43 protein-coding genes, 1 pseudogene and 1 CRISPR repeat array (2 of these 45 cut by a window edge) are annotated in these 57,671 nt (G+C 55.2%); of the genes and pseudogenes, 34 read left to right on the top strand and 10 right to left on the bottom strand.

The features are described from left to right. From rlmB to brnQ, 9 genes and pseudogenes are all read left to right on the top strand, one after another. Positions 1-724, top strand: the 3' portion of a protein-coding gene (gene rlmB / locus I2G69_RS05580) for a 23S rRNA (guanosine(2251)-2'-O)-methyltransferase RlmB (RefSeq protein ID WP_191405847.1). It extends 47 nt beyond the left edge of the window; the window shows 724 of its 771 coding nt (coding positions 48-771); the start codon falls outside the window, past its left edge; its stop codon occupies positions 722-724. A gap of 16 nt (positions 725-740) precedes the next feature. Further along, entirely contained in the window at positions 741-4,349 is a 3,609-nt protein-coding gene (locus tag I2G69_RS05575) for a hypothetical protein (protein WP_195560386.1), read from the top strand. Positions 4,350-4,363: 14 nt separating this feature from the next. After that, entirely contained in the window at positions 4,364-4,975 is a 612-nt protein-coding gene (locus I2G69_RS05570) for a pentapeptide repeat-containing protein (protein WP_195560385.1), read from the top strand. 449 nt (positions 4,976-5,424) lie between these two features. After that, positions 5,425-7,725 carry an anaerobic ribonucleoside triphosphate reductase gene (locus tag I2G69_RS05565; RefSeq protein WP_442858884.1) on the top strand — a complete coding sequence of 767 codons (2,301 nt, stop codon included), beginning with the start codon at positions 5,425-5,427 and terminating at the stop codon, positions 7,723-7,725. A gap of 109 nt (positions 7,726-7,834) precedes the next feature. Continuing rightward, positions 7,835-7,948 (top strand): annotated as a pseudogene (gene nrdD, locus I2G69_RS05560) (anaerobic ribonucleoside-triphosphate reductase); the annotation flags it as partial. Continuing rightward, a complete protein-coding gene (nrdG, locus tag I2G69_RS05555; protein ID WP_195560384.1) occupies positions 7,929-8,438 on the top strand; it encodes an anaerobic ribonucleoside-triphosphate reductase activating protein in 510 nt (169 codons plus the stop codon). The pseudogene nrdD and the gene nrdG, both read left to right, overlap by 20 nt. 237 nt (positions 8,439-8,675) lie before the next feature. Then, positions 8,676-9,101 (top strand): hypothetical protein, encoded by a 426-nt coding sequence (locus I2G69_RS05550; RefSeq protein WP_195560383.1) that lies wholly within the window; start codon positions 8,676-8,678, stop codon positions 9,099-9,101. Positions 9,102-9,289: 188 nt separating this feature from the next. Then, the gene (locus tag I2G69_RS05545; protein WP_195560382.1) at positions 9,290-9,895 is read left to right on the top strand and encodes a hypothetical protein; all 606 of its coding nucleotides are present in this window, start codon (positions 9,290-9,292) and stop codon (positions 9,893-9,895) included. A 198-nt stretch (positions 9,896-10,093) separates the two neighbouring features. Then, positions 10,094-11,482 carry a branched-chain amino acid transport system II carrier protein gene (gene brnQ / locus I2G69_RS05540; RefSeq protein ID WP_195560381.1) on the top strand — a complete coding sequence of 463 codons (1,389 nt, stop codon included), beginning with the start codon at positions 10,094-10,096 and terminating at the stop codon, positions 11,480-11,482. Between the two features lie 179 nt (positions 11,483-11,661). Here the strand turns inward: brnQ and I2G69_RS05535 are convergent, their stop codons facing one another. Then, a complete protein-coding gene (locus I2G69_RS05535; RefSeq protein ID WP_191448751.1) occupies positions 11,662-13,077 on the bottom strand; it encodes a TrpB-like pyridoxal phosphate-dependent enzyme in 1,416 nt (471 codons plus the stop codon). A 484-nt stretch (positions 13,078-13,561) separates the two neighbouring features. On the opposite strand from I2G69_RS05535, the gene I2G69_RS05530 reads away from it, so the two are divergent. From I2G69_RS05530 to I2G69_RS05445, 18 genes are all read left to right on the top strand, one after another. Continuing rightward, the gene (locus I2G69_RS05530) at positions 13,562-14,338 is read left to right on the top strand and encodes an enhanced serine sensitivity protein SseB C-terminal domain-containing protein (protein WP_087234341.1); all 777 of its coding nucleotides are present in this window, start codon (positions 13,562-13,564) and stop codon (positions 14,336-14,338) included. Next, complete coding sequence (locus tag I2G69_RS05525) at positions 14,339-15,133, top strand: DNA-3-methyladenine glycosylase family protein (RefSeq protein WP_195560380.1); 795 nt, start codon at positions 14,339-14,341, stop codon at positions 15,131-15,133. A 242-nt stretch (positions 15,134-15,375) separates the two neighbouring features. After that, complete coding sequence (gene fba / locus I2G69_RS05520; protein ID WP_087234337.1) at positions 15,376-16,314, top strand: class II fructose-1,6-bisphosphate aldolase; 939 nt, start codon at positions 15,376-15,378, stop codon at positions 16,312-16,314. 355 nt (positions 16,315-16,669) lie between these two features. Further along, complete coding sequence (locus I2G69_RS05515) at positions 16,670-18,736, top strand: elongation factor G (protein WP_191441758.1); 2,067 nt, start codon at positions 16,670-16,672, stop codon at positions 18,734-18,736. Between the two features lie 239 nt (positions 18,737-18,975). Next, positions 18,976-19,509: a hypothetical protein gene (locus tag I2G69_RS05510; protein WP_195560379.1), complete on the top strand. Its 534-nt coding sequence runs from the start codon at positions 18,976-18,978 to the stop codon at positions 19,507-19,509. 66 nt (positions 19,510-19,575) lie between these two features. Next, a complete protein-coding gene (locus I2G69_RS05505) occupies positions 19,576-20,115 on the top strand; it encodes a hypothetical protein (RefSeq protein ID WP_195560378.1) in 540 nt (179 codons plus the stop codon). Positions 20,116-20,344: 229 nt separating this feature from the next. Then, positions 20,345-20,974: a DUF4830 domain-containing protein gene (locus tag I2G69_RS05500; RefSeq protein ID WP_195560377.1), complete on the top strand. Its 630-nt coding sequence runs from the start codon at positions 20,345-20,347 to the stop codon at positions 20,972-20,974. 158 nt (positions 20,975-21,132) lie between these two features. Then, on the top strand, positions 21,133-21,858 hold the full coding sequence (locus I2G69_RS05495; RefSeq protein WP_195560376.1) for a pseudouridine synthase: 726 nt from the start codon (positions 21,133-21,135) through the stop codon (positions 21,856-21,858). Between the two features lie 211 nt (positions 21,859-22,069). Next, positions 22,070-23,182: an ABC transporter ATP-binding protein gene (locus tag I2G69_RS05490; protein WP_191395920.1), complete on the top strand. Its 1,113-nt coding sequence runs from the start codon at positions 22,070-22,072 to the stop codon at positions 23,180-23,182. A 210-nt stretch (positions 23,183-23,392) separates the two neighbouring features. Then, a complete protein-coding gene (locus tag I2G69_RS05485; protein ID WP_087234323.1) occupies positions 23,393-24,478 on the top strand; it encodes a PucR family transcriptional regulator in 1,086 nt (361 codons plus the stop codon). A gap of 342 nt (positions 24,479-24,820) precedes the next feature. Further along, a complete protein-coding gene (gene ftsE / locus I2G69_RS05480; RefSeq protein WP_087234321.1) occupies positions 24,821-25,513 on the top strand; it encodes a cell division ATP-binding protein FtsE in 693 nt (230 codons plus the stop codon). Further along, on the top strand, positions 25,500-26,456 hold the full coding sequence (ftsX, locus tag I2G69_RS05475; RefSeq protein ID WP_191362954.1) for a permease-like cell division protein FtsX: 957 nt from the start codon (positions 25,500-25,502) through the stop codon (positions 26,454-26,456). Before ftsE ends, ftsX begins: the two co-directional genes overlap by 14 nt. Then, positions 26,446-27,702 (top strand): murein hydrolase activator EnvC family protein, encoded by a 1,257-nt coding sequence (locus I2G69_RS05470; protein ID WP_172749721.1) that lies wholly within the window; start codon positions 26,446-26,448, stop codon positions 27,700-27,702. Before ftsX ends, I2G69_RS05470 begins: the two co-directional genes overlap by 11 nt. A gap of 167 nt (positions 27,703-27,869) precedes the next feature. Beyond that, on the top strand, positions 27,870-29,237 hold the full coding sequence (locus tag I2G69_RS05465; RefSeq protein WP_191441433.1) for a murein hydrolase activator EnvC family protein: 1,368 nt from the start codon (positions 27,870-27,872) through the stop codon (positions 29,235-29,237). 254 nt (positions 29,238-29,491) lie between these two features. Then, a complete protein-coding gene (locus I2G69_RS05460; protein WP_191362956.1) occupies positions 29,492-30,925 on the top strand; it encodes a S41 family peptidase in 1,434 nt (477 codons plus the stop codon). A 76-nt stretch (positions 30,926-31,001) separates the two neighbouring features. Next, entirely contained in the window at positions 31,002-31,709 is a 708-nt protein-coding gene (locus I2G69_RS05455; protein WP_195560375.1) for a hypothetical protein, read from the top strand. Positions 31,710-31,929: 220 nt separating this feature from the next. Beyond that, the gene (locus tag I2G69_RS05450) at positions 31,930-32,352 is read left to right on the top strand and encodes a GtrA family protein (protein WP_087234313.1); all 423 of its coding nucleotides are present in this window, start codon (positions 31,930-31,932) and stop codon (positions 32,350-32,352) included. A gap of 63 nt (positions 32,353-32,415) precedes the next feature. Continuing rightward, positions 32,416-33,798: a glycine--tRNA ligase gene (locus I2G69_RS05445; RefSeq protein WP_087234311.1), complete on the top strand. Its 1,383-nt coding sequence runs from the start codon at positions 32,416-32,418 to the stop codon at positions 33,796-33,798. Positions 33,799-33,852: 54 nt separating this feature from the next. Here the strand turns inward: I2G69_RS05445 and I2G69_RS05440 are convergent, their stop codons facing one another. The 3 genes from I2G69_RS05440 to I2G69_RS05430 form a co-directional block, all read right to left on the bottom strand. Beyond that, complete coding sequence (locus tag I2G69_RS05440) at positions 33,853-34,965, bottom strand: DUF3298 and DUF4163 domain-containing protein (RefSeq protein WP_172749719.1); 1,113 nt, start codon at positions 34,963-34,965, stop codon at positions 33,853-33,855. 257 nt (positions 34,966-35,222) lie between these two features. After that, entirely contained in the window at positions 35,223-35,945 is a 723-nt protein-coding gene (gene ymfI, locus I2G69_RS05435; protein ID WP_191448809.1) for an elongation factor P 5-aminopentanone reductase, read from the bottom strand. A 17-nt stretch (positions 35,946-35,962) separates the two neighbouring features. After that, positions 35,963-36,685, bottom strand: coding sequence for a 16S rRNA (uracil(1498)-N(3))-methyltransferase (locus I2G69_RS05430; protein ID WP_191362959.1), 723 nt, complete (start codon positions 36,683-36,685; stop codon positions 35,963-35,965). 294 nt (positions 36,686-36,979) lie between these two features. Here I2G69_RS05430 and I2G69_RS05425 point away from each other — a divergent pair, with 294 nt between their 5' ends. The 5 genes from I2G69_RS05425 (at position 36,980) to I2G69_RS05405 (ending at position 40,065) form a co-directional block, all read left to right on the top strand. Then, positions 36,980-37,330 carry a PadR family transcriptional regulator gene (locus I2G69_RS05425; RefSeq protein WP_191362960.1) on the top strand — a complete coding sequence of 117 codons (351 nt, stop codon included), beginning with the start codon at positions 36,980-36,982 and terminating at the stop codon, positions 37,328-37,330. Next, positions 37,327-37,842 (top strand): HAAS signaling domain-containing protein, encoded by a 516-nt coding sequence (locus tag I2G69_RS05420; protein WP_191362961.1) that lies wholly within the window; start codon positions 37,327-37,329, stop codon positions 37,840-37,842. The genes I2G69_RS05425 and I2G69_RS05420 overlap by 4 nt, the downstream gene beginning before the upstream one ends. A gap of 133 nt (positions 37,843-37,975) precedes the next feature. Next, entirely contained in the window at positions 37,976-38,542 is a 567-nt protein-coding gene (locus tag I2G69_RS05415; protein WP_191395912.1) for a VanZ family protein, read from the top strand. Positions 38,543-38,872: 330 nt separating this feature from the next. Further along, positions 38,873-39,202: a hypothetical protein gene (locus tag I2G69_RS05410; RefSeq protein WP_087234297.1), complete on the top strand. Its 330-nt coding sequence runs from the start codon at positions 38,873-38,875 to the stop codon at positions 39,200-39,202. Positions 39,203-39,267: 65 nt separating this feature from the next. Next, on the top strand, positions 39,268-40,065 hold the full coding sequence (locus I2G69_RS05405; RefSeq protein ID WP_195560374.1) for a CPBP family glutamic-type intramembrane protease: 798 nt from the start codon (positions 39,268-39,270) through the stop codon (positions 40,063-40,065). Between the two features lie 204 nt (positions 40,066-40,269). On the opposite strand, the gene I2G69_RS05400 is transcribed toward I2G69_RS05405, so the two are convergent. The 5 genes from I2G69_RS05400 to I2G69_RS05380 all read right to left on the bottom strand — a co-directional run bounded on the left by I2G69_RS05400 (position 40,270) and on the right by I2G69_RS05380 (position 49,507). After that, the gene (locus I2G69_RS05400; protein ID WP_195560373.1) at positions 40,270-41,919 is read right to left on the bottom strand and encodes an FAD-dependent oxidoreductase; all 1,650 of its coding nucleotides are present in this window, start codon (positions 41,917-41,919) and stop codon (positions 40,270-40,272) included. A gap of 113 nt (positions 41,920-42,032) precedes the next feature. Next, a CRISPR array of direct repeats spans positions 42,033-44,962; the repeat unit is 33 nt; unit sequence ATTTCAATCCACACCACCCTCGCGGGTGGCGAC. A 212-nt stretch (positions 44,963-45,174) separates the two neighbouring features. Next, a complete protein-coding gene (locus I2G69_RS05395; RefSeq protein ID WP_191395909.1) occupies positions 45,175-45,822 on the bottom strand; it encodes a D-sedoheptulose-7-phosphate isomerase in 648 nt (215 codons plus the stop codon). Beyond that, positions 45,819-46,799: an ROK family protein gene (locus I2G69_RS05390; protein ID WP_191395908.1), complete on the bottom strand. Its 981-nt coding sequence runs from the start codon at positions 46,797-46,799 to the stop codon at positions 45,819-45,821. Before I2G69_RS05390 ends, I2G69_RS05395 begins: the two co-directional genes overlap by 4 nt. Before the next feature lie 112 nt (positions 46,800-46,911). Continuing rightward, a complete protein-coding gene (locus tag I2G69_RS05385) occupies positions 46,912-47,595 on the bottom strand; it encodes a substrate-binding domain-containing protein (RefSeq protein ID WP_442858885.1) in 684 nt (227 codons plus the stop codon). A gap of 124 nt (positions 47,596-47,719) precedes the next feature. Beyond that, positions 47,720-49,507, bottom strand: coding sequence for a hypothetical protein (locus tag I2G69_RS05380; RefSeq protein ID WP_195560372.1), 1,788 nt, complete (start codon positions 49,505-49,507; stop codon positions 47,720-47,722). 286 nt (positions 49,508-49,793) lie between these two features. Here I2G69_RS05380 and I2G69_RS05375 point away from each other — a divergent pair, with 286 nt between their 5' ends. Together I2G69_RS05375 and I2G69_RS05370 are read left to right on the top strand one after the other, a co-directional pair. Next, complete coding sequence (locus I2G69_RS05375) at positions 49,794-51,533, top strand: hypothetical protein (protein ID WP_195560371.1); 1,740 nt, start codon at positions 49,794-49,796, stop codon at positions 51,531-51,533. 346 nt (positions 51,534-51,879) lie between these two features. Next, the gene (locus tag I2G69_RS05370; protein ID WP_195560370.1) at positions 51,880-57,396 is read left to right on the top strand and encodes a glycoside hydrolase family 3 C-terminal domain-containing protein; all 5,517 of its coding nucleotides are present in this window, start codon (positions 51,880-51,882) and stop codon (positions 57,394-57,396) included. A gap of 148 nt (positions 57,397-57,544) precedes the next feature. Here I2G69_RS05370 and I2G69_RS05365 read toward each other — a convergent pair whose 3' ends face one another. Next, positions 57,545-57,671, bottom strand: partial view of a helix-turn-helix domain-containing protein gene (locus tag I2G69_RS05365; RefSeq protein ID WP_087234906.1) — the 3' portion only. The gene runs 116 nt beyond the window's last position; the window shows 127 of its 243 coding nt (coding positions 117-243); its start codon lies off the right edge, out of view — the gene reads right to left on this strand; its stop codon occupies positions 57,545-57,547.

Here is a 57,671-nt window from a genome sequence, read left to right as displayed (position 1 = left end):
CAGGAACGCCGTCACAGAAGCGCTGCGCAGCGGCCGGCCGATCGACAGCCTGTATGTAGCACGAGGCGCGCATACGGGAAGCATCGGCGCATTGATTGCCAAAGCAAAGAAGCAGGGCATTCCCGTCAAGGAGGCGGATGCCAAAAAGCTGGATTATTTGTGCGGGAACGCCGTACATCAGGGCGTGGTGGCGTTGGCCGCCGCGCATACGTATGCCTCTTTGGACGATCTCTTCGCCCTGGCCCAGGAGCGCGGCGAGCCGCCGTTTTTTATCGTGGCGGATGAACTGGAGGACCCGCACAACCTCGGGGCCATCCTCCGGACCGCGGAGTGCGCGGGCGCCCATGGGGTGATTATCCCCAAGCGCCGTTCCGTTGGGCTGACCTATGCCGTGGGTAAGGCCTCGGCAGGGGCGGTCGAATATGTGCCTGTGGTCCGCGTGACCAATATCGCCTCCACTTTGGAGGAACTCAAGCAGCGCGGGGTTTGGACCTACGCCGCGGATATGGACGGGCAGGACTGGTGCTCGGTGGATTACAAAGGGCCGACCGCTTTGGTGATCGGTTCGGAGGGATTCGGCGTCAGCCGCTTGGTCAAAGAAAGTTGTGATTTTGTCATATCCCTGCCCATGAAGGGAAAAATAAACTCGCTGAACGCCTCGGTTGCGTGCGGTGTGATCTGTTATGAGGTGGCGCGCCAGCGCAGTGGAATTGTGACCAAGTGAGACAGGGGGAAGAGGAATGGATAAAAGGACCAATACGCCCCACGACGACTTTTCCGTGGAAGAAATTTTGCAGGAAGCCCGCCTGTTGCGCGAGCAGCAGGGGGAGGAGATCACCTTTTCTGTTGCAACTACCGATCAGAAGCCAGCTTCGGAGCGCGCCCAGGCCACGCCTGTGGAACAGGCGGGCAAACCCGTTGCGCAGCAGCCGGTAAAAGAGCCGGTGCGCCGTCCAGTGGAGCGCAAGGAGCCCGAGCCGGGAAAAAAGGTGGAGGAACCGGCTGTGGCCGCGCCCAAAACGGAGCGCATGGCAAAGGAAGCGCCCAAGGCGGACCCCATCCAGTGGACAGAATCGGAACAGCCGGAGGAAGAAGAGCCCCGGAAATTGAGCTGGGCCGAGCGGCGCGCGGAGAAGAAGCGCATCAAAGAGGAGCGCCGCAGGCTGAAGAAGCAGTCCGGTGTGTTTCCGTCCGAGGAAGAAGATATTTACTATGGGCTGCAATTGAAGCCCTTGGAGGAATATAAACAACAGTACGAAAAAACGCTGCAATCGGGTAGCGCAAAGGCGGACGAACCAAAGGAGCGGACGTCCGCACAGGCCAGGCCGGTAGCGAAGCCCGTGGGGGATAAAACGGGATCAATTTTCTCCTACTTGTTCGATTCGACCGATGAGGAGATGGACGAGGAGATCGCCGCCCGGTTTGAGACGCTGCACCAGGAGCGCAAGCAGCGTATGGAGGAAGCCGCCCGGCAGACGGGCGCATTCAAGGTGCATGAAAACACCATTGAGATTCAATTCCCCAAGCGCGCTCCGGAGGCGGCCCAAAAGCCTGCGCAAGCCGAGAAGCCCGCAGAGAAGGCGGCGGGTTCTAAACAGCCCGCGGCGAAAAAAGCGGCGGAGCCGGAAAAAAAGGTGGAACCGGCGCCAAAAGAAACCGCGAAGGCAGAGCCGGTAAAACCGGCTTCGGAGCCAAAGACGCAGACGCCGCCCATCTTGGATGGCTTCCCGGTGGGGGACGAGACGTTTGAATTCCCGGCGATGGGAAGCTTTGCCCGGCCCGTGCAGCGCAAGAGTGCTGAAAAAGCGGGAACTTCCCCGGATCTGCCGGTGGAAGGGGAGACCTTTGAATTCCCGGCAGTGGGAGGGTACGCCGTACCTCCGCAGATCGAGGACACCAACCCGATCGAGCCGGTGCAGCCCATGGAGCCCAAAGAGCCGGTACAACCTGCGGAGCCAAAGACACCGGCGAAACCGAAGAAAGCGCCGAAGCAGGAGCCAAAGCAGCCGGTGGAGATGCCCTCCGCGCCGGTTTCGACGCCGGAAACGCCGGTGCATACCGAACCCGCCGCGCCTGCGGCGCCGCCGGAAATCCCCACCCAGCCGGAGGTGCAGCCCTCTGTGACGCCGATGCGCGCAGAGGAATCCGCTCCGGCGGATACATATCCGCAGGAGAAGCCGCTCCGTCCAAAGACGGGGGAGAAGGTGCGCCGCGCCGATTACCGTCCGGCGGGTGTAACGCCCGTCCACGTGGTGGAATTGCACGACTATGCGGAAGTGATCTTAAAAGAGGCGAAAACATATCCCAAGGCATCGGCAAAGCTGCACACCGCGCCGCTCCCAAAGGTGGAGGAAGCCGCAGCGGAGCTGGCGAAAGAGGAGGAAATCTCGAAAGCGGAGTCCCCTGCCGTGGAGGAACCCACCTTGCCGGTTTGGGAGCCGCTGGCAACGGATCAGGAGGGGCAACCGGCCGATACGTTCCTCCATGCGGATGGGCCGGAGGCGGAGGAAGAAGAGACGCCGCCCCCGCCCAAGAAAAAGAAGAAATTCTCGATCATGGGCGAGGAAGAGCCGGACAACGACCCGGAGGACAACCTGCCGGAGGAGCCGGACGAGCTGGACGATTACCAAAAGCCCTCGGACGCGCCCTCCGTTGCGCACGAGCTGGGTTCCAGCCTCCGGGAGCTGACGCTGCGCCTGGCGGTCACGGGGATTATCACCGTGTTGCTGCTGGTGCTCGGCGTTTTGGGAGAGATGACCAGCCTGCTGCCGGGGGCGATCCGCGGCGCCCTGCCGACGCAGACGTATTTGATTTTAAATCTGATCTTTTTGGGGATTGCCTCGGTATTTTGCTGGGTGACCATCTTCAACGGGATCAAATCCATGGTCCGTTTGCAAGCCAATTCCGACAGCGGGGTCGCGGTTGCGGCGGTTGCGGCGCTGATCCAGAGCGTGGCGCTGCTCTTCTCGCCGGAGAGCGTGGCTTCGTCCAGCGTCCACGCATATGCGGTCTTGGCGTCCGCCGCCCTGTTTTTGAACACAGCGGGCAAGTTCTCGCTCATCAAGCGCATCCGGCACAACTTCCGCTTTGTCGCGTCGCCGGATCCGAAATATGCGGTGCAGTATTTCGACGATCACAACACCGCGCTTCAAATGGCCAAGGGCTGTGTGGCGGACACGCCCGCCATCGCCTATCAGAACAAGACGGATTTCCTCAAGCATTTCCTGAGCTTGAGCTATGAGAACGATCCCAGCGACCAGAGCTCGCACATCATCGCCCCGCTTGGAGCGATCCTTTCGCTGGTGCTGTGCATCGTGTACTATGTGTTAAACCAGGATGTGATCGGCGCAATCACCGTATTCGCGGCCGCCACCTGCATCAGCGTGCCGATGATGAATATGTTGAGCGTCAATTTCCCCCTCGCCCGCCTGAGCAAGCTGGCGACGCGCGTCGGGGCCATGGTGGTCGGCTATCCCGCGGTCGAGCACTTTTCCACGGCGAATGCGGTGATCCTCGATGCAAAGGACCTGTTCCCGAAGGGGACAGTGATCCTCAATGGGATTAAGACGTTTGGGGGCCAGCGCATCGACGACGCGATTGTCGATGCCACCGCGCTGATGTGCGCCACAGGGGGGCCCCTGAGCGACCTATTTGACCAGATTATCAAGAGCCACCACGACATCCTGCCGAAGATCGAGAACCTCAGCTATGAGGACGACAAGGGCGTTGTGGGCTGGGTCTCGGGCCGGAGAATTTTGGTCGGCAACCGCGACCTGATGAAGGGGTACGGCATCGAGCCGCCTTCGAGGGACTACGAAGAAAAATATCTGCTGGGGGGCAAGCAGGTGGTATACCTGGCTTCCGGCGGGGATCTCGTGGCTATGTTCGTCCTCTCTTACAATTCGGACCGCCGCCGTGCGGCGGAGCTGCGCCGGATGGAGGACAACGGGATCAGCCTGATCGTGCGCACCTGCGACCCGAATATTACGCCGCGCCTGCTGGCGCAGGTATTCGACCTGGACGAGCATGGGATCCGCGTGTTGCCGGAGCGCCTGGGACAGGAATATTTGAAGCTGGTTGAAGCGCCGGACGAGCGCACCGACGCCCTGCTTGCGACAAAGGGCCGCCCCACCGCGATGATGCGTATGCTGACCGCCTGCGTGCGGCAGCGCAGCAACATCTCTGTTGCGGTTGCGTTGCAGACCGTTGCGGTGATCTTGGGGTTCCTTCTGGTGGCGTTCCTGGCATGCTATTCCGGGTTGAAACAGCTCAGCACCGCCGCGCTGCTGTTGTTTGAACTGTTCTGGCTGGTGGCGGTGTTGATCGTACCGCGCCTGCGGAAGCCTTGATGGAGGGGCCTGGGATGGAATTCGACGCTGCCTGTAAACAGTATGAAGGGCAGGATCTGGGGGATGCAACGTTCACCGATTTGGAACTGCGCGGCATCCGCTTTGTCAATTGCCGCTTCCACGGCGCTTCGATGGGCGGCCTGATTACCCGCGATTGCGCCTTTTTGAACTGCAATTTTTCCTTTGCCTCGCTACACGGCAGCATGCATTACGCCACGCTGTTTCAGAACTGTACCTTCCATGGGGCCAGCCTGTTCAGCGCGGAGATGGAGGGCTGCAATTGCAGCGGCAGCAGTTTTGCCGGGGCCAATCTGACGGGCTTTGCGATCCGCGGCGGGAATTTTTCGGATACGGTGTTTGACGGCTGCGACCTGCGGCGCATGGATTTGCAGGGGGTCTGCCTGGCGCATGCGTTCTTCCGGGGGGCTAACCTGGAAAAGGCGGACCTGCGCGGCTGCGACTGTTCCCACGCGGTGTTTGCGGACGCCGCCCTGAAGGGGGCGGATCTGCGCGGCGCCAGGTTCAACGGCGTGGACGTCCGGCAGATGCGGTTCCAAGAGACCAAAATCGACCTGGAGCAAGCGGTCCGCTTCGCGGAGAGCTTGGGATGCATCGTATCCGGTTGATAGAGACGATGCAAGAGCCGTACGGTTTCTTCGCAGGATGCCGTGTAACTGGGCGAAGGGGTACCGGTGCCCAAGGATAAAAAATTTTTTTGTTGCGTTTGGCGAACAAATTATACAGAATGGAATCGACGCGCGGGGAGCAAGAACGGCTTCTTCCGCGCGTTTCCGGCGATTTGGGCCTTTTTTGGATAGGAAATTTGGGAAAATACGACATCTAGTATTTGTCAGACTATATATTGACACTGACCCCAATATGTAGTAAAATGCAATCCTGGTAAGAGGAGCTTGTAGAAGCAAGCAAAGCCGCGTAGAGCTGGCGGGAGCCGGTTCGGGAGGGCCTTTTCTAGGAGTTTTGCCCGGAAAGGGGCTTTTGCCGGGGCAGCCGCCGGTTGGGGCCGGCGTTTTGGAGCGCTGCCCGGGAGGGCTTTCCCTGGGATGCAAAAGAGAGGATGGAGACTTTGGCAATTCAAATCAAAAAACGGAACGGCGTTGTGGTGGAATTCGACGCCCAAAAGATCCGCAACGCGATTTTTAAGGCAAACGTGGCCGTCGCCGAGGAGGAGATGACGGGCACGGCGCTCGACGAGCTGACCAAGCGGGTGGCCAGCGCTTTTGCAGACGACGTGATCCCCACGGTAGAAGATGTACAGGACAAGGTGGAGGAAATGCTGATCGCGGAGGACTACGCGAAGACCGCGAAGGCGTACATCCTGTACCGCGCGGAGCACGCAAAGATCCGCCAGGCCGAGGGCGACCTGATGGACATCTACAAGGAGCTGACGTTCCGGGATGCGCGCGACGTGGACATCAAGCGCGAGAATGCAAACATCGATACGGACACCGCGATGGGGACCATGCTCAAATATGGTTCCGAGGGATCGAAATACTTTATCAACAACTATGTGCTGCCAAAGGATATTGCAGCGGCGCACATCAACGGCGACATCCACATCCACGACGAAGACTTCTATATGCTGACGGAAACCTGCTGCCAGATCGACCTGCTCAAGCTGTTTAAGGGCGGCTTTTGCACGGGCCACGGCTTCCTCCGTGAGCCGAACGACATCCGCAGCTATGCGGCGCTGGCCTGCATCGCGATCCAGGCCAATCAGAATGAGATGCACGGCGGCCAGAGCGTCCCGAATTTTGATTATTCCATGGCGCCGGGCGTGGCGAAGACCTTCCGCAAGGCGTATTACCGCGAGCTGGCCAAATACCTGCACATCACAAAGGCGATGTCCATGGACGACGCGAAAGCGTTGGCGGCCACAGTTCAAAAGGAGCTGCCCGGCCCGGTGACGCTCGGCAATGCCGGCGAGTACGGCGAGGCGGTTGCGGCGTATCTGCCGCGCCACCAGCGGGAGAACGGCTTTGAAGAGATCATCGAGGAGGAAGCCCGCGACGCCCACCGGTATGCGGTGGAGGCGGCGACCACCAGCACAAACGACGCCACCTATCAGGCGATGGAAGCCCTGGTGCACAATCTGAACACCATGCATTCCCGCGCAGGCGCGCAGGTGCCGTTTTCTTCGTTGAACTACGGGACCGATACATCCCCCGAGGCGCGCATGGTCATCCGGAACCTGCTGCTCGCCACGGACCGCGGCCTGGGCGACGGCGAAACCCCGATTTTCCCGGTGCAGATCTTCAAGGTGAAAGAGGGCGTCAATTACAACGAAGGAGACCCGAATTACGACCTGTTTCAACTGGCGTGCAAGGTCAGTGCCAAGCGCCTGTTCCCGAATTTCAGCTTCCTCGACGCGCCGTTCAACCTCCAGTACTACAAGGAGGGCGACTACGACACCGAGATCTCGTACATGGGCTGCCGGACCCGCGTGATGGGCAATGTGCACGACCGCACGCATGAGACCACCTGCGGACGCGGCAACCTGAGCTTTACCTCCATCAACCTGCCGCGCATCGGGATCGAGGCGAAGGGGGACATCAAGCGCTTCTACGAACTGCTGGATAAGCGCATCGACTTGGTGATCCGCCAGCTGCTGCACCGCTTCCAGATCCAGTGCGGCAAAAAGGTCTATAACTATCCCTTCCTGATGGGCCAGGGGGTCTGGCTCGATTCCGACAAGCTGGGCCCGGAGGACAACATCGCCGAGGTGCTCAAGCACGGGACCCTCAGCATCGGCTTTATCGGCCTGGCAGAGACGCTCAAGGCGCTCACCGGAAAGCACCACGGGGAGAGCGAAGAAAGCCAGAAGCTCGGCCTGGAGATCATCGGCTATATGCGCAAGCGCATGGACGACGAAAGCGAGAAGCGCGGGCTCAACTTTACGCTTTTGGCGACGCCAGCAGAGGGGCTGTCCGGCCGCTTTGTCCGCATCGACAAGAAGAAGTACGGTGTAATCCCCGGGATCACGGACCGCGAGTATTACACCAACAGTTTCCACATCCCGGTCTATTATCCGATCAACGCCTACCGCAAGATCCAGCTGGAGGCGCCCTATCATGCATTGACCAACGCGGGGCACATCAGCTATGTGGAGCTGGACGGCGACACCGCCAAGAATGTGGACGCATTCGAATCGATTATCCGCTGCATGAAGGAAGCCGGCATCGGCTATGGCTCGGTCAACCATCCGGTGGACCGCGACCCGGTCTGCGGCTATACCGGCGTGATCGACGACGTATGCCCGCGCTGCGGCCGGCATGAGGGCGAGGGCGTCCCGGTGGAAAAGCTCGACGAGCTGCGCAAGCGCTACCCCGGCGTGCCGCACTTTGCGGGAAAAACCTGAATAGAACCATGATCCATACATATCTAGAAATAAAATCAATCGAAAAAGGAGCTTGATAACAATGGCAACCACCCATGCAACAACGAATTTGGTCGGCGAGGGCGTCGGCTTTGAGAGAATCCGCCGGATTACCGGTTATCTGGTCGGCACGATCGACCGTTTCAACGATGCAAAGCGCGCGGAAGAGCACGACCGTGTAAAACATGGCCTCTCTAAGAATTAGTGGCGTCGTGCCGGAGTCCATTGTGGACGGCAAGGGCATCCGCTATGTGATCTTTACGCAGGGATGCCCGCACCACTGCCCCGGCTGCCACAATCCCCAGACGCACGATTTCGAGGGCGGCTATGTGGTGGATACGGACGGCCTCCTGGAGGAGATGCGGCAAGACCCGCTGCTCAAAGGGGTGACCTTCAGCGGAGGGGAGCCGTTTTGCCAGCCCGCGCCGTTGGCAGAGCTGGCCCGGAAGATCCACGAAAGCGGCCTCGATGTGACCGTCTATACAGGATATACCTATGAGCAGCTCCTGGAACAGCACAACCCGGACACGGACGCGCTGTTGCAGCAGGCGGACGTTTTGATCGACGGCCGCTATGAGCAGGACAAGCGCGACTTGACGCTCCACTTCCGCGGGAGCAGCAACCAGCGCGTGATCGACCTGAACCGCACCCGCGCAGAGGGGCGGGTCGTTGTAGAGCAATTGGACGAAGAATGAACAGCGCCGCCTTGCGGTCCCAAATGTGGGAACGAAGGGCGGCACTTTTTGTAGCCGTTCGGTTCTGTGCGGTGAAAAAGAATGACAGACGGTGGACGTTTAGAGAAATTTCTGCTAAAATAAAAATAAGAACAGGCGATAAACGCCGGTTGATTTTCAGGCAATGAACGATTTGACGGCGGTTGCTTTGCAAGAGCGGTACTTTCTATGGTGCGTTCGAATAGGAAGGTGGACAGGATGAAGAAGTGGAGAAAATTCTTGCTTGCTGCTGCACTTTTGTTGGGGATTTTTTGCATCTGGTTCTTTACGGGAAATACCACCATACAGGGGGACGCCGTCGACCAGTTGGTGATCTCCTCCATCCCACGCATGGACTTGCAAAAGGTGACGGAGGACCCGGAGGACATCCAAGAATTTGCCGGGCGCTGGAACCGGCTCCCCTGCTATCCGTCGCTCCCGCCGTTGGGCAATGGGACCATTGGGCGGTTTTGGTTCCGCACAAGGGAGAACGGCAATGTCCACCGCGTGTTTATCACCGGCTTCCATACGATCACTTTTGATAATCGGCCGTACTATACCCCGGTGGATTTGAGCCAGTGGTTTCCGGAGCTCTACCACTCCTTGGAGGATGTGCCGGAGGAGCCGTTTTCCTATCCGAACTAGAAAACGGTTCCAGCAAGGATTCCCACGGAAAGCCTAAAAGCCAGCATGGTAGCTTTACAGGCAGAGTGGTTTGTGAAAAATATGCACATTAAGAAAAAGGGTTGTAACGCAAAAAAGTGTGTGCTATTTTATAATTAGGAAAAATCATTTTCCTTTGTAATGAACCACATGAGATGGGAGGGAATCCAATGCTTCACATGCAACTCAAACGGAGGACAAACCGTGCGATTTTATCCGCCATGCTCCTGTCGCTCGTTCTTGCGGCGGAAGCCGTTCCCGCACAGGCTGCTGGAAGGGCGGAGCTTGCGATGGATGGAAAGGCGGTCCCTTCCGGCACAGTTGTTGCGCTGCCGGAGGGGTCTGTTGCGGCGTTCTCTTTAAAGCTGGACGGCAGCCTGGGAACGGGCTATACCAGCGGGAACGGCGCGGTGGCACAGACGGGAACGGTCCAGCGGTTCTCCGATGGAGAGGCTGTCTATGCGGTCAAGGCGATTGGGCAGTTGGGCGAGCGTGCTGGTTTGTACATCGATGGGGAAAAGGTCCTGGAGATCGAAATTGCGGCAGGCGCGGCATGCCCCGCCTGCCAAAAGACAGGATGCGCTTCGGTCCAGGTTGAATATGGAGCATGGCATACCGATGGCGGACAGAGGGCCTGTTCCCATTTTGCTTACGGGCAGGATGCCCGCGAAGCGATGGACGCCTACAATGCCTATCGATGTGCAGCATGTGGCGCCGCCTCCCAGCTGAAAACCGGGACAGCGCACCGGTGGATTTGCCACGGATCGCGCGGATAATCCCGAAGAAAGCCAAAAAACACACAAAGAAAGAACCGGAGTCCATTTTGCGGACTCCGGTTCTTTCGAATCATGCCCATCGTCAACTGGCAGGCTTATTCAGCCGAAGAGCAAAGGCCGGGGTTTACCGGACGGATAAAGCGCGGTATAATGGAAAAAACAACCATATCGTCAGGAAAATCTTTGGGGGATTGTGCGATGGAGAAACGGACGTTGAAAGAACTTCTTGTTGTGGCGAGTATGCTGTTTGGCATGTTCTTTGGGGCGGGCAATCTGATTTTTCCAGCTTCCATGGGGCAAATGGCAGGCTGGAACCTTTGGCAGGCGTCCGCTGGCTTCCTGATCACCGGGGTGGGGCTGCCGCTTTTAGGGGTGGCCGCCCTTGGAGTCAGCCGCGAGGATGGGCTTCTGGGATTGAGCAGCCGGGTCGGGAAACGGTACGGGCTTTTCTTTACCTGCGTTCTTTATCTTACGATCGGGCCGTTCTTTGCGATCCCCAGATGCGCGACGGTTTCCTACACGGTCGGGATTGAACGGGTCCTGCCCGGAGCGGGGCAGACCGTGGGACTGGCGGTGTTCTCCCTGCTCTTTTTCGGCGTGGTGCTGTTCTTTTCGCTCAGGCCGGGGGAAATCCTGACGTGGATCGGGAAGGTGCTGAACCCACTGTTCCTCTTCTTCCTGGCAATCCTGGTGGTGCGCGCATTGGTTTCCCCGCTGGGGAACTTCGCAGAGATTGCCCCGTCGGGCGCGTATGCATCGCATGCGTTTTCCACAGGGCTTTTGGAAGGGTATAACACCATGGATGCGCTGGCCGGGCTTGCGTTTGGAATCGTTGTGGTGGAGGCAATCCGCGGGCTGGGCGTCAAGGAACCGGGGCAAGTGGCAAAACGTACGGTATATGCCGGGATTTTCAGTTCGCTGCTGATGGCGCTGATCTATGTGCTGGTCACGGTTGTGGGCGCACAGAGCCGCGGGTTGTTTGACGTGGCAAGCAACGGCGGGGAGGCGCTTGCACAGATTGCAGAGCATTATTTCGGAGGGGCCGGGGCCTTCATCCTGGCGGCTACGATTACGGTGGCCTGTTTGAAGACGGCGGTCGGGCTGGTTACCAGCTGCGGGGAGACGTTCGTGCGGATGTTCCCGGGCGGGCCGTCTTACCGGGTGTGGGCAGTGGTGTTCTGCATCCTATCCTTCCTGATCGCGAATGTTGGCCTGGATGCAATTATCGCTTACTCCACGCCGGTCCTGATGTTCCTCTATCCACTGGCGATTGTGTTGATCCTATTGACACTGTGCGGGAAGGCGTTCCACAACGACCGTGTGGTCCTGCAATGGACGGCCGGCTTTACAGCGGCAGCGGCGGCCTTTGACTTTCTCCGGGCGCTGCCCGAAGGCGTGCGTACTGCCCTGCATCTGAACCCTGTGGTCAGGCTGGCGGACACCTGGATCCCGCTCGCCAGCCAGGGCTTTGGCTGGATCTGCCCCGCATTGGTGGGGCTGTTGATCGGCCTTCTGGTCCGATATATCGGGGGGAAAAAGAACCCAACCGGCGGCGAAAAGGCTGTGCCTTCCCAGACTTCCGTATAAAAATGTTATCCGCATGGGATAGGGCGGCGCGGCGAAGATGCCGCCGCACAACAGGATGCCTTTGCAAACAAAAGCGTGGAAAAAGGGACCGGAATCCACAATCATGGATTCCGGTCCCTTTGTATTTGATTGGATTTCAGGTGTTGAAAGAAGATGTCAAATTCGTTGCCGGTTTCCCATTACCGGCGTGCCGGTGCGGGATCGCGGGCGGGTTCCGCCGGACGGCCGGGGATCTTCGGCAGGGAGTCGAAGCCGGGCTGCAGGTCCGCATCGGTCGGGATGTAGTCGGTCATGGTCTTCTCCATGAAGGAGGTGTAGGCGGCCATGTCGAAATAGCCGGTCCCGGTCAGGCCGAACAGGATGGTCTTTTCCTCGCCGGTCTCCTTGCATTTGAGCGCTTCGTCGATCGCCACGCGGATCGCATGGGAGGATTCCGGCGCGGGCAGGATGGTCTCCACGCGCGCAAACAGCATGGCAGCCTCGAAGACCTTCGTCTGCTCGACGGAACGGGCTTCGTCGATCCAGCCGTCATGGTAGAGCTTGGAGACGATCGGAGACATGCCGTGGTAGCGCAGGCCGCCCGCGTGATTCGGAGACGGGATGAAGCCGCTGCCCAGTGTGTACATGCGCGCCAGCGGCGTGACCTTGCCGGTGTCGCAGTAATCGTATGCATAGAGGCCGCGCGTCAGGGACGGGCAGGAAGCGGGTTCGACCGCGATGAAATACGGGTTCTTTTTGCCCAAGAGCTTATCCTGCATGAAGGGCGCGATCAGGCCGCCGAGGTTGGAACCGCCGCCGGCGCAGCCGATGACGATGTCGGGATATTCGCCGAGGATATCCATGGCTTTTTTCGCTTCCAAGCCGATGATGGACTGGTGCAGCAAAACCTGGTTCAGGACGGAGCCGAGTACATAGCGGCAGCCCTCCGTCGAGGTGGCAAGCTCAATGGCCTCGGCAATGGCGCAGCCCAGGCTGCCGGTCGTGTCCGGGTTATTTTCCAGGATGGCGCGGCCCACCTTCGTGGTATCGCTCGGGCTTGGGATGACATTCGCGCCAAAGGTCTGCATGATGGCTTTGCGGTAGGGTTTTTGGTTGTAGGAACCCTTTACCATGAACACGGTCAGCGGGATGCCGAAATAGCCGCAGGCCTCCGCAAGGGCGGTGCCCCACTGCCCAGCGCCGGTCTCTGTGGTCAGGCTGGTGATGCCCTGCATCTTGGCGTAATACGCCTGCGCGACAGCCGAATTGAGCTTGTGGCTGCCGGAGGTGTTGTTTCCTTCAAACTTGAAGTAGATCTTTGCCGGGGTATCCAGATATTTTTCCAGATCGTATGCGCGGTTCAGCGGGGAGGGCCGGTAGGCTTTATAGATATTGAGCACCGGTTCGGGGATGTCGATGTACCGCGTGGTGCTGTCCATCTCCTGCGCCGCCAGCTCTTCGCAGAAAATCGGATAGAGCTCTGGGGTCTTGACCGGCTCCAGGGTTGCTGGGTTCAACATGGGGTCGGGCTGTTCTTTCATATCCGCACGCAGGTTGTACCATTGCGTGGGCATCTGTTCCTCTGTTAAATTAAATCTGTGTGGAATCTTTGCCATGCGAATTTCCTCCTTTTGGTTTATAGAAACAAAAAAGCCCTTGCCCCATCTTCTGGGACAAGAGCATTCACTCCTGCGGTACCACCCGGATTGCGCCTTCGCGCCGCTTGTTCCGCATACTTCCATACGCGCTCCCTTGGTAACGGGTGGAGTTCCCGTCGGCAGCTACTGGGACTGTCTTTGTCCGTTCGCCCCGCCCTCGTAAGCCCATTCCATAAGCCGCTGCCCGCCGCAATCGCACCGCCTGCGGCTCTCTTTTGAGCGCTTTGCCTATGTACTCTCCTTACTCAACGGTTTCTTTTGTTGATTTCATTATAGAAATGGAAATGCCATTTGTCAAGGGTAAGAAACAAATTTTTTATTTTCCGCTGGATTTTAGGGACATGTGGTGAATAATACAGGGAGAAGAAAGTGTTTTACTTGCAAAATGTGCGTTATAGGGATATAATCATACAAATACCAAATTTTCAGGAGGTACCAATTTATGCAGCTTAACCAACCTGTTCAAAATCCTGCGTTTATCAGCAAACTGAAGCAGTTTGATACAAATAAAACAAGGAAAGACGAACTGGAACTGATCGAAGAGATGCGGAAAATGCACTACATCACCCCGGTGACGCTGGATCCGAGTCCCGAAGAAGGCAAGCCGAACCAGCAGACCCAGGTGAAGTTCCGTGCAGCGACCACCACAAAAGGGGAGAGCTTCTTTGCAATGTTCTCCGACATGGACGAACTCAAGAAATGGGCGCCCGACACAAAGGACGCCATGACGCTCGATTTTACCGAGCTGCGCACGTTGGTCCTGGGCCAAAAGGGGCAGGTCGCGGGCTTTGTGGTCAACCCGGCAAGCCAGAACCTGGTGATCCGCACCAATACGATGGAGCAAATCGCCAATCCGCTCCAGCAGCGGCCGATCAGCCCGGATATGGTGGTGCTCTCCAAGCCCGATCCGTATCCGAAGGAGCTGGTGCAGACGCTGTGCGAATATTTTAAGACCCGCACAGAGGTGCTCAGTGCATGGCTGTTCACGGCGAATTATAAGACCAACATGAATGAGCCGCACCATCTGGTGATCGTGAGCCTGACCCAGGGCGTCAACCACCAGGAACTCTTTAAAGCGACGGTCGATGCCTGCCATAAGGCGATGAAGGCGGGCGAATTCCTGGATCTGATGCCGTCGAGCGGCAAATTTGGCAAACAGGCCATCGAGGACAAGAAGCCGTTCTACCGCAAGGGCATCGACGTGGAGTTGGAAGATTAAATGACCGCCTTGCGCGATTTTGACTTGGGGGCGACGCTGGAATGCGGCCAGTGCTTCCGCTGGGACCGCCAGCCGGATGGCTCCTATTGGGGGACCGCCGGGGGGAAGGCCCTGTGTGTTTCGCAGGACCATATGGAAGCGGCCATGGACGATCCCTTCTGGCGCGCGTATTTTGACCTGGACCGCGATTATGCGGCCATCCGGGAGGCCTTGTCCGCGTCCGGCCCGGTTTTGGCAAAGGCCGCGGCCTTTGCGCCCGGGATACGGATTTTGCAGCAGGACCCGTGGGAAGCGCTTTGTTCGTTTATCATCTCCCAGAACAACAACATCCCCCGGATCAAAGGGATCATTTCGCGGCTGTGCGAAGCCTTTGGCGAGGAGATGGAGCAAGGGGTCCGGTGTTTTCCATCGCCGGAACGTCTTGCCGGCCTGGAGGAAGAGGACCTCGCATATCTGCGCTGCGGATTCCGCGCGCGGTACATACTCGACGCGGCGCGGAAGGTGGCCTCCGGGGAGGTTGACTTAAAAGCCCTGCGGACAGCTCCCCTTGCACAGGCGCGCGAGCAGCTGATGGCGATTGTGGGCGTGGGCCCCAAGGTAGCGGACTGCGCGTTGCTCTATGGCCTGCACCGGCTGGAGGCGTTCCCAATGGATGTGTGGATGAAGCGCGCCATGAAGGAATGGTTCCCCGGCAGGAAACCGGAGGACTTCGGCCCGTATGCCGGCATTGCCCAGCAATACCTGTTCCATTATATCCGCACGGCGCCGCCGGGCGGGCAATCCGTGAGCGCTTAACGTCGTCAAAAAGACCAATTCAAACAACCATCCCGGGCACGGGCGTTTTCGCCCCGTGCCCGGTTTTTGGTCCGATGGCTTTCCATAAGGAGGATACGTTTTGTTGGGTCCGGCCAATTTTTTGCAGATTCGCTGCGGCTTACAAACTCGCCCTTTCTCCGCTTGCTTTTTTGCCAAAAGGTATTTCTTTTTTGTGGAATATGCGGTATAATAAGGGCATCTAAAAGATAGGAGTGATTCCAATGGCATTGGTAAATACCAAGGAAATGTTCAAAAAGGCATACGACGGCGGCTATGCGATCGGCGCGTTCAATATTAACGATATGGAAATCATCCAGGGCATTATGAGCGCCTGCGCGGAGCTGAAGGCCCCTGTGATCCTGCAGGTTTCTTCCAGCGCCCGCAAGTATGCGCACCCGGCCTATCTGGTAAAGATGGTCGAGGCCGCTGTAAAAGAGAATCCGGATATTCCGGTTGCCCTGCATTTGGACCATGGCCCGTCCTTTGAGATGTGCAAGGCTTGCATCGACGACGGCTTCACCTCCGTCATGTTTGACGGTTCCGCAAAGCCCTATGAGGAGAATGTGGAAGAGGCCCGCAGAGTGGTCGAGTATGCACACAAGTACAACGTCACGGTAGAGGCCGAGCTCGGCAAGCTTGCCGGCGTTGAGGACGACGTCAAGGTAGAAGACGACAAAGCACAGTTCACGGATCCGGACGAGGTACAGGATTTTGTAACACGGACAGGCGTGGACTCCCTTGCCATTGCAATCGGCACGAGCCACGGTGCTTACAAGTTCAAACCCGGCCAGAAGCCGAAGCTGCGCCTTGATATCCTTGAGGAAGTTTCCAACCGCCTGCCGGGCTTCCCGATCGTTCTGCACGGCGCCTCCTCTGTCCTCCCGGAGTTTGTGCAGATGGTCAACCAGTACGGCGGCCAGATGCCCGACGCAATCGGCATCCCGGAAGAGATGCTGCGTGAAGCGGCAGCCAAGGCAGTCTGCAAGATCAACGTGGACTCCGACCTCCGCCTCGCGATGACCGCAACCGTCCGCAAGTATTTTGCGGAGAATCCGTCCCACTTCGATCCCCGCCAGTATCTGGGGGTTGCGCGCGACGCCATCCAGGGCCTCGTGGAGCATAAGATCAAGACGGTTCTCGGCTGCGAGGGCAAAGCCTAATTGTAACGCTTCCAATCGAAATGTTTGCCGCCGCCTTTTCCACTGCGGAAAGGGCGGCGGCTTTTTCTATGCATTTTCGGCAGGACGGAACGGCAAAATTTTGGGTTCGGTTTGCGTCCTTTCTTGGGGGAACCCTTGGATTTTCGCGCATTTGGCCAGAAAAAAGAACCCGATTTGTATAAACTATACAGAGAATTGCATACAATTTGTAACTTTGCCAAAAAACTTTCTATTTCGATTCCGTTAATTTTTGCATTTTGGCTTGTAATGTTTGTGAGAATACGATATAATTGTTATTAATTTGATTGAACAATTGTAAAGTTGTACCAATCAACCCCTGAAAGGAGTTTTTAAGGTGAAATTGTACAATGCAAAAGATATTCTGAACATTGCAATTGCGGGGCATAGCGGAGCAGGCAAGACCTCTATCGCGGAGGCCATGCTCTACCTTTCCGGCGCCACAGACCGCTTTGGCAAGGTCGGCGAGGGGAATACGGTATGCGACTATGACCCCGAGGAAATCAGGAGAAAAACAACCGTCAGCGCGGCAATCGCCCCGCTGGAGTGGAGAAATCATAAGATCAATCTGCTGGATGCTCCCGGACTGTTTGACTTCGAGGGGGCCATGTGTGAAGCGGTGCGCGCGGCGGATTCGGTCCTGATTGCGGTTTCCGGCAAGGACGGCGTGAACGTCGGCACGGAAAAGGCAGTTGCAGCGGCGGATGCCCGCGGCTTGGCGAAGATTTTCTTTGTCAACGGCCTGTGCGATGAGAGCGCGCGTTTTTACCGCGTGTTCGAGGATTTGAAGGCCAGTTTCGGCCCCTCGGTTTGCCCGGTGGTTGTCCCGTACATCGAAGACGGCAAAGCAAACATATATGTCAATATTTTGGAATATAAGGCATACGATTACTCGAATGGCAAGCCCGTTGAAGTGGCCATGCCGCCCATGGGCGACCGTTTGGAGGGCCTGCGCACGGCAATCTATGAGGCTGTTGCGGAGACCAGCGACGAGATGTTTGAGAAATACTTCTCCGGCGAGCCTTTTACGCCGGAAGAGGTCATCGTGGGCGTCAGCAAGGGCGTCAAATCCGGCGCGATCTGCCCGGTGTTCTGCGGCGACGCGCTCCTGATGCGCGGTATGGAGCAGTTCCTGGACGGCCTGACCTGGCTGGCCCCGTCCGCTTTGGAAAAGAGCGGCGAGATTGCAGCCGACATCGACGGGAACCCGGTCGAGCTTTCGGTCAATCCGGACGGCGCAACAGCAGCCATTGTCTTCAAGACCATCGCGGACCCCTTTGTTGGGAAAATGTCCTTCATCAAGACCATCTCCGGCAAGGTTGCGACGGACGCCCAGCTCATCAACATGCGCACGGGCAACGTGGAGCGCATCGGCAAGACGGTCATGATGCGCGGCAAAAAGCAGGAAGAGATGGGCTGCATCACGGCGGGCGACATCGGCGCCGTGCTCAAGCTGGGCAACGTCTCCACGGGCGACACGCTGTGCTCCCCGACGCGCAAGGTCACCTTGGATGGAATTACCTATCCGGTCCCGACGCTCTCCATGGCCATCCTGCCGAAAAAGAAGGGCGAAGAGGATAAGGTGGCGCAGGGCCTGTTCCGTTTGATGGAAGAGGACCCGGTCATCAAATTTGAAAACAATGCCGAGACCCATCAGATGGTCATCAGCGGCCTGGGCGAGCAGCATCTGGACGTCATCGTTTCCAAGCTGAAGGCGAAGTTCGGCGTGGAGGTCACGCTGGAGCAGCCGCGTGTCCCGTACCGCGAGACCATCCGCAAGAAGGTGCAGGTCCAGGGACGCCATAAGAAGCAGACGGGCGGCCACGGCCAGTTCGGCGATGTGTGGATCGAGTTCGAGCCCTGCGACAGCGAGGGCCTGGAGTTTGGAGAGCGCGTTGTGGGCGGTTCCGTCCCGAAGGGCTACTTCCCGGCGGTCGAGAAGGGATTGCAGGAGTGCATTGCGCACGGCCCGTTGGCTGGCTATCCGGTGGTAGGCCTGCGCGCCACGCTGTATGACGGTTCGTATCACCCGGTGGATTCCTCGGAAATGGCGTTTAAGACCGCGGCCTCCCTCGCGTACAAGGCAGGTATGCCGCAGGCCAGCCCGGTGCTGTTGGAACCCATTGGCACCCTGCGCGCCACGGTTCCGGACGCGAACATGGGCGACATCATGGGCGAAGTCAATAAGCGCCGCGGCCGTGTGTTGGGCATGGAGCCCGCTGGCCCCGGCAAGCAGACGGTTGAGGCAGAGGTCCCGGTGGCAGAGATGCACGACTTCTGTACATTTGTCCGCCAGGTTACCCAGGGACGCGGCAGCTATACCTTCGATTTTACCCGCTATGAAGAAGCGCCCGCCCAGGTTGCCCAGAAGGTGATCGAGCAGGCCAAGGCGGATGCCGAATAAAGGCTTCCAGCAGGGGCATGAAAAAGCCGCCTTTCCCAGCAGAACGTTTTTGTAAAATTTATGTAAGAGAACCGGCAGCCGTTCCAGTCCATTTCGACTGGAACGGTTGCTTTATTTTTTGCCTAGATTTAACAAAGGGAAAACATGCCTTTAACGCTGCCCATCTATTCTATGTATCGGTAAATTTCGTAGGGAATTGATACGGCTTATCAAAGCCGGATGGGAAAGGTTGTTAAAAAATGGAAGAAAACAAGAAAACATGGAGCGCCCAGAAGAAGGGCGTGCTGATCGCTGCCGGTATCCTGTGTATGTTGCTTTTGATGGGTGCGGGTGTTTTTGCAGGGATGCATTATCAGCAATGGATGGATGCCCCGTATAGCGAGGAGCAGACGTTCACCCCCGATCTCGACGAGGCGGCGCAGGACTGGAATGGCAACACACCGCCGAGCGCAAATGGCGAAGAGCAGGGGATCAAGATCCCGGGCTATGCGTCCATCGCTCTGCCAGCTGGGGAGAAAGATGTTAAGATCCTGCTCCTGAACCCGGAAGAAAACCCTTGCTACTTTATTTTTGAGCTGGTTTTGGACGAGACGGGCGAGACACTGTACACTTCGAAGATGGTAGCGCCAGGCAAGGCCATCCAGGAAGAGACGCTTTCCCGTGCGCTGGATGCAGGTGAATATGAGGCGACGATTAAAATCAGTACCTATTCTTTGGATACCAATACCCAGATGAATGGGGCGAATGTCAAAACAAAGCTGCTGGTTGGCTAACGTCTATTCTGATCCCTTTACAGGGGCATTTAGATAGAGATTTCTACAATAATGGAGGAACAAATTATGAAAAAAGCAATGGCGTTTTGCTTGGCAGCGATGATGGCGGCCGGTATGACGACCTCCGCATTTGCAGCGGCAAAAGACGTGAACCCCGGCAGTGTCATTTTCGATCAGGATTCCTTTACCAATGGCAAAGCCAGCGTAGAACTGGAATACGACGCTGTGGCGGAGCCGACCTATACCATCACCATCCCGATGGGCGTACAGCTCGTCAAGGGCGGCACAACCTCCACGTTCAAGGCGGAAGGCATCTCGAATTTGAACGGCGGCAAGATTGTGCTCTCGATTACCAGCACCCGCAAGTCCGGTATGCCGGATGACTGCCCGGATTTCGCGCTCTATCGCGGCCACAACTATGTGCCGTATGAGGTGCAGGGCTTCTATAAGGACGGTACATCCCACTTTGTCAGCGAACTCAATAAAGAAGTGATGTCCTTTGATGAGGACGGCGAGTACCGCTACAGAGTCATTCCGTCCAAGATCATCCCGGTGACCGGCACCTATTGGGGCAACATCACCTTCCAGTTCGACATTGTTGAATAAGATCCCCTGTGTTTATTAAGCTAAAATCGTTTTCTATCGATTTGAAATCTTGCAAATATCTTCTTTCTTAGATCTTCAACTTCCCCCGAGCACCCGCTCCGGCAAACTGCCGGGGTGGGTGCTTTTTCTTACTGCTGTCTTCCTCAGCGCAGGAAAGGCATGTTTCCCTGTGCTGGCGCATATTCATTAGAGATGAAAAAGCGGCGGCCGCCGCGGGGAGGGATCCGTTATGTTTGTATGTTCCATAAAAGCGGGAAAGAAGAAATGGGGAATTGTAGCGCTGGCGGTGCTTTTGGTAGTCGTAACGGTATTTTTGGCTTTTGGAAAATGGAATGCCACAGCGGATTCTGGAAACGCCAAGGGGTACAGCTGTGTGGCATCCAACAACGACGAGCGCGTTGCCTTTTTAGCGCAGTTCGGCTGGCAGGTGGAGGCGGAACCTTTGGAGATCCGGGATGTGGCCATCCCAGACCCATTTGACGAGGTGTACCTCCAATACAATGCCCTGCAAAAGCAACAGGGGTTTGATTTGGAACCGCTGGCGGGAAAGGTCTGCCGTCAATGGGTTTACGAGGTGACCAATTATCCAGCCGAAACCCCGGTCCATGCCAATCTGCTGGTCTATGAGGACCGCGTGGTCGGCGGCGACATCTGTTCCACGGAATTGGATGGTTTTATGCTCCCATTTGACGCGCTGGGCAGTGGGAATGCGGGCACGGCTTCCTCTGCCGGGAACTCCGCCCTTCCGGAGAGCGCGGTCTCTTCCGGGGCCCCGGTTTCGTCCCAGGTGCCGGTTGTGTCCGAGGCAGCTCCCGTCTCCTCTTCGGAGATTCCCGCGAATGCCTGGCCGACGGACTGAGGGAAAGGCATAGCACGATGCCGCAAAACGTTCGCGGCATCGTGCCATGTTCGTGCGTTTGGCCAGCGGGAGGATTTTGCTCTTTGCGGAAAGAACGATTGTATTCGCGGGGGAAAACCGATATAATAGAGGAATCAAATTTGGATGGATGTGAAAACATGCCAAAGGAACGGTTGGACAAGGTATTGGCTTCGCAGAATATCGGGAGCCGGAAGGAATCCGGCGCGCTGATCCGGCGCGGTGTGGTAACCGTCAATGGGCAGGTGGTGCGCCAAGCGGACAGCAAGGTGGACCCGGAGCAAGACGTCATCACCGTGGGGGGACAAGCGCTCCATTTCCAGCGGTATTCCTATATTATGATGAATAAGCCCGCAGGGGTGCTCTCGGCGGCGCGGGACGCACGCCAGGAGACCGTGTTGGATCTTTTGCCCCCGGAGTTGAAACGCCGCGGACTTTTCCCGGCAGGGCGGTTGGACCGCGATACAGAAGGGCTGCTATTGATTACGGACGACGGGGATTTCGCCCATCGGATGCTGGCGCCAAAGAGCCACGTCTATAAGCTTTACGAGGCGGAACTGGACCTTCCGGCCACCCAGGAAGACGTCAAAGCCTTTGCCGCTGGAATCGAATTGAGCGACCGCATATGCCTGCCCGCGGAGCTCCGGCTGTTGGATGCTACGCGGGTGCAGGTGCAGATCTGCGAGGGCAAGTTCCATCAGGTCAAGCGCATGTTCCACGCGGTTGGAAAGACCGTGTTGCACCTCAAACGCCTGCGTATCGGCGCGCTGGAACTGGACCCTGCGTTGGCCCCCGGGCAGGCGCGTCCGCTCTGCCCGGAAGAACGGGACAAGATCTTTCGTGCGAAAGATTCTGTAGCGCTTTAAGAAAGCATTTGTCTTTTAGCGGATTTTCATAAAGGTGTTGTTGCATTTTTGGGTAAAAATCGCCTGTTCAAATAGGGGGGCATCTGATATGATAAGGACTAGCCCCGTTTTTTGACATAGGGACGGGACGCTTGTTTTTCATCGTTGCAGAGGGAAACAGGGTTCTTGACGGAATACAAGGAAAAGACTCGCTTTTTGGAGGATTTGTAATATGGCGAACATATCATTGAGGCATGTTTGTAAGACGTTCCACAATGGAGTGGTAGCGGTGCGGGATTGCACATTGGAAGCGGCCGAAGGGGAATTCCTGGTTGTGGCGGGTCCGGAAGGCTCCGGAAAGTCCACTTTGTTTCGGCTCATTGCCGGCCTGGAAACGCCAACCGAAGGGGATATCTATATCGGCGGCGTGGTGGTGAATCAGCTTTTTCCGCAGCAACGGGACATCGCGATGGTCCTGCCGAACCACGTTCTCTATCCGGAGTTAACGGTCAAGGAGAACTTAGCGTTCCGCCTAAAAATGCACCGGATGCCGGAGGCAGAGGTGGAACGGCATGTGCAGGAGGTTGCCGGCTTGTTGCAGATCGATCCGTTGCTGGACCGGAAGCCGGGCGCGCTTACTTCCATGCAACAGCAGATGGTAATGCTGGCCCGGGCCATGGTGCAAGGGCATAAGGTCCTCCTTTTGGATGAGCCATTTGTCCATTTGGACGAAAAACTGCGCGCGCAAATGGGGAAGGAGCTTCGCGAACTTCATAAGCGGTTGGGGATCACCATCCTTTATGCAACGAAGGATCAAGCCGAAGCGGTGGCTTTAGGGGACCGGATTGCCGTAATGAAGGAAGGCTTTATCCAGCAGGCAGGTGCGCCGGAAGAACTCTATGCGTCCCCGGCCAACCAGTTTGTGGCGGGCTTCCTTGGCAATCCTCCGATGAATTTCCTCAATGTCAAGGTGGGCGCGGACGGTTCGGATTATACGTTCACGTTCGGAAAGAGTGCCGTGCGTATGCCGCAAGGCTGGGATGAAACCGGCGTTTTGAAGAGCTATGTGGGCAAGAACGTTGTCCTGGGGGTGCGCCCAAAGGATGTCCATGACGATCCCGCCTTTGTGGAAAAAATGGAAAAGGGCGTTGTAAATGCAGAAGTCGAGGTTATGGAGTCCGTTGGCGGGGAATCCTATCTCTATCTGACGTGCAGCGGACATTCCATCACAGCAGGGGTTGACGCAGATGCGATGCGGCAGAGCGGCGAACAGATCCAAATCGCCTTTGATATGGAGAAAATAAAGCTTTTCGACAGCGATACAGAGCATACGATTTGGCGTTGAACAGGCTTTCTGTGGCTTGGGAAAGCTCAGCTAGAAAAATAGCCCTCTGAAATATGAACAAATTGTAAATTACGCGGCAATTTCCACAAAAAAATTTTTTATTTTGTGATATATAGTTGAAATGTGTGCTGCTTTTATGTAAAATATATGTAGCCTTTTTATAGAATCCACCATCAAGATTAGCAAATATAGATAAAGTGAGGGAGCAGCATGTCAAACAGACTATTTCAAGGGGTTATTCACCAGATGAGGGACGCTATTGACCGCACAATCGGTGTGATCGACGAGACGTCCGTCATTATTGCCTGCAGCGAGCTGGGGCGGATCGGCGAGGTCAACGACAGCATTACCGCCGATGTCTTGGCAGCTCCGGGAACCTTTGTGGTGAATGGTTACACCTACAAATCCTTTGGCAGCAGGCCGCGGCCGGAATATGCGGTGTTTGTCTCCGGTTCAGACCCGGAAGCCAGCCGGTATGCATCGCTGCTTGCCATCTCTTTGAGCAGCATCAAACAATACTACGATGAAAAGTATGACCGCAGCAACTTTATTAAAAACGTGATCTTGGACAATATCCTTCCCGGCGATATTTATCTGAAAGCGCGGGAACTGCGCTTTAATTCCGACGTCAGCCGGGTCTGCATGTTGATTAAGATTACAAACAAGTCCGATATTTCCGCTTACGATGTGATCCAGAACCTCTTCCCGGATAAGAGCAAGGATTTTATCATCAACATCAACGAGACGGACATTGCGTTGGTCAAGGAGATCCGGGCGGGCATTGAACCGAAGGACTTGGAAAAGCTGGCCGGTTCCATTGTGGATACCCTCTCCAGCGAATTTTATACGCATTGCGTGGTCGGCATCGGCACCATTGTAGTTGGCATCAAGGATTTGGCCCGTTCCTTTAAAGAGGCGCAGGTTGCTTTGGAGGTCGGCAAGGTGTTCGATACGGAGCGCGCCATCGTCAGCTATGACAATCTGGGCATTGCGCGTCTGATCTATCAGTTGCCGACGACCCTGTGCGAAATGTTCCTCAAAGAGGTCTTTAAGCGCGGCTCGATCGAGTCCCTGGACCACGAGACGTTGTTTACCATCCAGCGCTTCTTTGAGAACAACCTGAATGTCTCGGAGACGTCCCGTAAGCTGTTTGTACACCGCAATACGCTGGTGTACCGCTTGGAGAAGATCAAGAAGATCACCGGTTTGGACCTGCGCGAGTTCGAGGACGCAATCGTCTTTAAAGTGGCGCTGATGGTCAAAAAGTACCTTTCTTCGAATCCGGTCAAGTTCTAATAGAGGGATTTTTGCCGGAGGTTGTCGGAAGCTTAAAAAATTACAAAAATATTACAAATTATTTCTTTTTAAAAACAATAAATGCAGCACCCATTGGTATTATGTAAACATGCCGGTGGGTGCTGTTCTGTGTATAGAAAACGGCCTGTTGAAACGGCTTACAGCCGCACCGGCTGGGCAAATATGGTAATTACGCGGGGATGGAACATCCCGTTTCGAGATAGAAACCATCGTGTGCTTTGAAAACCGCACGGCGTTTTGATAACCGGTCTTTTATGGTCCAAGGGGGATCTGCGCCCTTGGCGCGGTTTTTATGCACCGCAGGGCTTTGGGAGAGAGAAAATGATTGAATTTAAAAATGTGAGCAAGACATATAGCAACGGGACACATGCACTGCAAAATGTGAATTTGACCGTTGCAGACGGGGAGTTTGTATTTATCGTAGGCTCTTCCGGCGCCGGAAAGAGTACGTTCTTGAAATTGATTATGTGTGAGGAAACGCCCAATGAGGGCGATATTATCGTCAACGGCACCCATATTACCAGCCTAAAAAAGCGGGAGATCCCGTATCTCCGGCGCATGATGGGCATCGTTTTCCAGGATTTCCGTTTGATCGATAACATGACGGTCTATGAAAACGTGGCCTTCGCTATGCATGTGATCGGGGCCACACAGAGCGAAATCAAAAAGCGCGTGCCCTACATATTGAGCCTGCTAAATTTGCAGGATAAGCAGAAATGCCGCCCGAACGAACTCTCTGGCGGCGAGCAGCAGCGTGTTGGGCTTGCGCGTGCGCTGGTCAACAACCCGAAGCTCATCATCGCAGACGAGCCCACCGGGAATATCGACCCGGCGCTCTCGTTTGAAATTGTCGACCTGCTCAGCGAGATCAACCGGAGGGGGACCACCATCCTCATGGTGACGCATGAGCACTCTTTGGTCAAGCACTTCCATAAGCGTGTGGTAGAGATTCATGACGGCCGGATCGTGGCCGATACAGCTTCGATGGAGGTGGAACCAGATGCGCAAGATTAAAACGGTACGTACCCAAAAGAAACGGTCCGGTTCCCGGCTTTCCAGCTTGGGGTACTTGCTGAAAGAGGGCGTTAAGAATATTTGGAGCAACCGGACCATGAGTTTCGCCTCCGTTGGCGTGCTGGTTTCCTGCCTGCTGTTGACGGGCGCGGCGGTGCTCTTTTCCATGAATGTGGATGTGGCGATGAAGTCGCTGGAGGGGAACAACTCCACGACGGTCTACCTTCAAGAAGGGCTGCCCACCTTGACCAGCCTCCGGGTGGGGCAGGAGATCAAGCAGCTGGACAATATTGAAGAATGTGAATTTGTCTCAAAGCAGGACGCTGTGCAAAATATGTTGGATATGCTGGGCGACGACGGCACCGTATTGGAGGGCCTTTTGGGGGATGAAAATTTCCTGCCGGATGCGTTCCGCATCTCGATGAAGGACCTGAATCTGTATGATGAGACGGCGGCGCAGATTGAAGCGATCAATGGCGTGGACGAGATCATCGATTATTCCGACATCGCGGAGCAGCTCACCAGCTTGGACAACCTAGTGACCTCCGTAGGCTTTTGGATTGTCCTGATTTTGAGCCTTGTTTCCCTGTTTATCATTTCCAATACGATCCGTGTGACGATGTTCTCACGGCGGTTGGAAATCAGCATTATGAAATCCGTGGGTGCGACAAACTGGTTTGTCCGGGTCCCCTTTATCGTGGAAGGCGTGATTATCGGCCTCCTGTCCGGCGGGGTGGCCAGCGGGTTGCTGGTGCTCGTCTATAACAAGCTGGTGTCCTCCATTGCGTCGATCCCCTTGTTTTCGCCGGTGGACATCGGGCCCATCACTTGGCGCATTACTCTGATCTTTATGTTGGCCGGCGCCTTGTTTGGCGCCCTGGGCGGCCTGATTACGCTCGGTAAATACCTGAAGAAAGAAGGAGGAGATTTAGGTGGCCTGTAAGAAGAGATGGCTCAAGGGGTTTGTGGCATTGGTATTGGCGTTTTCCGTATTCTGCGCGCCGGGCGCGATCCAGCTGCATGTGGATGCAGCCTCGTCCGACCAGCTTTCCGATCTGCAACAGAAGCAAAAGGACTTGCAGCAGCAGAAGCAGGAGTTGGCCAAGCAGCAGGCGGCAACCGACCAGAAGCTGGCCAGTTTGAAGGCGGATAAAGAAAAACAGCTGGAATACAAAAATACACTGGATCAGCAGATGGAAAATCTTCAAAGCCAGATCACGGTGCTGAACGAGCAAATTTCCACACTGGATCAAAACATTACGGAAAAAACAGAGCAGATTGCCGACAAGCAGGCCGACATTGACTTTAACTATGAGCAGCTAAAGGAACGCCTCTGTGCCCTGTATAAGACGGGCGAAGCGAGCAACTTACAGATCCTTTTGAATTCCGAGAATGTGATGGATCTTGCCAATAAGACCCATCTCTTGCAGGTAATCACCGAGCATGACACAGAATTGATCAATACGCTCAAAGAAGAGTTGCAGTCCATTGCAGACGAAAAGGCGGAGATCGAGCAGAACCGCCAAGAGGTCGCCGCAGCGAAGACGGAGCTCGATAACAAGCGCAACGAATTAGGTACGTTGGAAAGCGAGGCCCAGCGCGTGCTGGATGAGCTGACCGCAAACGAGCAGTCGATGCAGTCGGAGAGCGACAGCCTTGCTGCGGAACAGAGAAGGATTGAGCAGGAAGAGGCACAGGCTGCCGCGGAAATCGACCAATGGTGGGCGGATTATTATGCCTCCCAGAACAGTGGAAGCAGCGGTGGGAATAGCGGCGGAAGCAGCAACACCACGGCGCCAGAGAGCTATGTAGGCGGGCAGTTCACCTGGCCGGTGCCGGGCTATACGCACATTTCCTGCGGTTACAGCAGCGGCCATAAGGCCATCGACATCAACCGGACCAACGGAAAGAGCATTTCCGGCGCGCCGATCGTGGCGGCAAACGGCGGTACAGTGGTTGTGGCAGGCTGGCATTACAGCTATGGCAACTATGTGATGATCGACCACGGCGGTGGATATTCGACCTTATACGCCCATGCGAGCAGCCTGGCGGTCAGCAAAGGGCAAACCGTGAGCCGCGGGCAGACCATCGCCTATGTTGGCAGCACCGGGAATTCGACGGGGCCGCATCTGCATTTTGAGATTCGTGTCAACGGCGTGCGGAAGAACCCGTTCAATTGGTTCTCTTAATTAGAAGCGCATTTTAGACAGGCATGTCCTTTTGGGAAGGGGCGCCCGCAGCGGCGTCCGCAGATCCGTCGTTGCTTGCGGGTGGCAGGCCCTGCGGCGGATGGGATTTCCGGCGGGACATGCCTGTTTCAAATCGGATAAAAGGGGTTGTGCAAAGGAGGGAATCCATGAAGCAGTCAAAAAAAATCCGGCGCGTGGCCGCGGTTCTGGCGGCGGTAGCTGTGCTGTGCTCCTCTACCACGTCGCTTCGGTGCGCTGACGCGGCCGTTTCCGAGGGGGATCTGGATGCACTCCAGCAGGAACAGCAGGAGCTGGAGCAGCAGCGTGAGAAATTAGAGCAACAGCAGGAAGCGACGAAAGCAAAGCTGGACCAACTGCGCGCGGATAAGTCAAAGCAGCAGGAATATAAGGCAACCCTGGACAGCCAGATGCAGAATGTCCAGAGCCAGATCAATGTTTTAAACCAGCAAGTTTCAACACTGGACACCAGCATCCAGGAGAAGACGGCACAACTTTCCGGCAAGCAGCAGGAAGTCAATACGACCTTTGATGAATTGAAAAAGCGCTTGTGCGCAATCTATAAGACAGGGGAAGCCAGTACCCTACAGATCCTCCTAAGTTCCCAAAATGTAATGGATCTGGCCAATAAGACCTATTTGCTCCGCAGCATTACGGAGCATGACATCGCATTGATCAATGGACTCAAGGAAGAGATGCAGGGGATTGCGGCGGAGAAAGCGGAGATTGAGCAGAACCGGGCCGATCTCACCGAAGCGAAGAGCACCTTGGATCAAAAGCGCACCGAATTGGGGGCGTTGCAGAGCGAAGCGCAGAATGTTTTGGACGGCATTGCCAATCAGGAACAGGGTATCCTGGCGGAGAGCGACGCGCTCTCCATGGAGGAAGAGGAGATCCGCCGGAGAGAAAATGAGGCCGGCGACCGGATCGACCAGTGGTGGGCCGATTATTATGCGGAGCAGAAGCGCCAACAGGAGGAGCTCAAACGCCAGCAGGAGGAAGAGCAGCGGAAACAGCAGGAACAGGCGCAGCAAAACCAAGAGGAAAGCGAAAGTTCCACACAGCCGGTGGAAGAACCCGAGCAGGAATCCTCCGCGCCACCGGTTGTGAACGACGCCCCTCTGGAATACGTGGGCGGGCAGTTTACTTGGCCAGTGCCGGGATATACCCACATTTCCTGCGGCTACAGCAGCGACCACAAGGCGATCGACATCAACCGCACCAATGGAAACAGCATTGATGGGGCGCCGATTGTGGCGGCGAACAGCGGAAAGGTAGTAAAAGCGGGCTGGGACAACAGCTATGGCAACTTTGTGATGATCGACCACGGCGGCGGCTACTCCACCCTATATGCACACGCCAGCAGCTTGGCAGTGAGCACGGGCCAGCAGGTGGAACGGGGCCAGACCATCGCCTATGTGGGCAGTACAGGCGATTCTACAGGCCCGCATCTGCATTTTGAAGTGCGCGTCGACGGCGTCCGGCAGAACCCATTCAATTGGTTTTCCGCAGGTTGACCGGCAATGGTTAACAGCGGATGGGACCGTTGGAGCGGGCAATATATGGCTGGAAAGGGCCAAAAACGGGTAGGATTGACAGAAAATTTACATTTGGCCGTATAAAAAGAAAACGAAATCCGGTATGATAGTAAAAAAGGCCGGGGACACATGAACAGGCTCCGCCGGAATCTTTTTCAGGGATGAAAGGGTTCTTGGAATATGGATGCGGGGCGGAAAGATGGAAATACCTGCATAGTAAGGAATGATATGTGATGGGTAAGAAAATATCTCTGGGGGCGGCAGTTGCTGTTGCTGGGATCACAGCGGCGGTCACCGTATCCCTGACATACGTATACGCGATGAACAGCTTCAATGAAAAGGTGGCCGACGTCAACGAGCGGCAGGCGATGTACACAAAGCTCAGTGAGATCGACCAAAAGGCGCGGCAGGACTACGTCGGTGAGATTAACGAAACGCAGTTGACCGATGGCATTTGCGCGGGATATATTGCGGGGTTGGGCGATTTACAGGCCCAGTACATGTCCGCGGAACGGTATAAGACCTATCAGACCGGCACGGCGGGGAAAAACACCGGCGTTGGGATTAAAACAGTCATGGACGAGGACGGCAACATGGAAGTCATCCAGGTGATGCCGAATTCCCCCGCGGAGCAGAGCGGCATCCGAAAGGGCGATACCATCGTCTCGATGGACGGCCGCGAGATTGTCCGGATTACGTATGGCGACGCGCTCAACCGCCTGGACGGGACAGCCGGAACGACCGTCACCCTGGGGATTTACCGCGCAGCCCAGCCTACAGAAGCCGCTGCGGAGAGCGAGAATACTGTTGCGGACGGCACAGACTCGTCTGGGACGGAACCGCAGGGGGAGTATCTGGAAATCACCGTTACCAGGGCGGAATACACCAAGCAGAGCATTACTTCGTCCGTGATCAACGGGAATGTGGGATACATCAAAATCTCTGAATTCAACGACAGCAGCGTCGAGCAATTCAATTCCGCCCTTTCCTCGCTCAATAAGCAGAAAGTAGCGGGTTTGGTAATTGACTTGCGGAACAATTCCGGTGGCAGCGTGGAGGCGATGGCGTCCATGCTGGACACCCTGTTGCCGGCGGGCAACCTGGTGACCACGCAGGATAAGAATGGGCAGACGACGGTGGAATATACATCGAAATCCAACGAGATTGCGCTTCCGATCAGCGTCATTGCAAATGAGACCACCTTTGGCGCAGCAGAAATTTTTGCTGCGGATATAAAGGAATTCAAAAAGGGCCTGGTTGTCGGACAACCGACGGCGGGATATGGCACAAAGGACGAGGTCATCCCCCTTTCGGACGGTTCTGCGATTACGCTTTCCGTGGCGAATTATTTGACGCCGGGAGGGACCGTGTTCAACGGCGTAGGGATTGCCGCAGATATATCCGCCACCTTGACCGAGGAGCAGATGGACTTGCTGGCGCGCGATGAACTAGCCCATACCGATGATGCGCAGCTGCAAGCCGCCGTCAGCGCATTGGTACGCCAAGGGGCGGCAGTTGCAGAAATCCCCGGGACGCAGAGCGCGCAGGGGACGGACGCCATCCCGGAGGAGGCCGGGGAAGGTTCGGCAACCGGTGAGGACGCCGCCTCTTCGGAAGGGACCCAGCCGACGGAAGAAAGCAGTACGTCCAGCAGCACGGCAGGATAAACGTTTTTCCTGGGAAGCACAAGGGGTTGCCAGAAAACCAGAAGATGTAAGAAGGTATCCCCAGCCGTGTGCGGGTTTGGTGAATTTTGCAGAGAGAGGTTTTTCTCTCTTATGGCTGCCTTTTGGAAAACCGCCCTATAAAGAAGATAAGGGGTCTGCTTGGAAGCAGAGTAGCCTTATGGCCGTAAAAAGAGCGAAAAGCCCGTGCAGGGAGATAGAAAAAATGGAACGAAAAGAGGAATATCTCTTTTTAAGGGAAGAAATCATGAAAAATAACAGCGCTGCGGAGAGTTACCGGAATGTCATGTACACGGTGACGATCGCTTTGGTGACGATTGCATTTAGTCAAAAGGAACCATTGCTGTTCCTTTTGCCGCTTTGCATTATCCTCCCGGCCTATAAAATCATTATAGATAAATTATTGGGAATGTGTAGGATTGCAGCCTATTTGATCGTATTCTTAGAGGGCAAGGCTTTTCAATGGGAGACGAATTTATACCACTATGACAAGCTGTTTTCCAAGGGAAAGGCATCTATTGACGCATACTTATATTATGGGATTACGGCTTGCTGTTCTCTATTGGCAATGATACGAATCGATTTTTCGAAGATGCTGGATGCCGCAAATTTGTTCCGTATGGCTGTCATTGTGATCACAACAATCCTTTGCTTTGTAATCATTCGAAAATTGGATATTCGTTACCTTCAAGCGAAAGAAAAGTACATAGATGGATGGAAGAAGGTAAAAGAAGCCAAAGCCTCTGGACAAAATGGAAGCTTTTAGAGGTGAGCGGCATGAGCGCTGTTGCTTATCCGTTTGGAAAACCGTTCACTTTATAAAAAACCTCCAGATCTGATAGAAAAAGGATACCCCCTCTTCACAGCCTTAGCTGTGAAGAGGGGGTTCTTTGGACAGCATCTGAAAAGTATGAAAGCAAAAATCTGCCTTGCAAGCCGGCGGATAGAATGATAAACTATAAACATACGAAAAGGATGGGATTCATGTGGAAAAGCTGAAAAAAATTTGGCGGTTCTTGACTGCCCCAGAGATGCTTCTGTACATTTTGTTCGGCATCCTGACCACGGCGGTCAATATCCTTTCCTTTGGGCTGCTGCGGGATGTCCTGCAATGGCAGTTGCTGACGGCCAATACGCTCGCGTGGGTGCTCTCTGTCGCGTTCGCCTTCCTCACCAATAAGGTCTTTGTGTTCCGAAGCAAAAGTTTTGCGGCCAAGTTGGTGCTGCGGGAGCTGGTCTCCTTTGTGGGTGCGCGCCTGTTTTCCCTCGCGGTGGATACCGCAGGCATGTGGCTGCTGGTGGACGTTCTCACCTGGAACGACTGGCTGGCAAAAGTCCTCATGAATGTCATTGTAATTGTTCTCAATTATGTGTTCAGCAAACTGTTTATTTTCAAACGCCCGCAGTAGAGCGCATTTCCCCAATATCATCAACGGAGCGCAGCCAGCGCCCCGGCCAATGGAGGATTTTACATGTTAGCAACGGAAAAGACCATGGAAAAAATTGTAGCGCTTTGCAAAAGCCGCGGCTTTGTCTACCCGGGTTCTGAAATCTACGGTGGCCTATCCAATTCCTGGGATTACGGCCCGCTCGGTGTGGAGTTTAAGAACAATGTGAAAAGGGCTTGGTGGAAGAAGTTTGTCCAGGAAAGCCCCACCAACGTCGGTTTGGACGCCGCAATCCTGATGAACCCGGAGGTCTGGGTGGCTTCCGGCCATGTGGGCGGCTTCTCCGACCCGCTGATGGACTGCCGCGATTGCAAAACGCGCCATCGTGCCGATAAATTGATCGAGGACTTCACCGGGGAACCGGCGGACGGTTGGAGCAACCAGCAGATGATGGATTTCATCAAAGAGCACGACATCAAATGCCCGAACTGCGGTTCCTCCAACTTTACGGACATCCGCCAGTTCAACCTGATGTTTAAGACGTTCCAGGGTGTGACGGAGGATGCGAAAAATGAACTCTATCTCCGCCCGGAAACTGCCCAGGGCATCTTCGTAAACTTCAACAACATCCAGCGCACCACGCGTAAAAAGGTCCCCTTCGGCGTATGCCAGGTGGGAAAGAGCTTCCGCAATGAGATCACGCCGGGCAACTTTATCTTCCGTATCCGTGAATTTGAGCAGATGGAATGCGAATTCTTCTGCAAGCCGGGCACCGATCTGGAATGGTTCGAATACTGGCGCGGCTTCTGCCGCGACTGGCTGCTGTCCCTCGGCATGACGGAGGAGAACATGCGCCTGCGCGACCACGCCAAAGAGGAGCTTTCCTTCTATTCCAAAGCCACCACGGACATCGAGTACCTGTTCCCGTTCGGCTGGGGCGAGCTCTGGGGCATTGCAGACCGCACGGACTACGACCTCAAGCAGCATCAGGAGCACTCCGGCAAGAGCCTGGAATATTTCGACCAGGAGGCCAACGAGCGCTACATCCCCTATGTGGTGGAGCCGTCCCTCGGCGCGGACCGTGTGACTTTGGCCTTCCTCTGCGACGCATACGACGAAGAGGTGGTCGATGCAGAAAAGAAGGACACCCGCGTAGTCATGCACCTACATCCGGCGCTCGCGCCGTTCAAGGCTGCTGTGTTGCCCCTCTCCAAAAAGCTGAACGATAAGGCGCAGGAGGTCTACAACCGCCTGACCAAGCACTTTATGGTGGATTACGACGACGCCGGTTCCATTGGCAAGCGGTATCGCCGGCAGGATGAGATTGGCACGCCGTACTGCATCACCTATGACTTTGACAGCGAGACGGACGGCTGCGTTACTGTCCGTGACCGCGACAGCATGGAGCAGGAGCGTGTGAAGATCGACGACCTGGTGCATTACATTTTGAAAAAGATCCAATTCTAAAAATCGGAAGAGGCCGGAACCCATGCGGTTCCGGCCTCTTCTTTTATAGAAACGTTACGTTTCGGCTGTATAAATGCGCAGGACATCGTCCGATCCGTAGGCAACCAGATGGTTGGAATCGTCCGGCGCGATGGCGAGAAAATCCGATAAGGTCATAAAAGCGCCCCCGTTGGCATAGGTGACCGGGTATTCCTTTCCACCAATCTGGCAGGCTTGGTTCTTTACCGTGGCTTGGAGCCCACAGAGGCGCGCCGTTTCTGGGACGGGAAGGAGCACTGCTGTATCGCCTCCGGAACCCATCATCATGTTGCGGTTCAAGCTGGTGTCCCGCCCATTTACCCGGATGGTCCTGCGCGCCGATGCTGCGCGGAGGGCGACCGTCATATCGGGCAGGGAAGAGAGGGCAACCGGCACACGGACGATCCCAAGGGCATAGGGGGCCACGTCGTATGGCTGAAAATAGACGACCAGATTTTCGCCGTCGAGGTAGTACGAATAATTGCCATCCAACGCCCGCACGGCCTCTGATGCGGTTTCATAGAGCGATTCATCCGTTAAGATGTTCTTCAAATGGGAAAGGATTTTATCCGTGATTTCCGGGATCGCTTCTTCCGGATTCCGGAAGAGATCGCGGAACTCGTAGAATTCGCCGGTCTCCGGGTTTACATTATAAGAACTAACCCAGCTCATCCCATGCGCGCCGCCGGTGTAGGTTTCATTGGTCAGCCAGACCGATAGCAGCCCGCTGTCCTGGTAGTCGAATACACTCTGGTAGAACAGTGTGGACGCCTGTCCCGCGCCGCCGTTTCCCGCTGCGGTTTCCTCCAGGTCTGCCATGGCATCCTGTTGCTCCGCCACAATTTTTGCGTTGAGCTCGTCCGCACCGGGAAATCCGGAGAAGTGCGGTGTGACGATTTTCCGCTGGATGTTCCCCTCGGTTTGGTTCTCAATGGAGATCGTTGGCGCGGATATGGTCGGTTGCGCCTCCGGAAGCGGTGCCTGCGAAGACCCAACGAGATCGGGTTGGGAGCCTGAATTGGAGGAGGAGCTCTGGGAAGAGGAGATGGTACCAGAAGAAGGAGCCTCCTGATTGGTGCATCCGCCTGTGGACAAACAGAGGCATACCGCTAACATCATTGCGCATACGCGTATCAACATATATTTCATAGGAATTCTCCCTTTTGTTTCTTGAAAAAATGCATACCGTTTCAAAAAAGTTGTCTGCATTCATTATAAGGAATTTTAAAAAAATCGCAATAGAAATGACACAATTGTAAGCTGGGGTTTCAATCCGTAATGTCTTTGAAAAAGCCTATAACAAATATGCGTATTTTCAAGAACGCTTCTGAGCGTGAAGCAGTCCGGAGACGTTTTCAAAGAAGCTGGATGCATTTTATTGATACGTCTATACGCCGCTTTTCCTTTTAAATAATCATGCCGCCGTTCACGCCCAGGACCTGGCCGGTAATGAATGATGCGCGGTCGGAGACGAGAAACCGGACGGCGTCCGCAATGTGGATGGGGGAGCCGAGCAGTTCCAGAGGCGTTTCCTCCCGAAGGGCTTCCAGGGTCTCTGCGCCCAACAGGGCGTTCATCTCCGTGTCGATCACGCCCGGAGCGATACAATTGACCCGGATGTGGGACGGCCCCAGTTCCTTTGCAAGGGCCTTCGTGAAGCCGATCACAGCAGCTTTGGCGGCGGAATAATGTACTTCGCAGGATGCGCCCACCTGCCCCCACATCGAAGAGATATTCACAATCGCCCCGCTCTTCTGATGGATCATATGTGGGAGCGCCAACTGGCAGCAATGGAAAACGCCTTTGACATCCACATCAAACATGCGGTCCCAATCCGCCTCCGTCAGGTCGGTGAACAGCTTTTGCTGTGCAATCCCTGCGTTATTGACAAGCACATCCACTTCACCAATGGTGTGGAACATGGATTCTACCTGGGAGCGGTCCGAGACGTCCGCGCGCACAAGGATGTGCGGAAGGCCGGCAATTTGCTGCAATTCCCGGCAAAGCGCCTTGGCATCGGCTTCGCGGCTATGATAGTTGACGGCAATGCGGTAGCCGTCCGCAGCCAACCCGCGCGCAATAGCTGCACCGATCCCGCGCGAAGCGCCGGTCACAAGAGCTGTCCTCATAGTATGTGCCCCTTTCCTTATAGATTATCCGTGGCGAGCATGATCGCCGCCAACGCTGCGATGGGGGCGGTTTCCGTGCGCAAAATGCGGGGGCCAAGCGTTGCGATTTTTGCGCCGTGCTCCTGGGCAAAACGGACCTCTGCCTCAGCAAATCCACCCTCCGGTCCAATGAAGAGGGAGAGCTTCTGCGTCTTCGGCCCAACAAGTGCGGAGATATGCTCGCCGCCGCCCTCATAAAAGAATAGGATTTCCCCCGCTTTTTCGGCTTCTTGGATGGCGGCGCGGAAGGGCAGGGACGGAGCGACCTGCGGAATCACGCCGCGCCCGCTTTGTTTGGCCGCTTCCTCGGCGATCTTTTGCCAGCGGTCGGCTTTCTTTTTGACGGCCTTCTCGTCCGGCCGGGAGACGCAGCGCTCCGACAGCATGGGGACAATGCGCGATACCCCCAATTCGACGGACTTCTGGACGACCGCATCCATTTTATCCGCCTTGGGAAAAGCCTGATAAAGCGTGACAAAGACAGAGGGTTCGCTAACACTGCGGCAGAAATTCAGCACTTTTACGGTCACGGTTTCCCCGTCGATCTGCTCGATTTCGCAGTTGTAATCCGTGCCGATGCTGTCGCAGAGGATGAGCGGTTCGCCCGGCCGCATCCGCAGGGATTTGGCGATGTGATGGGCGTCGGGCCCGGTCAGAATGGCGCGCTCCTCTGGAATATAATCGATAAAAAATCTTGGCATGATGGTCACCTCAATGGTTTGATTGCTTTATTATACCATATCAGGAGGTTGCTAGGTCGTTTACCGCCATAAAAATCATAGACCATTTGCGCTTAGTAGCGGTAAGATGGCGTATTGTTGGAAAGTGGCATATGTGATGTTCGCCCCTCTAAACGCACACAGCAGGTTATAGAACATTCGGTAAACGGGTAGCAACGTACAGATGGGGGATTCTTAAAGAATGGCTTGACAAATCCGGAAGTTTACATATAATAATATTTAGTAATACTAAGTAATTTAAATAGGAGAAAGGACATGGATACAAGGTATGAACGGCAGCTCAAACGCGGCGTGCTGGAAATCGTTGTCCTCAAGCTTTTGAGCCAGGGGCGCGCCTATGGCTACCAGCTTTTGCAACGTCTTGACCAGGAAAGCGGGGGCCTATTCCGCATTAAGGAAGGGACTCTATACCCGATTTTATACCGCCTGGAGGACGACGGCCTGGTTGTCTCGGAGTGGAGTATCCCCGAAGACAAGAGCGTTGCAAAAAAATATTACCGCTGTACGCCGAAAGGGGAGGAGGCCCTTGTAGAGCTGCTGGAGCTTTGGCGCAAATTTGACAGGGTAGCCAACCATTTTTTACAAGGGGAGGATGGGGAAACATGACAAAGGAAGCTTATATCCGCGCGGTGATGCGAAACTTGCGGCTGCCGCGCAAAATTAAAAAACGGATCAAAAACGATTTGCTGAGCGATTTTACAGCGCGTATGGAGGCGGGTGAAACGCAGGAGCAGATTATAAAAGATATGGGGACTCCGGACAGAGTAGCCGCGGAGTTCCACGAGAATTTTGCCGGTCAATTGCTTCCCCAAAGGACGCCGTTGGATTGGTTCCTTCTGATCGCGGGGATTTTGTTTGGTGCAATTGCCCTCTTGAAGGTTTTGGGCGAAGTGTTGCTTCCAGCCGTTTTGTCGGCACTTTTTGCAGGCGGACCAGCATTCCCAGAGGATGTCGCTATCATCGGAGGGGCGGATGGGCCGACCGCGGTTTTTGTCACAGGGAGTTTGGCCATAGGTTCCATCCAGTGGATCGGGATATTGCTTCCGCTTCTGCTGTGTGCGCTTTTTGTGGGGGCTTATCTTTGGCATCGAAGAAAGAGGAAATCTTCCATATCGTAAAAACAAGCGGCAGGAATCCTGCCGCTTGTTTTTGCATGGATTTACCACTTGACAGGGTGCGAGAAATATGTAATACTCTTAACTGTACTATTTAAAATAATACAGATATTACATATAAAGGAGGAGATTCCCAATGTTTCTTGGCGTGCTGATCACGGGCATTCCCTTTTCACTGGTGTTGGGAGCCCTGTTGTATTTCCCCTTCTTCCTGTGGAAGAGAAAACTCCATCTTTCCGCCCTGCGCCACCTGACGGTGTATGCACTGATTTGTTTTTCCATTCTAGTGTTTGACGCAACCCTGCTGATCGGTGGAATCAATTTCATGCCGCCCTATTATTTCTTAAACCTGGCGCCCTTTGAATGGCTGCGCCATCCCTATGAGATGGGCATGGAACGGATGGCCAGCCAGTTGGTGCTGAATATCCTGATGTTCGTCCCATTTGGCCTGCTGTTGCCGATGGTCTTTCCGCGTTTGCGCGCCTGTTGGAAAACGCTTCTGGCGGCTCTCGGCATCACGGTGTTGATCGAGGTGCTGCAATATTTCACCGGACGTTCCGCGGACATCGACGATGTGATCATGAACGTGCTGGGTGCTGTCATGGGGTACGGCCTGTTTGCCCTGCTGAACAAAGCGCTGCAATCCAGAAAGTGGTGGCAAAATATGTTGGGGGCTCAGTTGCCTGCATCCCTTAGAAAATAAATCAAATGATTTGATGGAACTAGGCTTGTTGAGAACTAGCTCGATGGGAAAGGAAAAGGACCTGTTCAAAATGAACAGGTCCTTTTCCTTTGTTTATGATGGAATCCTCCGTTAGGGACGTGGAAAAGGCACAATGAAATAAGAAAGCAATCGATTTCCCGCTTGCGGAGTCCTGCGAATGCTCCGGACATATAGACTTCTTATACATATTTTTACATCTTTTATTAAGACTATTATACCATATTAATATGTTTTTATATACACTTAAACCACGCTTTATATACCTATAAAATTAGATACAAAAGTATTGAGCAATGAAAGAGTGGAAATATGGGATATTTTGACGAGAAGTTTCATAAGCGCGAAAAGAAGTACCGGCGGAATTATGAAATAGACGACAGCCTCTATGTACGCTTGGAACAACTCTCCACTGTATACGATGCCACCATTACCGACTTAGTAAATGCTTCTTTAGAGCACTTGATCGAAAGCGAAAAGATTTCCCTCTATAAAAAGGCAGACAACGATTTTTCTGTGACGCATACGCTTCTGATTCGTGAGAGCAATCTCGCCGGGCTCGAGGAACTGAAAGCAAAATACGGCGTGAGCATCTACAAACTCGTGAATATCGCCATCAGGAATGCGCTCGATGAATCGTAAAGCAAAAAGCGGTTAAACGAGAAATTTATTCCTCAAATGCATGGATTTGTGAGGTGGCATAGGAAGTGTCAGACAAAAAAGTGATCGTACCGTTTACTGCCTTGACCTTTTGTATTGCCTATGGTGTGTCAAGCGTGTTGATTGTGCTTGGCCAATTCGGATATAGAGTTTACGGCTTGGTTGGCTCATTACAACAATTTGCAATGAATATCCCCTTTGCTATTTATATTTTGTCTCCCGCGATTGCTTCGTTTGTCGTTTTAAGAAAGAATGGCGAAGTGGCAAGTTTGCGGGAATGGTTAAAAACGGTTTCTTATTGGAAAAATAATGGGTTCGTCTATCTGGTTGTAGTTGCAGGCGTTGCACTGTATTTTGGTATACATATGGCAGTAGCAGCAGGCACAGATAAGATGCTTCCGTTTTATATGTTTTTCCTTTCTTTGCCTGGGAATTTTTTTATCGGCGGCCTGGAAGAAACTGGCTGGATGTATGTATTGCAGCCCGGACTGGATAAAAGATATGGGTTCCTTGTTTCCTCCATTTTCGTTGGGGTTATTTGGATTTTTTGGCACATCCCCCTCTTTTTTATTCCTGGAACAAATCACTGTGACGGGCTGATTGACTTTTGGATGTTCAATATACAGGTTATGTCATTAAGTTTTTTTAGAGGGGCAATCTATAAAATAGCAGGAAAAGGGTATGTGTTTGTGTATGTGCTATTTCATACCATGTTTAATGCCATGTCCTCCTTGTTTGTTTCCAGGATGACATGGGCGGGAATGATGGTTGCAAATATTGCAATGATTCTTTTTTCGATCGCAATTGTTACGATGTATCGTAAATCTAAAACGAAAGATGGATAAGCTTTATCTTTTAAGCGGTTCGTCCCGCACGGGTAACCGCTTTTGCAGAAAAATTCTAAAAGGGCTGCATCATCGAACGATGCAGCCCTTTTCCTTTTGTCTGTCTATTAAATTTAAAATGTCAGAGCCGCTTCCAGAGGAGAAAACAGGGGGATCTTTTGCGGCCTTTCGTATAGCGCCAAGTGTTTTTAGTCCATTTCAGCTTTAAGATTCCGTTTCGCGGACCAACTGATAGGTCTTCATGCCGCCGCTGAGATTATATGCGTCAAAGCCATGTTGCTTTAGGATACGCGTAGCAAGGTAGCCGCGAAGCCCCACACGGCACGTGACATAGACCGGCTTATTCGGGTCCAGTTCCGATAGGCGGCCGCGCAGTTCGTCCAGCGGGATGTTTTGATAACCGGGGATGGTGCTCATACCGAATTCCGCCGGGGTGCTCACATCCAGGCGAGTGGTGCCTTCGGGAGAGAGGCCCGGGATATCCTCCGCATAATAGACGGGCATATCGCCCTTGAGGATATTTGCCGCGGTAAAGCCCAACATATTGACCGGGTCCTTGGCGGAAGAAAACGGCGGTGCATAGCAGAGCTCCAATTCTTCCAGGTCATAGACGGTGCCATGGAGGCGGATAGCGGTTGCCAGCACATCGATCCGCTTTTCTACGCCCTCGTATCCCACCGCCTGTGCACCGAGAATGGCACCGTTGCCGTCAAACAGCATCTTCATAGAGATTGGCGTTGCGCCGGGATAGTATGAAGCGTGGGACTGCGGATGGATATAGGTCTTGCGATAGGAAAGGCCGAGCGCCTTGGCCTGCTTTTCGTTTAGACCTGTCGAGGCAGCCGTCAAATCAAACGCTTTCAACACCGAGCTTCCCTGCACCGGCTGTGCAGCTTGATGGCCGCCCAACGCATTTTCTGCAGCGAGCCGCCCCTGTTTGTTGGCCGGACCTGCCAGCGGGACCAGCGTTTCCTTTCCGCTGACCAGATGCGTCACGCCGATGGCGTCCCCAACTGCATAAATGTTCGGGTCGGACGTTTGGTAGGATGCGCTTACAGCGATACTGTTGCCCACGCCGAGATGCAATCCGGCCTCTTTTGCCAGCTTGTTTTCCGGAGAAACCCCGATCGAGAGAAGCACGAGGTCGCTTTCGATCGCGCTTCCGTCCGATAACTCCACCTGCAGGCCGGTATCCACCTGTGCGATTCCTGCCAGGCCAGTTTTCAGCCGCAAAGAGACGCCATGTTCTGTCAAATGCCTATGTAATATTTGTGCCATTTCCGGATCGAGGGAAGCCACCACTTGGTCTGCAAATTCAACGATGGTCACATCCAGACCGCGCCTCTGAAGGTTTTCCGCCATCTCCACACCGATGAATCCCCCTCCGACCACAACGGCGCGTGAAGCGGAGCGGCCTTTTAGATAGGCATCGATCCGTTCCATATCGGTTACGGTGCGCAGGGTAAAGACACCGTCGAGATCGATCCCCGGCAAAGGCGGACGTTTCGGTTCGGCCCCTGGGGAGAGGATCAACTTATCATAAGATTCGGTATAGACCTCTCCGGTCCGCAAATTTTTGACTTGCAGCTCTTTCTCTGCACGATGGATCGCAAGCACTTCATTTTCGGTCCGGACGTCTATGCGGAAGCGGTTGCGGAGCAGATCCGGTTTTGTAACCAGAAGGGCATCCTTTTCTTGGATGGCGCCGCCAATATAATAGGGAAGCCCACAGTTTGCGTAGGAAATATAATCTCCCTTTTCGAACAACACGATGTCGGCATCTTCGCTTAGTCTTCGTAAACGCGTCGCGGCGCTTGCACCGCCGGCCACACCGCCTACAATACAAATCTTCATTTTAAAACCTCCTGCTGCTCGTAATGATATCCCTATTTTAATACCAAAAGTTGCGAAAAGGATGTGACTAAGTTACAGTAGACGGCTGACTGAACAAAGAAAAGCCATTGCCAATTTCAACCCACACCACCCTCGCGGGTGGCGACGTGATCGAAATTGAGAAGACCTATTACATCCCACGATTTCAATCCACACCACCCTCGCGGGTGGCGACTTTAGGGTCATATTTCTTAAAATCTGGCTCGGAGCGATTTCAATCCACACCACCCTCGCGGGTGGCGACGCAAAGCGCTATGATTGGACACTCCATGAAGATATTTCAATCCACACCACCCTCGCGGGTGGCGACAGATAGCAACAGAGCCTCGTCGATGGATATGTTCAATTTCAATCCACACCACCCTCGCGGGTGGCGACCAATCGCAACGCTTCTCCGACTTCGCCGCTGGTAATTTCAATCCACACCACCCTCGCGGGTGGCGACCCTTTTGGACTTTCTGCAGATCGCCAGTTGCCCTATTTCAATCCACACCACCCTCGCGGGTGGCGACGGATTAGTTGTAAGTTGTGGATGTTATCACGCAATTTCAATCCACACCACCCTCGCGGGTGGCGACCAGAGCAAACGCCCGATGGGAGGAAAGCCGTCAGAAATTTCAATCCACACCACCCTCGCGGGTGGCGACGCATATCGACTACGGCATACGGATCACGTGGAGATTTCAATCCACACCACCCTCGCGGGTGGCGACAAAATCGATATAACCCCCATTTGCGATAAGTGCGATTTCAATCCACACCACCCTCGCGGGTGGCGACACTTCGCGCTGTATTCTTTCCAGCAGCCCTGGCATTTCAATCCACACCACCCTCGCGGGTGGCGACAAGGTCATAGTAACCTTTCATCGCTTTCTCCCCTTATTTCAATCCACACCACCCTCGCGGGTGGCGACCAACCAGGGCGTGGGACAGCTCCGGCTCCTGCGCAAATTTCAATCCACACCACCCTCGCGGGTGGCGACCCCCACGCCGTATCCATGCAGAGGGTGCCAGGCGACGGATTTCAATCCACACCACCCTCGCGGGTGGCGACTCCACTCGGCGCTATTCCCGCGCATCTGATCGTATTTCAATCCACACCACCCTCGCGGGTGGCGACGGGGCTGGGAGGATTTTATGGATGCCCAGCCAGAGATTTCAATCCACACCACCCTCGCGGGTGGCGACTGTGGATACGGCCACGTGGGGCCTTGACCTTTGGATTTCAATCCACACCACCCTCGCGGGTGGCGACTTTTTTATTTTATGTTTCTTTCCCGCGATCCCGATTTCAATCCACACCACCCTCGCGGGTGGCGACAGGGCTTATAGCCGGATGCGGATTTATCCTAAAAATTTCAATCCACACCACCCTCGCGGGTGGCGACGTAATTGTGTTGCTGATCTCCAACTCCTGACCGTATTTCAATCCACACCACCCTCGCGGGTGGCGACGAACTTGTAACAGATCAGCCACCACCGATTAGAGGATTTCAATCCACACCACCCTCGCGGGTGGCGACAGGACGCCGACGGCCAGTTCTTTGTCGGGATCATTATTTCAATCCACACCACCCTCGCGGGTGGCGACCCTGGGGGCGAACAACACCGCCCAGACGGCCCAGATTTCAATCCACACCACCCTCGCGGGTGGCGACCTTTCATGTCTTTTACGTGTACCACTCAGGAGGAATTTCAATCCACACCACCCTCGCGGGTGGCGACGGAATCCATGTTAATTGGGTCTAACCCTTGTTGCATTTCAATCCACACCACCCTCGCGGGTGGCGACGTTAGGTTCCGCTGGCCGCTCATAATTATAAAGATTTCAATCCACACCACCCTCGCGGGTGGCGACCAGGGAGCCGACCTCCAGGGAGCCGACCTCAGGATTTCAATCCACACCACCCTCGCGGGTGGCGACCAGGGAAGCCGACCTCCAGGGAGCCAACCTCAGGATTTCAATCCACACCACCCTCGCGGGTGGCGACCTCCGGGAAGCCGACCTCCAGGGAGCCGACCTCAGGATTTCAATCCACACCACCCTCGCGGGTGGCGACCATTGCGGTAGCGCCCTGGAAAACTATTTTGCTCTATTTCAATCCACACCACCCTCGCGGGTGGCGACTTTTCAAATTGACGCGTTTGTAAAAGACCATCCAATTTCAATCCACACCACCCTCGCGGGTGGCGACAACTTTGTTACAAATCAAAAAGTAATCACGTTTATTTCAATCCACACCACCCTCGCGGGTGGCGACACATCTCTTCAAATTCATTTGATATGTCTTCAAGCATTTCAATCCACACCACCCTCGCGGGTGGCGACGCCGGCGCCGGTTTTGTTCTGCTTCACCCAGTTATTTCAATCCACACCACCCTCGCGGGTGGCGACTGCTCTTCAAGAGATGTACAATCTTCCTGATCCGATTTCAATCCACACCACCCTCGCGGGTGGCGACTACTTGATAGAGAAGCATTTTTCGAGCGGGTAAAAATTTCAATCCACACCACCCTCGCGGGTGGCGACGTGCTAATTGTGTAAACAGCTCTGCGTTTTTCGATTATTTCAATCCACACCACCCTCGCGGGTGGCGACTGGCGGTCCCGTATGCCTGGGACGCGCTGTTCTTATTTCAATCCACACCACCCTCGCGGGTGGCGACAAAACGCCAGTCAGTTCAGCCCGTGGGCCTACCCGGTATTTCAATCCACACCACCCTCGCGGGTGGCGACAACGCCGGAACCGCAGAAGACGCCACGGACTAAAGATTTCAATCCACACCACCCTCGCGGGTGGCGACTCTTCACACCATATCCAGACCAGTTTCCCGTTCTTATTTCAATCCACACCACCCTCGCGGGTGGCGACCTTCAAAATCACCCGTGGGTCACGGACGTCGACATTTCAATCCACACCACCCTCGCGGGTGGCGACCAAAATCCCCGGCGTCAGTATCGACGCGATCGAATTTCAATCCACACCACCCTCGCGGGTGGCGACAGCAAAAATGGACGAGAAATTCATCCATTTTCTATTCCTATTAAAGCATAATATCCAATAAAACACAAGATCCGTTCAGCTTGTACGGGTATTTTAAGAAGAATTTGTGTGTTGATTGGACATAAATAGGTGCGAACCGGCCAGTGAATTTTTGTGCGCTTCTGGTTCGCACCTACATTCCCTTTTCTATGAACATTCCTGAATCGGATTCCTCACTGTTCGAAGAGTTCGGATTCGATCGCGGCGCAAAGGTAGTGGTAGATGGCAAGGTGATATTCTTGGACACGGAATGTACGTGTGTCCGGCGCCATAAGCGCCCGGTCCGCCAGCTTGGCCAGTTGGCCGCCGCCTTGGCCGGTCAAGGCGATCACTTTTGCCCCGCAGACACGGGCCGTCATTGCGGCAGCGCACACGTTTTTGGAATTGCCCGATGTGCTGATTCCCAAAAGAACGTCCCCACGCTGCGCATACCCCAGTACCTGCTGTGCAAAGATCAGGCTGGGCTCTACATCATTCGCAAAAGCGGTGTTTAATGCGGTATGCGTTGAAAGGGAAATGGTAGGGAGCGCCCCTTGTAAAGCATCTGCGATCGCTGCACCTTCCGCTCCAAATAATTCGGAAAAGGCCGCCTTTTTCCCAATCGAAAGCGGGCGCTTGAGCAGGAATCCCTTCATCAGCTCTCCAACAATATGTTCACTGTCGGCGCTGCTGCCGCCGTTTCCGCAGATCAGCAATTTCCCGCCTGTACGAAACGTGTCGGAGAGCAGTTGGAAGGTTTTCAGAAGCTCTTCCTGCAAGAAGTTCAAGTCGGGATGAAGCGAATAGAATTCTTGGGTGATTTGTTGCGTGCGTGTATTCATAGACGGTTCTCCTTTTCTTGGTAATAGAGGGCGACGGTCAGTGCGGCAATATCCCCCACCGATTCCGAAAGCGCGCAGGGGATCACCGTACAGGCGGCGCGCGCAGCGGGGAGCGTCTCAGCTGCAATCACACGCGCAGCGGCGGGCCAAAGCTGTTCCCGGCAGCGGGCGAAGATGCTTCCGAACACAATGCGTTCCGGGTTTAGCAGGTCGATCACCATGGAAAGCCCCTTCCCGAGCTGCTCGCCGGCAGCCTGAAGGATGGACACGGCAAGCGGGTCGCCCGTCTGCGCTGCCCGGCCCACGTCCGCAGCCGTGATGGAACCCAATTGGTCCATACTTGGGCACAAGGCAGGCTTTTTCCCCTGTTGTAGCTCCTGCATTACAAACAGCCGGGCCAGCTGTGCGATCCCGCCGCCGCTGCAAAATCCCTCGAAGGAACCCATTTTTCCATATCCGACGGGGCCATACTGCGCAAGGCGGATGTGGCCGAGTTCTCCCGCCATGTCGCAAGCCCCCGTATAGAGGCGCCCGTTGAGGATCAATCCCGCGCCGAGGCCGGTTCCGAACGTGAGAAACAACAGATTGGAGCAGCCGCGCCCAGCACCGAATCGCCATTCCGCCAGCGCACAGGCGTTGGCGTCGTTGCAAAGCCAGGCGGGGAGCCCGGTGCGTCCTTGGAGCTCGTCCACAATGGGCAGGTCGTCCCAGCCCGGCAGATTGGGTGGGGAGAGGATGCGTCCCGTACGGCTATCCAACGGGCCGCCGCAGCTGATGCCGATCCCAACTGGCCGTTCCGGGGAAAGGGCGATGCATGTACGGACATCCGCGGCCAACAGACGGACCATCTCCTGCGGGGAGACAGAGGCAGTCGCATGTGGGGGGCATTTGTGGACAATTTCTACATGGTTTTCCGACGGCCGGCCGAGACATACGGCACATTTCGTGCCGCCGATATCCACACCAATGGCAAACATAATATCCCTCCTATTAAATTGGAACAAAAGGCGGCCTCCGCCTGCGGAAGCCGCCTTTAAGGAAAGTTAAAAAGAGGATTAGAGAAGAAGATATATAGGGTAAAGAAGAGAATTAAAGGGAGTCTTTGTTGATAACGGAAACACCGGTGTCGATGAATTCTTCGCCGACATCTTCGCCCTCCAACGCCTTAACAGCGGTCTGGATGCCTTCATAGCCCATCACATCCGGGTTCTGCGCCATGGTGCAGAGGATGTAACCGTTCTTGATGAGGTTAAGGATTGTGTCGGACTTATCAAAGCCGACGCCGATAACGGTCTGGCCAGCTTCCTGGATGGCATTTCCGGTGCCGACGGTGGAGCCTTCGTTCGCGCCGAAGATACCCACGCAGCCCTGTGTGATGTAGTTTGCAGCGATGTCCTTGGACTTTGCTGCGTCGCCGTCGCCGTACTGGGTTTCGAGGAGTTCAAAATTCGTGCCTTCGAATGCTGCGCGGAAGCCTTCTTCACGTGCAACAGTGGAAGCGGTTGCTGCGTTTACATTGACAATGCCGATTTTGCCTTCGGTGATGCCATTGGCCTCAAGAGCCTTAATCATTTCTTCGCCTGCGATGGTGCCAGCGGCCTTGTTGTCGGTTGCGAGGGTCTGGACGCCCGGGAAATCTGCTGCGGAGTCAACATAGACGATCTTCACGCCAGCGGCGTCTGCTTCTTCCAGAGCTGCGGTCACCGCGTCCGGTCCGTTTGCCGCCAGCAGGATGGCCTCAGCGCCGCCTGCAACGGCATAGTATTTAAAGATGCTGGATACATTCCCGATAGGTTATGCACGCTCCTTTCCGTTTCATGTTATTGTGCCCCAAGGGGAAACTTGAGGGCTTCATTTGTAACTATCTGCAAACATCGGATGGCGATGTTTTGTCAGCTCAAACCAATTCCTCCATGCCGACGGAGGCTACATAATCGGCCCAGATCTGGCCGTTTTCCTGGGAGTTGAGTTCGGTTTTTACGCCTGCCGCGCCCGGGTCGTCGATGCCGCAGAGGTCGGCGCGCAGGGCGTTCTGCATCAGGAGCAGGTACAGGGTTTCGGAGTAATCCTTGACCAGCTGCTCCACTTCCGGCGTGGCGAACGACAGATCGCGCTCTTCGATCTCCTGGTTCAACCGGTCGGTCTTGATGAGGAACACCGGGTCATAGGGGTAAAGGACATACTGCTGATCGAACAGGGTGGAGAGGGTATCTTCATAGCCGGCCAGAAGGTTGACCGTGTCTTCTGCGCTCCAGTTCTGTGCGGATAGGTTCCAGTAATTGGGGATAAAGGAGGTCCCGGAGAAGTAGGCGCGCACCATCTCCTCGTTGTCGCCCAGCAGGTCCTGCATCAGGCGGGAGATGTTCACATCCTGCCGCTGGGGCTGTTCCATCAGGTAGTGGAGCAGTGCGTTTTCCTGCTTTTGGCTGGTGAAGCTCTCAATGGTCTCCAGAATCAGCGGAACCTTCACATTGAAATAGAAGTCCTCCTGACCGGCCGCCATGGACCCCTCCATATCGGAGGAAAGGGAGGCCATGACGGGGTCTTTCAAGGAGATAAACAGATATTTCATGTAGCGGGCATTGAGATCGTCCTGCACCTGGATGCCGTAGAGGTCCTTCAGCTCCTGGGGGAGCGCCTCTGCGGAGGCGTTTACATACCGGTCGCCCAGGCCGCGATACAGCCATTCGTTCGGTTGGTAATGCAGGTTGCGCGCATGGACCTTGCTGTCGAAGAAGGCATGGTATAGGGTGCGGGACATGGTCTGACATGCATCCGGCGTGTACATCGAGAGGGAGATCGCCGCGCTTTGCCCGCCGACGCCGGAGAGGATGGTGCTCTCGCCGTCCTCGTTGGTGCGGAGCAGGACCACCGGCTTGTCCAGATTGCTGCCAAATACGCCGGTATAATAATTGTAGAAGGAAATGACCATACTCAGGTCGTTGAGCTCGGCGCTTTCCCGGATGGCGCTGTCCAGGTAGAATACGGCGTTTTCCCCGCCGGAGGACAGGTTCAGCGGTTCAAAACTGCCGAAGCAATAGCTGGAATTGATCAGGTCGTAATAGTCGTACCAGGTGGGGCGTTCCAGCTGGAAGGATTTTTCCGAGCTGTTCGCCGGTGCAAAGGGGATGATGGCGTTCCAGTCGGAGCCCCCCGCAAGCTGGAAGGAAACGCTGCTGATGTACTTTTCCATATGCGTCAGGTTGTTGGAGTCAAACAGCGGCATCATCAGGACCTTTTTCCCTTGGAAGGCCAACAGATCCTCATAGAGGTCGCCATCCACCTGGAAATCCACGCCGGTATTTTCCCCGAGCTTGACGTCGTATTGGAAAACGACGGATTCGCAGTCCTCCGACACAGGCCCGATCTCCCAGGCGCTTCCCAAATTGTTCAGGGCGATTTCTGTGCCGTCCGCATCGGTGCAAACCGGCTCCGACGCTTCCACATCGCCGATATCCAGATAAAACATCCGGTCGGGGGAAAGCTTGTCCGGCGTCAGTTCTATGGAAACACTCACAATCTTGCTTTCGATGTCCGTAGGCTCCACGGTGTAGGAAACGCCGAACTGTGCAAGGTCGGGGTCCATATGATAGGATGCATCCCCCTGCGTATGCCACAGGCCAAACGCGGACAGCGCCACCAAAACCAATGCGGCGCAGCCGCCGATCAAAAGATTCTTTTTCATAAAAGTTACACCTCCAAAAAGTTGCCGCGCAAAAAATCTATGCAGTTTGATAAAAAACACGCGATAGCGGTACACATTTGAAAGAATTGGTAAATTCCTCTTATCAATATTATACAAGCAACCTCCTTGGAAAAAGTAGGGGAACATTTTTTGAATACAGGGGGGTTCCTTTGGGAAAATGGATAATTTACTTGAAAGAAGTAGATAAAAATTAATAAAATATCCCATATCATCCACTTATAAACAGCAAATGGACAGGGGAACGCCCCCCTGTTGAGGAGGAACTATGAAACATCAAGGAAGATGGATTGCGCTTGGGGGCATTTTGGCAATCTTGGCGGCGGCAATCGTGGCCGTTTGCGTGGTAGATCCAAAGTATGATCTCCACTATACGGTATCGGCCCCGGAGGTAAAGGCCAATACGCTGGAGGTTGTGCTGGAAGTACATAATTCCCCCCTATCGCGAGGGAAAACCGTTTCCTTATATATAGGGGATAAGGATGTGACTGTACAATCGTGCACGGGGGCGGATGGAGTGAGCCTGCCGGCCCATCAGACGGAGGACTTCCTGACGTTTGAATTGGGGCGTGGGGCCGACGTTTCACTGGTCTATCAGGTGCCGTTGGGAGCCTCTGGGAAGCATGGCCAAAGGGGGATGGTGCAGGAGGAATACTGTGTGTTCGACGGCGGCCAAGCGCTGCTCCTGCCGATGGAATACTATCAGGACGGGTTCCCGCAGGATGAGGCGGTGGTGCGCTCACTGCGTGTCTCGCTCAAGGCGCGGGAGGGTTGGACGGCCATCCTGCCCTTTGAAGAGCTTCAGGATGTGACCTGGGCGGACGCCTACAACCTCAACAACGACGCTTTTGCCATGGGGAACTTTGCGCAATACTTTCCCGCAGAGCAGACCGGCGGTGCGGCGGTCTATGGGGTCGCGGGGGAAGAGGGGCAATTTCCGCAGGAGGTCGCCTCCGGCATCGCCGCCCTGCGCGCCTACTATGCGGAGCGGTTCGGCACAGAGGAGCAGCCGTATCAGATCATCCTCTTGCCAACAGAGGAAGGGGACGTGATCGGCGGAGCGGGGGTGCACAGTGTATGCGCAACCTTTGACGCGGCAGACCGGCGGGACTGGGAATTGCTCAGCCATCGCATGTTCCACGCCTATTTCGACCATGCGGTCCCGACACAGACCTTCCATGCCGCGCCAAACCTCTGGTTTTACGAGGGATTGGCGACCTATTATGAGAACGCCTCCATGGGAGCGCTGCCGGAGGCACAGCGGGAAGTGCTGGATATCCGCCCTGAATGGCAGTTCAACTCCCTGTTTAACCGGTATTTGACGATCAAAATAAAGGACCCGGCCCTTTTCTCATTTGCGCCCATGGACGAGGCGGATCTTTCGGAATCCGCAGGACGGACGGAATTCCTGCATTATATCCAGGCGCCACTGGTGGTCAAGCTGGTGGAGGATCGCGCGGAAGAGCGATCTGGGGGGAAGGACGCGGTGCTGCGTGCGGTTTTGGAAAAGGGCGGGGAGGACTTCTCGCCTGCGGCGCTCTTGGCGGAACTGCTGGGGGAGGACGGCGGAGAGGTCTACAACCGCTGGTTCCAGTCGGAGGAATTGCTGCCCATGTGGGAAGATGCAGACCCCGCTTACCCAGAGGAGCGCGCCCTGGAGGATGTCGCCGATGTGGAAGTGATGCTGGCCAGTTGGATGACCAGCCAATTGGGGCAATACCCCTGCGACCTGCCCGATTGGGAGACGGCCTGCCAACTGGAGGACATCCCTGCGTTCCAGGAGGCCTCTTTTGCGGATGCGGAGACCGAACGCTTGGTGGAAGAGCATTGCCCGGTGGTTTGGAAGCTGTTGAAGCAGTATGCGCTGCGCGCGCAGGTATGCGGCGTGCCGTTTGAGGAACCCATGCTGCGGTATCAGCTCTTGGCCGACGAGGACAATCTTCAGAAGTGGGAGGATTGGCTCCATGCACAGGGGATTTCCGCCGCCGTTTCGGATGGGGGAGTATAACGGAATTTCGATTCCATTGAAAAATATCACCAAACAACCGGCTGTCACATGACGAACCATGTGGCAGCCGGTTGTTTTTTTGCGATGCATGGAACGCGTCGGGAGGCACGCAGGCCATGGTGCAGTTGTTGGCCTGTTTTCCCCGTTCGTGTTTTGAGAGATTTGGTTATTAATCGTTTTATATAAATATTCTGAACTAGTTGACAATTGTTTATGAAAATGATTTAATAGTTTCGGAAGACATTGGAAAAATAAGGAATTCCGGTAATGTTATTTATCGGATGAAAGGAGGGTAGGGGATCTTTTTTGGAATAGGAAAGAATTTCATGTGGAGAGGAGTGCAAGAATGAAAAAGAGAACTTTCGGACAAAAGCCATGGAGACGGACGCTGGCCATTTTGTGCAGCGCATGTATGATTACCTCCTGCCTGCCGTTTGCAACGGCCTCGGCCAAAACGGTGGACGGTTTGGCCGACCTATCCCGGCAGACGGCTGCGGAGGGCGCGGTCCTGCTGAAGAACGAGGACCAAACCCTGCCGGTGAAGCCATATGAAACGGTTTCGGTGTTCGGACGCATTCAAATCAACTATTTCAAGAGCGGCACCGGTTCCGGCGGCAAGGTAAACGTCGATCACGTGACAAACATCCTCGATGGCTTCCGCAAAAATCCGAAGATCCATGTCAACGAGGACCTGGCGAAAGTCTATGAAGACTGGGTCGCGGAGAACCCGCCGGTGGGCATCGGGGATTGGACCGAGCCCTGGAGCCAGGCGGAAATGCCCGTGACCGAAGAGCTGGTTGCAGACGCAGCTTCCAAATCCGATAAGGCGATCATCGTGCTCGGCCGCACTGCGGGCGAGAGCAAGGACGCCAGCAACACGGAGGGAAGCTTCCTCCTGACCGACGACGAACGCGACATGATCCAAAAGGTCACCAACCAATTTGACCATGTGGCCGTCCTGTTGAATGTCGGCAATATCATCGACATGAGCTGGGTGGAAGAGTACGGCGTCGAGTCCGTGATGTACGTTTGGCACGGCGGTATGGAAGGCGGCAAGGCGGTCGCAGACGTTGTCAGCGGTGATGTCCCGGCCTCCGGAAAGCTGAGCGATACCATCGCTACGTCGTATGAGGATTATCCTTCCGCCGGGAACTTCGGCAATAATGAGTACAACAACTATGTTGAGGACATCTATGTGGGATACCGCTACTTTGAGACGTTTGCGCCGGATAAGGTGCTGTATCCCTTCGGTTTTGGCCTCACCTATACCGACTTCACCGTGAAAACCACCTCCGTGGAAGAAGTGGACGGCAAGATTGAAATCACCGTAAACGTAACGAATACGGGCGATTATAAGGGCAAGCAGGTTGTCCAGGTCTACTACGGCGCGCCGCAGGGAGAGCTGGGTAAGGCGGCGAAGTCCCTAGCGGGCTTTGCAAAGACCGGTCTCCTGCAGCCAGGCGATTCCCAGGAGATGACCATCTCCTATGACATCGACCATATGGCTTCCTATGACGATGCAGGCAAGACAGGCCATAAGTCCGCCTATGTACTGGAAGAGGGCGATTATCCGGTCTATGTGGGCACATCCGTGCGCGACTGCGACGTGGTGTACACCCATACGGAGCCGGAGCTGCGCGTGGTTGAACAGCTCCAAGAAGTCATGGCGGTGGACCCGGACCATGCGTTTGAGCGCATGGCTGCAACGGAAGATGCAGAGGGCAACATCGTCATGGAGATGGAGCCGGTGCCCACCCGCACAGTGGACGTCAACGAGCGCATCCAGGCGAACCTGCCGGAGACGATCGAACCGACGGGCGACCAGGGCTATACGCTTCTGGATGTCTATAACGGTGATATCAGCATGGAAGAATTTGTGGCGCAGCTCCCGTTGGAGGACGTCGCCTATCTGTGCCGCGGCGAGGGCATGAACAGCCCGAAGGTCACCCCGGGCACGGCTTCCGCGTTCGGCGGTTTGACGGACAGCCTCAAGGCGTTCGGTATCCCGATCGGCTGCTGTGCGGACGGACCGTCCGGTATCCGCATGGACGACGGCGAGCTGGCGACGGCGCTGCCCATCGGCACGCTGATGGCCTGCACGTGGAACACCGAGCTGGTGGAAAAGCTGCACACCCTGCACGGCCAGGAATTGGTGCTCAACAATGTGGAATGCATGTTGGGGCCTGGCATCAACATCCATCGCGACCCGCTCTGCGGCCGCAACTTTGAATACTTCTCTGAAGACCCTGTGCTCACCGGCGTGATCGCTTCTGCGGCAACCCGCGGCGTGCAGAAGAGCGGCGCTGTGGTTACACCGAAGCACTTTGCGGCCAACAACCAGGAGCAGAACCGGAATAATAACGACTCCCGCGTTTCGGAGCGTGCCTTGCGTGAAATTTACCTCAAGGGCTTTGAAATTGTGGTGCGCGATGGAAACACCGGTACCATCATGACCTCCTACAACAAGATCAACGGCATTTGGGCCGCTTCCAACTATGACCTGTGCACCACGACCCTGCGCAACGAGTGGGGCTTTGACGGCATGGTCATGACCGACTGGTGGGCCAACGAAAACGAGGACGGCCTGCTCCGCCAGGAGGCCGCCATGGTCCGCGCACAGAACGACATTGCGATGCCTGTGGCGGACGAAGCGGATTCCATTGTCAATGCGGTCAACGCCGGTGTGCTGACCCTTGGCGAAGTGCAGCGCAGTGCGATCAATGTGCTGAACTGCCTGATCAAGTCCCCAGCGTTCGCACGCATGTATGATTTGGACTATGTAAGCCCCTATGAGCCGGGCGAGCATTGGTTCAGCGTCGAAAAGAGCGAGCCGGGCGACCCGATGATCAGCAGCCTGACGGTCGGCGGGCGCGCCATCCGCATCTTCAACCCGCTGGTGCTGGACTATGAAGTCTATACCAAACTGAACGAGGGCGTAGAAATCCCCGAAGTGGCCGTGGAAGCGCCGGACGGCGTGGACGTCCAGGTGGTCCAGGCAACCCAGGAGAACCCGATTGCAGTCATCTATGCCAACGAGGGCATGGAAGAGCGCATCTATAAAGTGATCTTTACCGATGAAGCGGGGCTTCCGCCGGTATTTGAGAACCCGACCTATGCGTATGCGGATGACATCCAGGTCAATGGAGAGTCCATCCTGGAGTTTGAATCCACCCTCACGGACTATTCCGTCCTGTTGGAGGATATGGCATCCATCCCGGAGATCACAGCCGACGTGCCGGAAGGCGTGACCTATACCGTCGATTATGATCCCGATACGCATCTCGCCGTCATCCGCTGCGAATCCCCGGATCAGGCGTTTGTCTATACGGTCCGCTTCTCGCAGGGGCCGCGGAGCGATGAATTCGATGGTACCGAGCTGCAAAGCTTCTGGACCGTCAACCGCCCGAATCCGGAAAACCTCAAGCTAGAGGACGGCGCCCTGTGCATCACCACAGAGATGGGCGACCTGTACCAGACGAACGACAACCTGTGCAACTATGTGACGCAGCCGGCCGCCGGCAACTGGGATGCCTATACCAAGGTGACCTTTGACCAGAAACCGCATCGGATTTATCAAGAGATCGGCATGATCGTCATGCAGGACGAGGACAATTACATCACGTTCCGCATGGAATACAATGAGAGCAGCAGCGCCCAGCGTCCCGGCGCGAACTTCTTCCTCTCGCAGGAGAGCAACGGGACCCACAGCCAGCTGGTTGCCAGCAAGGATCTGGCCGACTTGGTGACGGACAACGTCATGTATCTGAAGCTCTCCAAGCGCGGGAACACCTATACCGGTGCGATCAGCGTGGACGGCGAGACCTATTATGATCTGGGGGCTTCGGCCTCTGGAAACTATTCCGATCCAAAGATTGGCCTGTTGGCCTCCGATGGCTCTGTGGACGGCGACCATCTGACGGCAAAATTTGATTATCTCCGCTTCGACACCAGCATGGAGTCGGAGTATATCCCAGTCGGTTCGGGAACAACCCGGATCAAGGCCGCGGATCAGTATGCCAGCATTTCGGGGACCATGCGGCCCGAAAACACATCGGATGAGGATGGCGGCCGCAACCTGGGCTATTGCGACAAGGGCGAATATGCCATCTATAACATCGAGATCCAGAAATCCGGCTATTATGACATTGCGGCCCGAATTTCCAGTGGGCAGGATGCGCTTGGGCAGTATACGTTCGTGATGCAGATCAAGGGCGAGACGTTTGCATCCTTCACCACCGGCGGGACCGGCGGCTGGCAGAACTGGGTGACCAGAGAAGGCCCGCGCGTGTATCTCGAGGCGGGAAAATATAAGGTTAAGGTCTTGATGACGACCGGCGGCCTGAACCTGAACTGGTTCGAATTTACGGCTGTCGACACGCCAGCAGAACCGGGCGATCTGATTGTTACGTATCCCACCAGCGCACAGCTGGCCGTGGATGGCGAAGACATGACCATTGCAAACCTGATCGGCCGCTATGAGACAGCAATGGAAAAGGATGCTTCCTATACGCTGACCTTTACCCCGCGCGTAGAGGGCGAGGAATTTGCGGCAATCTCTGTAAACGGCGAACCGGTTGTGTTCGATGCAGACACCGATACCACGGCCTATATCTATGAGGGTACGATGGGCAGCGGTGACACAGTGCTGGATTTCTCCTTCACCGTGGTGAACAAGCAGATCCTACGCACGACCATCGAGATTGCAGAAGGCCGTGCGGACGAAGCAGCGGAAGCTGTACCGTCCGTGAAAGAGAAGTACGAAGCAGCCTTGCAGGCGGCGAAGGACGTCGAAGCAAAGAAGACCGCAACGCAGGACGAGATCAACACCGCATGGAGCGACTTGATCGACGCGCTGCACTACCTGAGCTTTGCCGCAGGCGACAAGAGCCAGCTGGAGATCCCGATGGAGATCGCAGAGTCCATCAACCGCGACCTGTTTACGCCGGACAGCCTGAAAGCGCTGGACGAAGCGTATGCGGCGGCGGAAGACCTGCTGGACGATGGAGAGGTCCTGGAAGCGGACATCACCGCAGCGGTGGATGCGCTGTATGACGCCATCTATGGCTTGGTCTACCGCGCAGACGTCACCGAGCTGGAAGCGCTGGTCACCAAGGGCGACGGCATTGTTGAAAACGCCGGCCAGTACATCCAGAACGACGCATGGACGAGCTTTGAGACCTCTCTGGAAGAGGCAAAAACTGTCCTGGCAAATGAAAACGCAACGCAGGATGCGGTGGATACCGCAGCAGAAGATTTGGCAGCGGCGATCTCCGCCCTGCGCCTGATCCCGGATAAGGATGCTCTGGAAGCATTGATCGGGGAAGCTGAAGCGATCAACACCAATAAGTACACGGCAAAGAGCGTGGCAACGATGAAGGCCGCATTGAGCACCGCGAAGGCAGTCCTGAACGACGCAGAAGCGACCGAAGAAGAGGTTGCAGACGCAGTCGAGGCGCTGGAGAACAGCATCGACGGCCTGGTCGAGAAGAGCACCTCCACGGGCTCGAAGAACAGCGGCAGCACGTCCGCGAACGTTGGCAACGCATACGGCGCAGCGGGCATTGTCTCTGCAAGCCAGAGCGTATCCGCACAAGCCTATGTGGTTTCCGACACGACGGTCAACTTCACCTTGAAGAGAGGCAGCGCATACTGCTTCAAGATGACGGTCGTCAACGGCAACAACATGGTGCCGAGCTTCACGGCCGGCAACGGCGATGTGCTCAAGACGCAGTTCGTGGCGAAGGTTGGCAACGACTATTATTACAGAGTCTATGCCATTGGCGCGCCGGGCCAGAGCACGGGCGTTTACACCACCCTGCCGGGCCAGAATGCTACAAAGCACTGCACGGTAACGATTGGCTAATCTAAGATAAAAGGGAAGGCTTCTTCCTTATAACTAGCGAAGCCCCTGCCTGGGAATCAATTCCCAGGCAGGGGCTTTGTGTATTTTTGTAGGTTCTATTCTCCTGCCTGCACCGGCAGAAAATGGAGCCAAACCGATCTTTCAAAGGCTATCGGATCTCCTGCTCCAAATGGTTAAATTCATCTGTGTCGAAAAATTGTGCAAGCGTGATGCCTAAACCATCGCAAATCATTTTGACGGTCAATATCTTTGGATTTTGGCTTTTTCCATATAGG

Origin of the sequence: Anaeromassilibacillus sp. D41t1_190614_C2, from assembly GCF_015558525.1 — a bacterium.
GTDB lineage: Bacteria > Bacillota > Clostridia > Oscillospirales > Acutalibacteraceae > Anaeromassilibacillus > Anaeromassilibacillus stercoravium.
Note: the sequence above shows the minus strand (reverse complement) of the source record. Positions and strands in the feature narration are given on the sequence as shown.

What these genes read in the sequence shown, in the direction of transcription:
- nrdG (WP_195560384.1), top strand. Translation starts at nt 7,929, where the DNA reads ATGGCCTCTCTAAGAATTAGTGGCGTCGTGCCGGAGTCCATTGTGGAC.
- fba (WP_087234337.1), top strand. Translation starts at nt 15,376, where the DNA reads ATGGCATTGGTAAATACCAAGGAAATGTTCAAAAAGGCATACGACGGC.
- I2G69_RS05500 (WP_195560377.1), top strand. Translation starts at nt 20,345, where the DNA reads ATGTTTGTATGTTCCATAAAAGCGGGAAAGAAGAAATGGGGAATTGTA.
- I2G69_RS05410 (WP_087234297.1), top strand. Translation starts at nt 38,873, where the DNA reads ATGGGATATTTTGACGAGAAGTTTCATAAGCGCGAAAAGAAGTACCGG.
- I2G69_RS05565 (WP_442858884.1), top strand. Translation starts at nt 5,425, where the DNA reads ATGGAGACTTTGGCAATTCAAATCAAAAAACGGAACGGCGTTGTGGTG.
- I2G69_RS05395 (WP_191395909.1), bottom strand. Translation starts at nt 45,822, where the DNA reads ATGAATACACGCACGCAACAAATCACCCAAGAATTCTATTCGCTTCAT.
- I2G69_RS05545 (WP_195560382.1), top strand. Translation starts at nt 9,290, where the DNA reads ATGCTTCACATGCAACTCAAACGGAGGACAAACCGTGCGATTTTATCC.
- I2G69_RS05570 (WP_195560385.1), top strand. Translation starts at nt 4,364, where the DNA reads ATGGAATTCGACGCTGCCTGTAAACAGTATGAAGGGCAGGATCTGGGG.
- I2G69_RS05510 (WP_195560379.1), top strand. Translation starts at nt 18,976, where the DNA reads ATGGAAGAAAACAAGAAAACATGGAGCGCCCAGAAGAAGGGCGTGCTG.
- ftsX (WP_191362954.1), top strand. Translation starts at nt 25,500, where the DNA reads ATGCGCAAGATTAAAACGGTACGTACCCAAAAGAAACGGTCCGGTTCC.
- I2G69_RS05440 (WP_172749719.1), bottom strand. Translation starts at nt 34,965, where the DNA reads ATGAAATATATGTTGATACGCGTATGCGCAATGATGTTAGCGGTATGC.
- I2G69_RS05490 (WP_191395920.1), top strand. Translation starts at nt 22,070, where the DNA reads ATGGCGAACATATCATTGAGGCATGTTTGTAAGACGTTCCACAATGGA.
- I2G69_RS05430 (WP_191362959.1), bottom strand. Translation starts at nt 36,685, where the DNA reads ATGCCAAGATTTTTTATCGATTATATTCCAGAGGAGCGCGCCATTCTG.
- I2G69_RS05550 (WP_195560383.1), top strand. Translation starts at nt 8,676, where the DNA reads ATGAAGAAGTGGAGAAAATTCTTGCTTGCTGCTGCACTTTTGTTGGGG.
- I2G69_RS05370 (WP_195560370.1), top strand. Translation starts at nt 51,880, where the DNA reads ATGAAAAAGAGAACTTTCGGACAAAAGCCATGGAGACGGACGCTGGCC.
- I2G69_RS05535 (WP_191448751.1), bottom strand. Translation starts at nt 13,077, where the DNA reads ATGGCAAAGATTCCACACAGATTTAATTTAACAGAGGAACAGATGCCC.
- I2G69_RS05460 (WP_191362956.1), top strand. Translation starts at nt 29,492, where the DNA reads ATGGGTAAGAAAATATCTCTGGGGGCGGCAGTTGCTGTTGCTGGGATC.
- I2G69_RS05415 (WP_191395912.1), top strand. Translation starts at nt 37,976, where the DNA reads ATGTTTCTTGGCGTGCTGATCACGGGCATTCCCTTTTCACTGGTGTTG.
- I2G69_RS05390 (WP_191395908.1), bottom strand. Translation starts at nt 46,799, where the DNA reads ATGTTTGCCATTGGTGTGGATATCGGCGGCACGAAATGTGCCGTATGT.
- I2G69_RS05375 (WP_195560371.1), top strand. Translation starts at nt 49,794, where the DNA reads ATGAAACATCAAGGAAGATGGATTGCGCTTGGGGGCATTTTGGCAATC.
- I2G69_RS05485 (WP_087234323.1), top strand. Translation starts at nt 23,393, where the DNA reads ATGTCAAACAGACTATTTCAAGGGGTTATTCACCAGATGAGGGACGCT.
- brnQ (WP_195560381.1), top strand. Translation starts at nt 10,094, where the DNA reads ATGGAGAAACGGACGTTGAAAGAACTTCTTGTTGTGGCGAGTATGCTG.
- I2G69_RS05530 (WP_087234341.1), top strand. Translation starts at nt 13,562, where the DNA reads ATGCAGCTTAACCAACCTGTTCAAAATCCTGCGTTTATCAGCAAACTG.
- I2G69_RS05445 (WP_087234311.1), top strand. Translation starts at nt 32,416, where the DNA reads ATGTTAGCAACGGAAAAGACCATGGAAAAAATTGTAGCGCTTTGCAAA.
- I2G69_RS05420 (WP_191362961.1), top strand. Translation starts at nt 37,327, where the DNA reads ATGACAAAGGAAGCTTATATCCGCGCGGTGATGCGAAACTTGCGGCTG.
- I2G69_RS05575 (WP_195560386.1), top strand. Translation starts at nt 741, where the DNA reads ATGGATAAAAGGACCAATACGCCCCACGACGACTTTTCCGTGGAAGAA.
- ftsE (WP_087234321.1), top strand. Translation starts at nt 24,821, where the DNA reads ATGATTGAATTTAAAAATGTGAGCAAGACATATAGCAACGGGACACAT.
- I2G69_RS05525 (WP_195560380.1), top strand. Translation starts at nt 14,339, where the DNA reads ATGACCGCCTTGCGCGATTTTGACTTGGGGGCGACGCTGGAATGCGGC.
- I2G69_RS05505 (WP_195560378.1), top strand. Translation starts at nt 19,576, where the DNA reads ATGAAAAAAGCAATGGCGTTTTGCTTGGCAGCGATGATGGCGGCCGGT.
- I2G69_RS05380 (WP_195560372.1), bottom strand. Translation starts at nt 49,507, where the DNA reads ATGAAAAAGAATCTTTTGATCGGCGGCTGCGCCGCATTGGTTTTGGTG.
- I2G69_RS05400 (WP_195560373.1), bottom strand. Translation starts at nt 41,919, where the DNA reads ATGAAGATTTGTATTGTAGGCGGTGTGGCCGGCGGTGCAAGCGCCGCG.
- ymfI (WP_191448809.1), bottom strand. Translation starts at nt 35,945, where the DNA reads ATGAGGACAGCTCTTGTGACCGGCGCTTCGCGCGGGATCGGTGCAGCT.
- I2G69_RS05495 (WP_195560376.1), top strand. Translation starts at nt 21,133, where the DNA reads ATGCCAAAGGAACGGTTGGACAAGGTATTGGCTTCGCAGAATATCGGG.
- I2G69_RS05425 (WP_191362960.1), top strand. Translation starts at nt 36,980, where the DNA reads ATGGATACAAGGTATGAACGGCAGCTCAAACGCGGCGTGCTGGAAATC.
- I2G69_RS05465 (WP_191441433.1), top strand. Translation starts at nt 27,870, where the DNA reads ATGAAGCAGTCAAAAAAAATCCGGCGCGTGGCCGCGGTTCTGGCGGCG.